Origin of the sequence: Vibrio neptunius, from assembly GCF_000967495.1 — a bacterium.
GTDB classification, from domain to species: domain Bacteria; phylum Pseudomonadota; class Gammaproteobacteria; order Enterobacterales; family Vibrionaceae; genus Vibrio; species Vibrio neptunius.
The window spans coordinates 1-55,242 of sequence record NZ_JXXU01000002.1 but is presented as its reverse complement, the minus strand read 5'-3'; the positions used below and the strand labels follow the sequence as shown (position 1 = coordinate 55,242).

Genomic DNA, 55,242 nt, shown 5'->3' with positions numbered 1-55,242 from the left:
CAGAAACGCGCCGTATGATGCAGGTAACGATTGAAGATGCGGTTGGTGCAGACCAGTTATTCACGACACTAATGGGTGACCAAGTAGAGCCTCGTCGTAACTTTATCGAAGAAAACGCACTTAAGGTTGCCAACTTGGACGTTTAGTATCTTTGATACTTCGCTCTTTCGCTTAATTTCTGTGTCAGAGGTGCTCACATACCTTCGTATGCTCCGCGCCTCTTCCTTGAACTAAAACGAAATAGCTTCGTCTCAAAAAACTAAAATTGTTTTAAAAGACTGTCAGAAATGACGGTCTTTTTTGTTTTCGATATTTTAATTATTTTTCAAATGCTTGGGATGTCATCCTCAAGAAGGAGGAACGACTGAGTTGGGGATCTCTAAAAGCACATTGAAAATTTTTTAATTCGGATCCCTTGAAACTAATTTGCTCTAACCACATATCTATTGTTGAAGAGGGAAGCTGTCTTGCTCAAGAAGAGAAGAAACAGAACCTCTGGATCGCTGATAAGGTATCGCTCAGGAGAGGATGACTTTAGAGGCACACAATTGAATTGATTTGTAGCTACGTCCCAGAGTCAAAAGAACCCGAGGAGTAGTGAACGAATCCCTTAGTCGGCAAGGACCTGTACAAGATAGATCCGCGCAAACTCACGGCTAAGACTATTGCTTACTATGAGGATAGCATTATGAGAACTGTAGATTTCACTCCACTTTACCGCAACGCAATTGGCTTCGATCGTCTATTCAACATGATGGAAGCGAACACTTCGAAGAACACTTCTGGCGGTTACCCTCCATACAATATCGAGCAAAAAGATGAGAACAACTACCGTATTACTATGGCAGTTGCAGGCTTTGCTGAAGAGCAGCTAGACCTTACTCAAAAAGAAAACATGCTGATTGTTAAGGGTGAGCGCAAATCAGAAGAAGAGAAGCAATACGTGTATCAAGGTATCGCAGAGCGTGATTTCGAGCGTAAATTCCAGCTAGCAGACTATGTAAAAGTGGTGGGTGCAAGCATGGAAAATGGTCTGCTGCACATTGACCTAAAGCGCGAAATCCCTGAAGCAATGCAACCTCGTAAGATTGCGATTGGTGGCGAAAACCTAATCGAAGGTTAACTCGTCATATTTGAAGCCACAGCGTTGTTGACTGCATAAATTCCCCTAATCACATAGGTTCCCTATGCTCATAGGGCTGAATTTCTCTGTCGCCTAGCTGTATTTAGAGTTAATGGCTATATATCGGGAATAAGAGTGAAAGAGCACCATCTAGGTGCTCTTTTTTATTGGGCTATTTACGGTGTCATTCCATAGAGGGAGGAACGACCGAGTAGGGAATCTCTACTTACTTTCGTTGTAAGCTTTCTCGACTTCTTCAGCAATAATCTTGATACCTTTCTGCATCATTTCGTCTTCTTGGACATAATTCATGCGCAGACATTGGTGTGCGTGCTCCCAGTCATCTTCCTGACCAATAAAGAAATACTCACCTGGCACGATTAACACGCCGCGTGCTTTCAGTCTTTGATATAACTCCATAGTGGTGATTGGCAGCTCATCAAACCAAAGCCATAGGAACATCGCCCCTTCTGGTTTGTGAATGCGAAAACGTGAGTCAGTGATGGCCGTTTGCAGCAGTTCGACAGCTCGCTGAGACTTTTGCTTGTAAAATGGTTTGATAACATTGGTGCTAAGATTCAGCAGGTCATCATTCTTAATCATATAGTGACCCAAAGCAGGGCCCAGGCTCCCTGGAGCCAAACTGATGATGCCATTCATATTGGTCATGGCCTGAGTCACTTCTTCACTGGCAATCACAATCCCGCAACGTACACCTGGAAGGCCGAGTTTAGACAGGCTCATACATAGGATGGTATTTTCGTTCCAGAATGGCTGAACATCTTCAAAGATGATATTCGGGAATGGCAGGCCATAGGCATTGTCGATGATGAGCGGAATGTTATTTTCGCGCGCCAGTTTATCCAGTTTATGGATTTCTTCATCAGTGAGCACGTTGCCGGTAGGGTTGGTTGGGCGTGATGCACAAATGGCGGCAACTGAGTCATCGACTTTGAGCTGTTCGAAATCAACGTGGTATTTAAACAGGCCATTGTCGAGCATTTCAATTTCTGGATGGTAAGAAACAAAGATATCTTCATCAACGCCTGCATCGCCGTAGCCAATGTATTCAGGCGCTAAAGGCAGCAAGATTTTCTTATGCGAGCCATCTGGCTGCTTACCCGCTAGCAGGTTGAACAGATAAAAGAAGCCGCTCTGACTGCCGTTGGTCAAGCTGATGTTTTTTTCTGATATGTTCCAGCCATAAGTGTCTTTTAATAACTTGGCCAGAGCTTTTACAAACGCGTCTTTGCCTTGCGGGCCATCATAGTTGGCCATGGCGGCCACGAGGTCCCCGTTGGCGAGCATCCCCTCACTGGCTTGGCGAAAGTATTCGAGCATGGCTGGAATAGCGGCTGGGTTACCACCTCCGAGCATGATCGCACCTGGCGTGCGCAGGCCGTCGTTTAAGTCATCCATTAAACGCGTGATACCGGAATACTGATTGAATTTTTCACCAAACTTAGAGAATTGCATTTGTAGTTATACCTAATTCATTGTGATTGCTTTGCATGTCATAGTGACTAGTCGAAGCTAGTCATTCCAAGACTCACCTTGAGCGTAGTAGTCTAAGGATAATCGGATAATCCCTGAACATACCTTAATGTGGTTACGAGGCAAAGCACAAAATTCCGTCACTGATAAAAACAAAGCCCAACTCCGAGGAGTTGGGCTTTGTAGAACCTATATTGTTCGAAATATTACTTCTGTAGAAGTGAAATATCCGCGATCTGTAGGAATAGGTTACGCAGGTTATTCAGTAGCGTTAGACGGTTTTTCTTCAGCGCTTCGTCGTCTGCCATTACCATGACGTTATCGAAGAAAGCATCTACTGGCTCACGCAGGTCTGCAAGCTTGCTTAGCGCTTGTTGGTAGTTACCCGTTGCGAACGCTGGCTCTAGCGCTTCTGTCATTACTTCAACGCTTTCTGCTAGTGCTTTCTCTGCGTCTTCTTGTAGCAGCGATAGATCGATGTCTGCTGCTAGCTCACCATCGAACTTGGCTAGGATGTTGCCTACACGCTTGTTTGCCGCAGCCAGAGCTTCTGCCGCTTCCAGTTCACGGAAGTGAGAAACCGCTTTAACACGTTGGTCAAAGTCAGCTGGCTTAGTTGGACGATTCGCCAGTACCGCTTGGATGATATCCACGCTGAAACCTGCATCTTGATACCATGCGCGGAAACGACCTAGCATAAAGTCGATAACATCAGCTTCTACGCTGTCGTTGGTCAAACGGTCACCAAACAGAGATTTTGCTTTCGCGATTAGGTCTGTGAGGTCTAGGTTGTAGCCGTTTTCAACGATGATACGCAGTACACCTAGAGAGGCGCGGCGAAGTGCGAATGGGTCAGAACCCTTAGGTGCTTGACCAATACCGAAGATACCAACAATCGTATCTAGCTTGTCAGCCATTGCGACAGCAGATGAAATACCAGTGCTTGGCAGTTCGTCACCAGCGAAACGAGGCATGTACTGCTCGTAAAGTGCCAGTGCAACTTGCTCGTCTTCACCATCGTGAGTCGCATAGTGCATACCCATTACACCTTGAGTATCGGTAAATTCGAATACCATAGATGTCATTAGGTCACACTTAGCCAGTAGGCCTGCGCGCTTAGATTTCTCAACGTCAGCGTCGATTTGCTCAGCGATGTAGCCAGCAAGCTCTGTGATGCGGTCTGTCTTGTCTTTGATAGTACCAAGCTGCTTCTGGAAGATCGCTTGCTCTAGTTCTGGCAGGCGGTCGATAAGAGGACGCTTACGGTCAGTGTTAAAGAAGAACTCAGCATCCGCTAGACGTGGACGTACTACCTTCTCGTTACCTTCGATAACATATCGAGGCTCTTTCGATTCGATGTTAGAAACAAAGATGAAGTTTGGTAGTAGCTTCTTGTTTTCGTCATACACTGGGAAGTACTTCTGGTCACCTTTCATGGTGTAAACCAGCGCTTCAGAAGGCACCTTTAGGAACTCTTCTTCGAACTTCGCCGTCAGTACCACTGGCCATTCAACCAAAGAAGTCACTTCTTCAACTAGGTCATCTTCGAGATCAGCAACACCGCCAACGGCAGCTGCTGCTTTTTGCGAGTCAGCAAGGATGATAGCTTTACGTGCTTCGTAATCTGCCATCACTTTACCGCGCTCTTCTAGGATCGAAGGGTATTGCTCTGCAGATTCGATAGTGAACTCTTGCTCACCCATGAAGCGGTGACCACGGATAGTGCGATCTGATGCTACGCCAAGGATTTCACCTTCGATAAGATCTGAGCCCATAAGCATGGTTAGCGTTTTAACTGGGCGGATAAACTGAGTTGTTTTGTTACCCCAACGCATTGGCTTAGCGATAGGCAGGTTACCCAGCGCTTTAGCTGCTAGGTCGACAACGATTTCAGACGTCGCTTGGCCTTTTACTTCTTGTTTGAAAAGAAGCCATTCGCCTTTGTCTGTCACTAGGCGGTCAGCTTGCTCTACCGTGATGCCGTTACCACGCGCCCAACCTTGAGCGGCTTTAGTCGCGTTACCATCAGCATCGAATGCTACTGAAACTGCAGGGCCACGCTTTTCAACCACTTTGTCAGCTTGGCCATCAGCAAGACCTGCAACCTTAAGTGCTAGACGACGAGGAGCGGCGTACCACTTCACGCCTTCATGTGCTAAGTCTGCACTTTTTAACTCAGCTTCGAAGTTTGCTGCGAATGCTTCCGCTAGAGTACGAAGCTGCGTTGGTGGTAGCTCTTCAGTACCCAGTTCAATTAGAAATTCTTTTGCCATGATTACTTCTCCTCTTCCTTACGGCACATTGGGAAGCCAAGCGCTTCACGTGATGCGTAGTACGCTTCAGCAACAGACTTAGTCAGGTTGCGGATACGAAGGATGTAACGTTGGCGCTCTGTTACAGAGATAGCTTTGCGCGCATCAAGGATGTTAAATGCGTGGCCCGCTTTTAGAATGCGCTCGTAAGCTGGAAGCGGCAGTGGCTTCTCAAGCTCAAGTAGCTCTTTGGTTTCTTTTTCACATTGGTCGAAGAAAGTGAATAGGAAATCGACGTCTGCGTGCTCGAAGTTGTACGTAGACTGTTCCACTTCGTTCTGGTGGAAAATGTCACCGTAAGTCACTTTGCTACCGTCTGGTGCGATGTTCCATACGAGATCGTAAACCGAGTCTACTTCTTGGATGTACATAGCAAGACGTTCGATACCGTAAGTGATCTCACCGGTTACTGGTTTACACTCAAGGCCACCAACCTGCTGGAAGTAAGTAAACTGAGTCACTTCCATGCCGTTTAGCCACACTTCCCAGCCTAGGCCCCATGCGCCTAATGTTGGGTTCTCCCAGTTATCTTCGACGAAACGAATGTCGTGAACCAGAGGATCGACACCAAGTACTTCTAGAGAACCTAGGTACAGCTCCTGAATATTGTCTGGCGATGGTTTTAGCGCTACTTGGAATTGGTAGTAGTGCTGAAGACGGTTAGGGTTTTCACCGTAACGGCCATCGGTCGGACGACGTGAAGGTTGTACGTAAGCTGTAGACATTGGCTCTGGGCCAAGCGCTCGTAGACAAGTCATTGGGTGAGAGGTACCCGCACCCACTTCCATATCTAGCGGTTGAACAATGGTACAACCATTTTGAGCCCAATAATCCTGCAGCGCGAGGATCATTCCCTGGAAGGTTTTGATATCGTATTTTTGCATAAGTCAGGTTCGCGCGATTCTTCTGTTGCTGTTATTGATCAAATGTTCGCCGTAGTCATGGCGATTTCTATCACTTTCAGCACATTAATATAATGAAAATAACAATCAATTATACCCAGATATTGCGTAGGGGAGTAGGGCTAATCTTGATTAATTCCTAGTCAGAATTCTCCTTTAATGGATTTTTAATGGCTTATTCGTCCAAATTTTCCTAAAAGGAAGTTTTTGACCACTTTGTTACTTGAGAAATGACATAGAGCTGGATAGAATTGCGTCCATCTTTGGGGAGTAGCTTACCAACACAATCAGCCTGATTGTTTGGTTCGTTCGTCAACATAATTGGTGCACAATCACCATGGCGCTCGAGACTCATCGCCTGATGGGTTTAGCAAGACCTTAGATAAACATCGTGAACCGGGGTGGGGCACGAGGTTTGTCTTAGGTTTAAAATAATTATCCCTGCCTCAATGAGCATGTCGTGAGCGTTTTAGCTATTTCAATTACCACTGTCGCTTTAGCCGAAATTGGTGACAAAACCCAGCTATTGTCTTTACTGTTGGCCAGTCGTTATCGAAAACCGATACCGATTATCGCCGCCATTTTCTTCGCTACTATTGCCAATCACGCCCTTGCGGCTTGGTTAGGCGTGGTTGTGGCCGACTATTTATCACCTGAGGTGCTTAAGTGGGTCGTGGTGGCAAGTTTTCTCGCTATGGCGGGTTGGGTGCTAATCCCAGATAAGTTGGATGATGACGATGAAATTTCTAACCGAGGACCGTTTGTTGCCAGCTTCATTGCGTTCTTTATCGCTGAAATTGGTGACAAAACTCAGATTGCTACCTCTATCTTAGGGGCTCAGTTTGCCGACGCGCTGACGTTGGTGATTATAGGTACTACGTTGGGTATGCTGGCAGCCAATGTTCCCGTGGTTTTGATTGGTAAATTGTCGGCTGATAAAATGCCGCTCAACCTGATTCGTAAGCTGACCGCTCTGCTATTTATCGCTCTAGCGGTAGGTGCAGCATTCTTGTAGAAATGTCGCTAAAGTGTGGTAAAAATCGGATATCTGGTGGAGAAATGCGATAGATCAAACTCTGTGCTAAATTCGTGTAAGGGCGTGATCGTTGACATATTAGTGTCATACTTGTCATGCTAACTTAACGGTGTGAATGATGTTACTCAAGGTCAGAAGAATTCTGTTTTTTCTTCAAACACCTAGAGTATAGCGAGAGGGCAACATTATGCTTACACGTTATATGGGGATGACCCCAAAAAGTCAGAGTTATCTATTCACTTTCGGCTTGGTACTGTGTTTACTGGCAATGGTACTGACCGACATGTGGCTACCGATTGTTGCAGGTTCATTTGTGTTGACCGCATTGACGGTTGAGGCCTGGATTCGAGTCGCGCACATTATCCCAATGCATGAAGAAATGCGGGCAATGCGAAAACAGCTGAGAAAATTACAATCTGAAGTCCACACCATTGAATATGACGAATAAACAAACGGCTGCTCCAGGCAGCCGTTTTTCATTTCAATGAGTTTAGCGTTAACGCTAATCCATTCCTTTCTTGATCAGATACTGATAAGGCAGTTCTTCAGTTTGAGCCGCAATTAGCTGGTGATCCATAAAGCGGCAGAAGCTCGGAATGTCACGTGTGGTGGATGGGTCATCGGCTTTTACCAGCAGAATCTCACCCTCTTGCATGTTACGGATTGTCTTCCTGACCATCATCACGGGCTCTGGGCAGCGCAGTCCTTCTGCCTCTAAAGTTTGGGTCGCCTGTTCTGAATTGATTGTCATGGTCATATCTTTATTACCTCAATAGGAGGTAGATAATACTGGTGAAGAAAAAATATTCAATAACCCCTTGGCAAAGCGATCAAATTGTTTTAACTTACTTAACAAGTTGGTAACATTTAAAACAAGGAGCGCTTATGTTGACAGCTTTAGATCGTCTAACCATCTATTCCGTGCTGTGCTTTATTTCTTTTTGCGCACTTGTTTTACGTACACCAGCAGAATCGTCGTTTATGCCTTTGCTCGGCATGGTTGCGACGGTTGTAGGGATTTGGCTCGAGATGCATCGCTGGCCGAGCGCATCTGAAGAGCAAGAAAATTGATGGTTGAACTTCCAACAACCATTCTCAATTGTAACTACGCTCAATTACATTCCGACACTATCCCCATTTTTCTTGGGCTTCCCCGCTGAAAGGCGGGATTTTTTTTATCTAAAGAGTACAATTCAATAAATATACCCTTCATTTTAAGTGGCTATTTGTGGAATTAGAAGACATCTATCGCCGTGATCTGAATTTGCTGGTGGCGTTGCGGGTTTTAATCGAAGAATGCAGCGTGAGTAAAGCAGCACATCGGCTTAATCTTAGCCAGTCTGCGATGAGCCGAGTGTTAGGTCGGCTGCGTGATATGCTGGGTGACCCCTTGTTTACACGTCAGGGGCAGCATCTGATTCCAACCGAAAAAGCGCTCGAGGTCGACAAAGCACTGGGAGAGCCGTTGGAGTCGCTGCGTCAGGTGTTGTCTCCGATTCAAACTGAACCGCAAAGCTTTGAGAACACCTTCAATATCGCCACCACTGACTATGCGATGCAGACTATTCTGCCCTTTGCTTTGCCGCGTATTTATCAGGAAGCGCCTAATGTGTCGATTAACTTTCTGCCTCTGCAACATGACCGATTAGCTGATCAGTTGACGTATGAGGGAGCGGATTTAGCCATATGCCGACCTATTGGTCCAGTGGAGCCACTGCAAAGTGAAATTCTCGGTCGTGTAGGGGTTTTATGCCTTTTATCTAAACAGCACCCGTTGGCCAACATATCACTCAGTTTAAAGGATTACCTTACCTATCCACATGCGATGATCGCCATCAGTGATGGCGTCAAAACGTTAATTGAGCAGGCTCTGGTCGATCAGCCAAAACGAAAAATGGTGCTGCGGGCTTATCATCTGGAAGCGGCATTGGCCATTGTGGATACCATGCCGCTGATTATTACGGTGCCAGCGGATTTAGCTTATCTGGTTGCAGAGCGTTACGACTTGGCGGTTAAACCTTTGCCGTTCCAGTTCACGCCGTTTGATTATTCGATGATCTGGCATGCACGTTGCGAGCACTCACCGGCACAGGAATGGCTGCGATCTGTGGTGAGAGAAGAGTGTAGTCGCTTGATTGCCAAACGTATCGCAGACATGGGATTGGATTAACACGATTTCTATCGATACAAAAAGAGCCAGCAATGCTGGCTCTTTTATTTTGAATCTTAGAATTACAGCTTAATCACAACGCGACCTGTTACTTGACCGTTAGTGATGTCTTCTGCGTACTTTGGTGCATCGGCAAGAGCTACTTCAGTACAGGCTTGCTCAAAGTAGCTTTCAGGCAGTAGTTCAACCAGTTTTTCCCAAGCGGCGATACGCTTCTCTGTTGGGCACATCACTGAGTCTATGCCTTGCAGGCGAACATTACGCAGAATAAAAGGCATCACGGTTGTTGGTAGGTCAAAGCCACCAGCCAAACCACAAGCAGCTACTGCGCTGTTGTAATCCATTTGCGCCAGTACTTTAGCCAGTACTTTGCTGCCCACGGTATCAACGGCGCCAGCCCAAACTTGTTTTTCCAGCGGACGTGCGGGTTCTTCAAACTCGACGCGATCAATAATGCGGCTTGCGCCCAGTTTTTCTAAGAGAGGACCATTTTGTTCAATGCGGCCAGTCACCGCTGCTACTTTGTAGCCGAGCTTAGCCAGTAGCGTTACCGCTACTGAACCCACACCACCACTGGCACCTGTGACCAGAATTTCACCTGACTCAGGTTTGACACCAGCGTCGATCAGCGCTTGAACACACAGCATGGCAGTAAAGCCAGCGGTGCCGACCATCATGGCCTTTTTGCTGTCGATTCCTTTTGGCAGTGGTACCAACCAGTCAGCTTTTAGGCGCGCACGTTGAGCCATACCCCCCCAGTGATTCTCACCGACACCCCAGCCAGTTAACACGACTTTATCGCCGACTTGGTAGCGAGCATCATCTGAGTGGGCAACGGTGCCTGCCATATCGATGCCCGGTACCATTGGGAAGTTGCGGATGATCTTACCTTTGCCTGTGATCGCCAGACCATCTTTGTAGTTGAGTGATGAGTAATCGACATCGATCAGTACGTCGCCTTGTGGCAATTGTGCTTCGTCGATTTGTTCTACAGAGGCGATGGTGCGTTTTTCTTCTTGGTTTAGAATCAGTGCGTTAAACATAGATGGTCTCCACTACGCGGTAGCAAACATTTAAAAACTGATATTGAGTGTAGACTGAAAGTTACTATGACTAAAATGAAACTTTAGCATTATATACATGCATACAGTGCATTGTGGGAAGTCGCATTGGGCAGAAAAGAAAAAGCCAGTCATGTGACTGGCCTTTTGATGATTAAGAAAGGAAAAACTGATATGACGGATTGTTGGTTTCGTCTTTGCATTGATAGCCCAGCTCTCGCAAATGGGCGGAAAAGCGCGATAAGTCGGCTTCATCCAGTTCAAAACCACACAGTACTCGACCATAGTCGGCACCATGGTTGCGATAATTGAACAGACTAATGTTCCAATGTGTACCTAATGTGCTGAGGAATTTCAGCAATGCACCTGGGTACTCTGGGAATTCAAAGCTGTATAGGCGTTCTTTAAGCTGCTTCGATGGCTTACCACCTATCATGTAACGAATGTGCAGTTTTGCCATTTCGTCGTCTGACAAGTCGACCACAGGGTAACCACCTTCACGCAGATCGTGAATGATGTGTTCCAGCTCTTCCTGCCCACCTTGTAGACGGACACCAACAAAAATGTTGGCCAGATCGTCATCGTTGTAGCGGTAGTTGAACTCAGTGACCGCTCGGCCGCCAATCAGGTTACAGAACTCAAAGAAAGCGCCTTGGCGTTCTGGAATCGTGACTGCCAGCAGGCCTTCACGTTTTTCACCCAGTTCACAACGCTCAGAGACGTAGCGCAGACCGTGGAAGTTCGTGTTTGCACCCGATAGAACAGTACCTAGGTTGCTGTTCTTAAGCTCGTTTTGCTCAGCGTACTTCTTCAAACCAGCTAATGCTAGCGCGCCAGAAGGCTCTGCGATAGCACGCGTATCTTCAAAGATGTCTTTGACTGCGGCGCAAATCTCATCGCTGGAAACGGTAATGTGCCCATCAAGGTATTTTTGACACAGGCGGAAGGTTTCTTCACCGATGCGTTTTACCGCGACGCCATCAGCAAACATGCTGACCTGATCGAGAACGACGGGCTCACCAGCATCTAAAGCGGCTTTAAGACACGCTGAATCTTCAGGCTCAACTGCAATGACTTTGATTTCTGGCATCAGCTGTTTGACCAGCACTGCCACACCTGCCGCTAAACCTCCGCCACCAACTGGGACGAAGATATGATCGAGATGACCATTCTGTTGCAGCATCTCCATACCAATGGTGCCTTGGCCCGCGATCACTAATGGGTGATCAAAAGGAGGCACAAACGTATAGCCATGCTGTTCAGATAAACGCTCTGCTTCGGCTTTGGCTTCATCAAAGTTATTGCCGTGCAGTACCACGTGACCGCCAAAACCACGAACCGCTTCGACTTTAATGTCAGGTGTGGTTTTTGGCATCACAATTGTGGTTTTGATACCAAGCTTAGTACCAGAAAGCGCCATGCCTTGGGCATGATTACCCGCTGAGGCTGCAATCACGCCAGCTGCTTTTTGCGCTTCAGACAAACTGGCAACCATATTGTAGGCACCACGTAGTTTGAATGAATGAACAGGTTGGCGATCTTCGCGCTTGATTTGCACTTTGTTGCCAATTCGTTCACTCAGGCGTGGCATCTCCTGCAGAGGCGTCACCGTTGCGGCTTCATAAACCGGGGCTCTTAAGATATGGCGCAGATAGTCTGCGCCAGTCTGTTGAGCTTTCCCTGAAAAGAGAGAATCAGACATAAGCTAGTCCTCTAGCTTAGATTTGTCTCGTACCGCCCCTTTGTCAGCACTGGTTGCCATACTTGCATACGCTTTGAGTGCAAAAGAAACTTCGCGTTGACGATCGACCGGTTTCCAGCCTAGTTCGTCTTGTTTTGCACGGCGCTCAGCAAGTTCCTGCTCTGAGACTTCTAGAGAAATAGAACGGTTTGGAATATCAATCGCGATCATATCGCCCTGTTTCACCAGACCAATTGCGCCACCATTCGCCGCTTCAGGTGAAGCGTGACCAATGGAAAGACCAGAGGTACCGCCAGAGAAGCGGCCATCTGTCAGCAATGCACACTCTTTACCAAGCCCCATTGATTTCAGGTAAGTGGTTGGGTAAAGCATTTCCTGCATGCCTGGGCCCCCTTTCGGGCCTTCATAGCGGATTACAACCACATCGCCTGCTTTTACTTTGCCGCCTAAGATGCCTTCAACGGCATCTTCCTGGCTTTCAAACACTACAGCAGGACCAGTGAATTTATGAATGCTTTCATCAACGCCAGCTGTTTTCACAATACAACCATCAAGAGCGATGTTGCCTGACAGAACAGCTAGGCCACCTTCTTGAGAGAACGCGTGATCGATTGAACGGATACAACCATCAGAGCGGTCATCATCAAGGCGATCCCAACGACAATCTTGTGAGAAAGCTTTGGTAGTACGAATGCCTGCAGGGCCTGCGCGGAAGAACTTCAATACATCGGCATCTTCCGTTTGGATGATGTCGTATTGTGCTAGCTGCTCTTTCATTGAAAGGCCGAGTACGGTGCACGCATCATTGTGAAGCAAACCTGCGCGGTCTAGCTCACCGAGTATAGCCATAACACCACCCGCGCGGTGTACGTCTTCCATGTGATATTTCTGAGTAGATGGCGCCACTTTACATAGGTGAGGCACTTTGCGAGATAAGCGGTCGATATCTTCCATATCGAAGTCAATCTCACCTTCTTGCGCAGCAGCGAGCAGGTGAAGAATGGTATTGGTTGAGCCGCCCATCGCGATATCCAGCGCCATTGCGTTTTCGAATGCATCAAAAGTAGCGATATTGCGTGGCAGCGCCGATTCGTCATCTTGCTCGTAGTAACGACGTGTCAGTTCAACAATACGTTTACCTGCATTGATAAATAGCTCTTCGCGGTCTGCGTGTGTCGCTAGCATTGAACCGTTACCTGGCTGAGAAAGACCAAGCGCTTCAGTCAGGCAGTTCATAGAGTTGGCTGTGAACATACCTGAACATGAACCACATGTCGGACACGCGCTGCGTTCGATCTGTTCACTTTGCTCGTCTGAGACTTTCGGGTCTGCACCTTGGATCATTGCATCAACAAGGTCAAGCTTGATGATTTGGTCAGAAAGCTTGGTTTTACCTGCTTCCATTGGGCCGCCAGACACGAAGATCACAGGAATGTTAAGGCGCATTGACGCCATTAGCATTCCCGGAGTGATTTTGTCACAGTTGGAGATACATACCATGGCATCGGCACAGTGAGCATTCACCATGTACTCTACCGAGTCAGCGATAAGCTCACGTGATGGCAGTGAGTAAAGCATGCCGCCGTGGCCCATTGCGATACCGTCGTCAACCGCGATAGTGTTGAATTCTTTGGCGATACCGCCAGCTTTTTCTATTTCACCGGCGACCAGTTGGCCCATATCTTTGAGGTGAACGTGGCCTGGTACAAACTGAGTGAATGAGTTCACGACTGCGATGATTGGCTTACCAAAATCTTCGTCTTTTACGCCAGTTGCACGCCACAGTGCACGAGCACCCGCCATGTTACGACCGTGAGTGGTGGTTGCTGATCTGTATTTAGGCATCTTACTACTTCCTTTATTTTGCCGCGTCTGCTGGGTAAACGTAATCTAACCAGCCCCACTTATCTTTAGTGGTGCCGTTGAATAGTCCAAAGTAAGCTTCTTGCAGCTCTTTGGTAATAGGGCCGCGTTTACCGCTGCCTACGTCAATTTTATCTATGGTTGCAACAGGAACGACCTCTGCTGCAGTACCTGTCATAAACACTTCATCTGCGAGATAGAGTGCTTCACGAGCAATATTTGCTTCGCGTACTTCGTAACCTTTGTCACGAGCAATAGTCATGATCGAATCACGAGTGATGCCCGGAAGGATGGCGCTGGTTGCTGGTGGCGTGGTGATCAATCCATCTTTAATCACAAAGATGTTCTCACCTGCGCCTTCAGACAAATAACCATCAACACTTAATGCAATACCTTCATCGTAGCCATGGCGACGTGCTTCACCACCAACCAGCAATGAAGAAAGGTAGTTACCGCCCGCTTTGGCTGCGGTTGGAATGGTGTTTGGCGCCGCGCGGTTCCAGCTGGAAATCATCGCATCGACCCCTTTTTCTAAGGCTTCTTCACCTAGGTAAGATCCCCATGGGAAAGCAGCGATGATAAGGTCCATTTCGGTGCCCTGCGGGGGACACACCCCGAGGCCAACATTGCCGACAAAACCTAGTGGGCGGATATAAGCACTATCGAGTTTGTTCTCGCGTAGTGTTTCGCGCGTCGCTTCCATGATTTCATCCACGGAGTAAGGGATAGGGAAACGGTAGATTTTGGCTGAATCTTTCAGTCGCTTCGCATGCTCACGATGGCGGAAGATAATTGGCCCTTTAGGAGTGTTGTAGCAGCGCACACCTTCAAATACTGACGTACCGTAGTGCATAGCATGAGTCAGTACGTGAACATTTGCCTCTTTCCACGGTACCAGCTTGCCATTAAACCAAATGTAATCCGCTGTTGTAGTAGCCATTATTGCCTTCCTTTATGCACAAATTTGTTGTTGTAGGTTGTTATTTGGTAGCTCGTCACTAGCGATTTGTGTTACCTCAACTGTGCGCACATCCCAGAGCTTTTCAATCTGATTGGTCAGAAAGGAGATCGGACGATCGCTGTCGACGATGATCTCCACACTGGCAATCTTGCTCTCATGATTCTGTGTACCTGCAACTTGTCTAACAATGAAACCACGATGGCGAACAACACGAAGAACACGCTCCAGCAGTACAGGTTTATCGTCTGCTTTTATGTCGATTAGATATCTTTCCATCTTAAGTGTTCTCCAGCATGTCATTGTTAGAAGCACCTGGCGGTACCAGTGGCCACACGTTTTCTTCTTCGTCGATCAAAACGTGCAGCAAGTACGAGGTTTCACTCTCCAGCATTTCCTGAATCGCTGGCTCAACTTCTTCTTTTGTTGTGATCGTTTTACCAGGAATATCAAACGCTCTTGCTAAAGTGATGAAGTCCGGATTGTCATCCAGAATCGTTTCACTGTGGCGACCATCAAAAAACAGCGATTGCCATTGACGTACCATGCCTAAACGTTGGTTGTTCAATAAAACGATTTTGACCGGAATCTGGCGACGTTTTAGCGTGCCCAGTTCCTGAATGTTCATCATGAAAGAGCCGTCACCTGTAATAAGGATAGACTGATCATCCGGACGTGCGACCGCGGCACCCATAGCGGCAGGAAGGCCAAAGCCCATGGTGCCTAAGCCTGCAGATGTGATGAAGTTCTGTGGGTCTCGGGGCTGAATATGTTGCGCTGCCCACATCTGATGCTGTCCCACATCGGTTGAGACCATCGAACTATCAGGCATCATGTCGGACAACTGCTTGAGCAAGCCCGGAGCAAAAATGAGATCGCCCGGATGGTCGTAACGCCACTTAAAGCCACTACGCAGGCTTTCACTGTGCTTGACCCATGGCGTGATGTCTTGAGTCAGTTCGAGTTGAGGAAGAAGGGAATTGATATCACCACGCAGTGGCGCATGGGCGTGACGCAGCTTGTTGATCTCAGCAGCATCAATGTCGATATGGATAACGCGAGCGTGAGGGGCGAACGTTTCTAGCTTACCTGTCACTCGGTCATCGAATCGCGCACCAACAGCAATGAGCAGATCACATTCTTGCACGACTAAGTTAGCGGCTTTAGTACCATGCATACCTAGCATGCCAAGGTAATGTGGATCGTGACGTTCGATAGTACCTAAACCTTTTAGGGTGCTGACCGAAGGCATTGGGTTTAAACGTAAGAATTCGCGAACGGAGTCTGTGGCTTTACCCAGTTGAACACCACCACCAACATAAAAGACAGGACGGGTACTTTGTGAAAGAAGCGCCTGAGCGGCAGAAACGGCTGCTGCTTCAGGGACGGGATTCGTTGGTGGAGTGAATGGAGGTAAAATGTTAACTGGAGCTTGAGCCAACTGAACATCTTTAGCGATATCAACAATCACTGGCCCTGGTCGGCCTGTTTTGGCCACTTCAAACGCTTCGGCTAAAGTGGGTGCCAGATCTTCAATCTCAGTCACTAGGTAGCTGTGCTTGGTGCAGGATAGCGACATTCCTATCACATCCATTTCCTGGAAAGCGTCTGTTCCGATGTGAGAACTGGCTACCTGACCTGTTATCGCCACCATTGGGATCGAGTCCATAAACGCATCGGCCAAACCGGTTACAAGGTTGGTTGCGCCGGGGCCGGATGTTGCCATACAGACTGCAACGTCCTGAGTTGCACGCGCCATACCGATAGCGGCCATGGCTGCACCTTGTTCGTGACGGCAAAGGATGTGCTCGACGCCACCATCATACAGTGCATCATAAATTGGCATGATAGCACCGCCTGGGTAGCCAAATACGGTTTTTATGCCCTGTTGTTTTAGTGCGGCTACGACTAATTCAGCTCCTGTCATCGTAAGCCCCCTTGGCTACCTAAGTAGCAATGTTGTGTTGTTGTGCACGTCATGTGCGCTCCCATTCTTCCTGCCAGCTCGCGGCTGAGCTCTTTATTTTTCTGTCTATCTGACTGAGTCAGTGTTTATTTTGTCGCTGATTTTCAGCGCTAAAGTTGAAAAAAACCCCCGGACTTTTCAGTGCGGGGGTTTTTTTGAATTTGGTGTTTTATTTTTCGCCCACCAGCCCCCGCGCGGAATCAATAATGACCACGATAATCAGGACAATCAGTGCGTTAATGCGGGCGTTGAAATTCATATTCTTTTCTAATGTTGTGCTTACGTAATAAGGTAAGAATTTGTCTACGTCATTAGTGGTAACATAGAATTCCGTTACATGACAAGCAAAAAGTCATTCTTTTTTCACATTCTCTCATCATCTCATCACGCTATATAACAAGATTGTTAGAAAAGTGTGCAAATTATCAAACAGATAAATGAATAGCAGAGAGTGTAGGGAAAGTTATGGGTCTAGCCATTATTTACAGTCGCGCATCTGTGGGGGTCGAAGCTCCACCTGTGACGGTAGAAGTGCATATCAGCAATGGAATGCCTGGGTTTACTCTGGTGGGGTTACCAGAAACTACTGTCAAAGAATCACGCGATAGAGTACGCAGTGCAATCATCAATTCTCGCTTTGAGTTTCCAGCTAAGCGAATCACGGTCAATCTTGCGCCTGCAGACTTGCCCAAGGAAGGAGGACGTTTTGACCTACCCATTGCACTTGGTATTCTCGCCGCTTCAGAGCAAATTCCAGTCAACGGCTTGGCGGCAAAAGAATTTGTTGGTGAACTGGCTTTGTCGGGTGAGCTGCGAGGAGTGAAAGGGGTATTGCCTGCAGCGCTTGCAGCCAATAAAGCACAGCGAAGCTTGATCGTGCCGAATAGCAACGGGGATCAAGCCGCCTTAGTTGGTGAAGAACAGCATAAATCTGCTCAAAGCTTACTGGAAGTGTGTGCCGATCTTTACGGTCAAAAAAAACTGAGCCTACATCAAACGCCAATGGTAAATCTAACGATGAATAATGGACGTGATTTACAAGATATCATTGGCCAGCAGCAAGGCAAGCGAGCTTTGGAGATTGCTGCAGCAGGAAACCACAATTTGCTATTTTTAGGTCCACCCGGAACAGGGAAAACTATGCTTGCCTCGCGCTTGTGCGATTTGTTGCCGGAAATGAGTGACGAGGAAGCTATGGAAACCGCGTCTGTTGCGTCACTGACTCAGCAGGAAATCAATGCTCTGAATTGGAAACAACGCCCTTTTCGTGCGCCACACCATTCGAGCTCGATGGCCGCTTTAGTGGGTGGCGGTACGATTCCAAGGCCAGGAGAAATTTCGTTGGCGCACAATGGATTGTTGTTTCTTGATGAAATGCCAGAGTTTGAACGTAAGGTGCTTGACTCGCTGCGCGAACCACTGGAGTCTGGCGAAATCATTATCTCTCGGGCTCAGGGTAAAACTCGTTTTCCAGCACGTTTTCAACTGGTGGGCGCTCTTAACCCTAGTCCTACGGGTTACTACGAAGGCAATCAATCGAGAGTAAATCCGCAAACGATTTTACGTTATTTGGGTCGATTATCTGGCCCTTTGCTCGATCGTTTTGATATGTCGCTAGAGATCCCAGCATTGCCCAAAGGTACCCTAGCGGAAGGTGGTGATCGTGGTGAGCCCACAGAGGTCGTTAAGCAAAGGGTTGTTAGTGCTAGAGTGTGTATGTTGGCGCGTTCCAATAAGGTCAATGCGCTGTTGGGTAGTCGAGAAATCGAGGAGTACTGCCCACTGAAAAAAGAAGATGCGCAGTTTTTGGAAAGTGCTTTGCACCAGCTCGGGTTATCCATTCGAGCTTACCACCGAATTATTAAGGTTGCGCGCACCATTGCGGATTTAGACGGTAAGCCACAAATAGATCGTCATCATCTTGCTGAAGCTTTGGGGTATCGAGCAATGGATCGTTTACTCAAGCAATTGACGGCTCAGTCAGTGTAAAGAAAGCCCGCGTAATGAGGCGGGCTCAGTCTTTACCTAGAATTGGTAGTTCATACCAACAGAGAACAAGTATTGGTCTTCATCGTAGAAGTCGATGTTGGCATCTGTTTTTGAGTAACCAGCAAACGAAACCAATGACCAGTCTTGCCAGCCCATGAACTCTTGGTATTCGTATGCAGCGAACAAGCTCAGTTCATCTTCGTCACGTGTTTTGCCGTAAATCGGGTTAGACGCATCGTAAGAGCGGTTGGTGTACCCAGCAGTCAGTGCGAACTGGTGACGGTTCACGATCTTAAAGTAACTTAGCTCACCACCAACTGAATCGAGTGAGTTGGCATCACCATCGGCATCGGTTTTGATGTAGGTTAGTGAGGGTTGTAGGAACGACGTGCGAGTCAGCGGCAGGCGATAATCCCCTTTTAAGTAGATCGATGAAGCGTCACGTTGTAAGGTTCTCCTCTCTGCGGTTGTTAGAGAACTGTCACTGGCTCCAGACTTCTCATTGTCTATGTCACTGGTAGCGTACGCAGTATCCAAGCTGAAGTTGGTCCCCATAATATTGCTGAACTTAAGACGGAATGCGTTGCCTGTTTCGTCTGTGGTTTGGCGCTCTTGACCCGTCAAAAATGGATCAGACCACGTTTCGCCTGACATAATGGTTGGAAGGAACGAGGCATCAATCACCATGCCCGATGAAAGCTGCTGCTTGTAGCCCAGCTCTAAAGCTAGAGTACCTACAGCAATGTCTTCACGAGCCATACCTACGTAAAACTGTTTATCTAGGTTTGCACCAAAGGTATAGGCTAGGCTACCAAGGGGCAGAACTAGAGAACCACTATCTGAAGATGCGGTTTGATTGACATTACTAATGGTTTTATCGCCATCGGTATTAAAGTTGGAAGTGCTAGAGGCAAATCCAGCACTGAGTGACACTTCACCACTAAATCCTGCTTGTTCTGATAGCTGTGCCATGGTTGGAAGAGCAACCAGCGACAGGACAGCTAGAGAGAATTTGGCTTTCATTGAGGGTTCTCCTTGTTATGAACCGTTGCACTTTGTAAGTGGCAGTGGTCGTCGAACTAATCTGACCATCGTCAGAGTGATTCCAATGTGGTTAAGGAATTGTATAATTACACGCTGTTTTATTATTCATAAATGAAACGTTGTAAATTCTATCTTGGATCTCATTAATAAGCGTTATGTTTGCATACCTACTCCTTGTACTGAATGTGACTCTAGTCATCCTTAACTCAGCTTTTTGCTCGGTCGCCATTTGTATCATTGCTTTGATTAAAGTCGTGTTACCAACAAGTAAATTGCAGGCAAAATGTACAGCAATGGCCAACTGGATGATGTGGCTGTGGGCAACCATTAATTCAGCTATTCTTTCTTTGTTTAATCGTGTCGAGTGGGACATTGAAGGTGGTGAAAGTCTGACAAAGGATGGTTGGTATCTGCTGATCAGCAATCACCTCAGTTGGACGGATATCGTGGTGTTATGCTGTGTATTCAAAGACCGCATTCCAATGCCAAAGTTCTTTCTAAAGCAACAACTATTCTACGTTCCATTTATAGGTATGGCTTGTTGGGCGCTCGATATGCCGTTTATGCGCCGTTATTCGCGAGAGTATTTGCTTCGCCACCCAGAAAAGCGTGGTCAAGACTTGGAAACTACCCGTCGATCTTGCGCTAAGTTCAGGCACACCCCGACGACTGTGGTGAATTATGTGGAAGGCACACGTTTTACCCAGCAGAAGCAGAAAAAGAGCAAAGCGGGCTATCAGCATTTGTTACAGCCTAAAACAGGGGGGATGGCTTATACTTTGGCGGCAATGGGCGATCAGTTCGAAAACATCATTGATGTCACTTTAGCCTACCCGGAAAACACCGATAAGCCGTTTCGCGATATTTTGATGGGGCGCATGACTAAGATTGTTGTGCGCACCAAGGTGATGCCTGTGGACGAAAGCGTACGTGGAGATTACTTCAATGACAAGCCGTTTAAACGCCAGTTTCAGCAATGGTTGGGCGGCGTATGGAAGGACAAAGATGAACTGCTAAAAGAGATTCATCAAGATAACAAGTAAACCCATCAAATAACAAAAAGGGAGCTAATGCTCCCTTTTTTGCGTAATCAACTTCATTACTTTTGAGTTAGTAGGAAGTTAACCAGATCGAAATATTCGTCAATGGTTTTGATACTTTGTGCCTGAACAAGGTACTTATTGTTTACGACAACTGCTGGTACGCCAGATAGGCCGCTGTCTTTAAACTGCTTGTCGAAGCGGCGCACCATAGAGTCAACGGCAAACCCTTTGAATGCCGAGTCAAATTTTTTCGCATCAATGCCTTCGTCTAGGAAGATTTGACGTAATTCTTCATCATTTTTTGGTGGCTTACGCATGTTATGAATACGGTTAAACATGACTGGCACCATTTTGTCTTCCACTTTTAGCGCTACCATGGTCGCGTAAGCTTTGCTCATCGACTCACCCATGCTACCACCCATGAAGGAAACGTGATTTTTCTGGAATTTAGCCCCTTCTGGAAGTTGAGCTTTTAGCTGTTCGATGATGGGCTCAAACGTATTACAGTGTGGGCAGTAGAAAGAGAAAAACTCGGTTACCGTTGGCTTTTGTGAAGCCTTGCTGAGAGAAGCTGAAGGAATATCAAGAACTTGATAATGTTCACCTTCTTTGAATTGAGCGGCGTGAGCAGAAAGGCTCAACATAACAGTTGCGACAAGTGCAAACAGCTTTTTCATTATTGACTCCATGTTTGTCATTTTGGCTTCTTACCACTGAGGCATCAGTGAGAGTGGTGGCTCACTCAATGCCGAAATTTGTTCTTTGAAAGCTAATACCTGGCTTTCCCAGTATTTAGGATCGTCAAACCATGGGAAGGCGATAGGAAAAGCAGGATCCTGCCATCTTTTTGCCAACCATGCCATATAGTGCACCATACGTAGACCGCGTAAAGGTTCAATTAGTTTCAATTCGTTAGTATTAAAGTCGTTAAATTCCTGATACGCCTCAAGCAGGATATCCAACTGCATCAATTTATCAGCTCGCTCGCCATTGAGCATCATCCACAGGTCTTGTACCGCGGGCCCATTGCGAGAGTCATCAAGATCGACAAACATAGGGCCATCACGCCAGAGAATGTTGCCTGGGTGGCAATCACCGTGAAGACGAATGATGTTGGCTGAGTCATCCCATTGTTGTTGCAGCGATTGAATCAACAAGTCTAAGTCATTGAAGAAGGCATTCTCTAGATGAAATGGAATAAACTGTGATTGTTCCAGAATCTTACGCGGTTGATGCAGGTATTCTTCGAGGCTGATGGTAGGTCTGTGCTTAAAGGCCATTCGAGCACCGACTTTATGGATTCGACCAAGGAAACGACCTACGCCTTCCAATTGTTCGAGGTTATCCACTTCAAACTGGCGTCCGCCAACACTGGCAAACAGTGCAAACAGATAGCCCTGATATTGATGCAGAGTTTGCCCTTGGATTTTTATCGGAGGGGCAACCGGGATGTCAGACTCAATCAGCTCCAGAGTAAAGTCGTGCTCTTCTTGTATCTGTTCTGAACTCCAGCGCTCGGGGCGATAGAACTTCACCACATAACGTTGACGCTCTTCATCGGTAAACTGATAAACACGGTTTTCATAGCTGTTGAGTGGTAGAAAGCCGGATTCGGCGCGAACGCCAATGCTTTCCAAGGCGTACCACATAAAGTCGGGTGTCAGAGCATCAAAGTTAAAGGCTTGTTGTATCATAAATAAAAAGGGCTCATTGCTGAGCTTTCCTTAGGTTGTTTAGTGTGGGTGATTGTAGTTCATTGCTTTTAAATACAATCACTTAGCATCTGGTATTATATGGCTATTGGTCGCTCAGGGTCATAAGTGTGGTCATTTTGTGGATCTCTCAACTTGTTTAATGGGTTGAGTTTAACCGCATCAATTAAGTGGTCAGGAGCCAAATGCGCGTATGTCATCGTTTGATTAATACTAGCATGTCCGAGTATTTCCTTAAGCGTTAAAATATCTCCGCCATTCATTACAAAGTGACTTGCAAATGTGTGACGCAGTACATGCACCTTTTGCCCTTTAGGTAAATCAAAACCTAGCTTGGTAAATATCTTACCTAATCTTACCTGAGGGTCTTCACTAAACAGATTACCGCCGCTCTCAGGATAAATATCATCATATAGCTGCTTGCTAATTGGGACGGTTCTTGGTTTACCTGTTTTGGTGTTAGTAAATCGGATGCGATAAGGGCTAAGGTTACTTGATTTTAGTGTGATCGTTTCTCTCCATCGCGAACCAGTAGCTAAGCTAATTTCTACGATTTTTAACAGTTCCCAATCATTTTTAAGGTAGTCCAAAAGATCTTGTGTTTGCTTGAGGGTTAAGTAAGTCATTTCTGACTTTTCGGGCGCAGGTTGCTTCAGGTCTTTGAGTGGATGTGCACCAGTAAAGTCACCAGTCTCAATCAGTACTGAAAAGACATTGCTTAAGCAAGAGGTTAGGCGTCTAACGGTGTTTGCCTTATGCCCTCTGGTCATGCGCTCCAATTGCCAGTTACTAATTAAAGCAGCATCAATATTGTTTACAGTGGGATCGCCTAACTCACGGCAGATTAGCTCTACCTTTTTGCGGTAGTTGGTAGCGGTTCGTTTAAGTTGACCTGACTTAATCCACCAAATATCTATAAGTTCAGAAAGGCGGCGTTTGTCTACAGGTAGCCCTAACCACTCTTTATTGTGGTGCGTCGAAAGTATGTGCTTTTCATAGGCCAAAGCCTCTGCTTTTTTATCAAACTTACGCCTGAAGCGCTTGCCGTTTCTTCCTGATGGTCTTAAATCAACAAGCCACTTTTCGCCGTCTTTCTTGATGCTCATATGATTTTCTTCATAACAGGAGCTACAGCTTTACCAATGATTTTGAAGTTGCGCCCGTTCTTGTGGTTAATGTTGAAAGCTGGGTATTTGAGGTTGTCAGAAATGACCTTATAAACGCCGTTTTCGATGTCCCAATGTAAGCGCTTAACGTATACCGCGTCGTCAATTCGAATTACATACACTCCATTTACAACAGGGTGCTGCTGCTCTCTTATGTCTACAAGTAGTCTGTCCCTGTGGCTCAGCGTTGGCTCCATCGAATCCCCATCAACAAAGATTACAGAGCTATAATCTGGCTTGAGACCATATTCATGTAATAACTCTATCGGTAGGCTAAAGATGCCGATTTGAAATTCTGATTGAACCAAAGTTCCCGCTCCTGCGGCTGCATGTACATCGTAAACTGGTAGCTTTGCCCACTCTTCGAATTCATTTAGAGGTTTTAAGCCGTGTGCATTGCTGGGTGGAAGAGACCAATCTTTCTCTAAAAGCTTTTTTTGCTCATTCTTGTCTGTGACGAGCTTCTCAATTATCTGTTTTTGTATGTCTGGGTGAAAGTTGGACATATGGTACTCGACAGCGCGAGCGTGGCCTATGGCTTTCCTTTTTAACCAATTGTTTCTACGTGCTTTTTGTCCTATTCCTGTGATTGTGTTTGGCATGCCATCGAGCTCAATTAGTAAATCGCTCATTACCCACTCTTTCATAAAATTACCCTTAAGAACCTTTGAAAACCATTCGTCTTGTGTTTAAATTGGATAGAACCTTTGGGAACCATTTTATGGTTCTTTAACTGTTTTTTAGGAGTATTTAAGTCATGTTAGGTCATAAACAAACAGAAATGAATAATGTTAACGGTTTTTATGGGTCTTTTGTCACAGTTGAGAAGTACGCAGAGCTAACAGGCTTTTCCATTGCGGCTGTGCGAATGCAAGTTAAACGCGGTCAATTACCCCTTTTGAAGCGTGAAACCTCAAGTGATGCGCGCCGAGTACTCATCAATATGCGAGCCATTGATCAGTTGGCGGAAGAGCAAGCCGCTAAGTACCAAGACTGGAAAGCGGCGATGTAGGGGGGCGATGATGAAGACATCAGAAGAGTTTCGCAATTTCACTGCGAGCATAAAAAGTGCGATGACAGCATTCTCTATCGTGGGTGTGCAGGTTGACATCTCAATCCTTGAATCAGAGTTAGGTCGTAAACGTGCTGGCGATGTCATTCGGTTGATTGGCAGCAACCTACGGTCAGCAAAGTACGGCGCTCTTGTTAATAACCCAATGGAACTCACATACAAGATGCAGTCAGGAAAACTGAGACTTGCAATACGACAACAGCGTCAACGCAATCTTGATAAAAAGACTGGCGTGGTAAGCATTTATCACCCTGAGTGTGCCTTTGAGTAGGGGGACTTATGCCAACCGAACAAGGACTTAAAACCCTAAATGACATCAAGGCAAAGTGGTTTCCGAACGGATACCGCTCACACTCAAAGGGCGGAAAAGATTACCGCTTTAGCCGCAAAGGTCAGGCTGAGTTTAAGAAAGCCGCACGACTTCAAGCCATTAAACACAAAGAGTTTTTAGCGTGAACCATCTTTACGAACCGCAAGCTGAGCGAGAGATTACTAATATCCTTAGCCCACAAGATGTGGGCTATGTGACCGCTTTAGCGCAAGACGTCACCACAACTGAGAAAAATATAGCCGCTATCGAGAGCGGTTTTTTTAGTACTCAAAAAACGGATTGGTTAGAAAGTGAGTTAAATAAAGTTCGTGCGGCGGAGCAAGTTCACTTTCACAACACCAAAGAATCTGCGGAAATTTGGCAGTTGGTTCAGGATGGGAAGCTGACTTTAATTACTCCTGAATATTTCACCAACCCTAGGCGCGGAGCGCACGGCGGAGCCGTGGAGACACTAGGCTTGTCAAAGGGCGGCAAAGTCCGACATGGAAACCGCAAGCACATAGAGCGCTTTATTACCCGCTCACGCCGCCTCAAACCACGCACCAAGACAAAAAGCTTTTACGTTGATCCGCAAGTCTATGGAGTTGAACAAAGCACCATACCGACCGGATGGGTGCGTGATGCTGAGCGCAAGCGCTTGGATTACCTGCCAAGTAAGGGCATGAGCCGTGCTTACCTGCTCAAACGCGAGTGGTCAAAGCAAGTCAAATTGCAAGTGACTTACCACCCAAGCCCAAGTGATGCGCCCGAGGCTAAAACGGGCGAGCGTTACACTCATCAACTCAATCAGAATGCTGTTAAGAAGATATTTGAATCAGGCGCTTACGTGGCAGCATGTCGAGGTGGTTTCACCACTTTTTTGACCCTCACGTTTGATGACTTTCAGCGCGCTAAGCTGTTTGCTACTGATTCAAATGTCCACTTAACCTCGGAGGGCTGCGAGTTCTCACCACTGTCGGACGATATGGCCGCGTATTCCCCGCTGCAAATCACGATTGGCAACGAGGTGTCGCGTTTTCTGGATGCGGCAAAGCGTATGTATCACCGTGGCTTTAGCTACAAGCAAAGCCTCCTGTCTGGTCAGACAAATCTTGCCTTTGAGGGGGATGAGGTCAAGGTGGCGGGTCACTACAAAGCCGCGCCACTGATGGGGCGAAAAAGCAAGGTAGAGCTAGTGGGTCCCGCTCGTGCTAAAGCGGATTTTCACTATATCTGGGTCGCTGAGTGTCCGACTAATGAGCACGGGCAACCAAACCCTCACGTACACATCCTATTGAACTGGCAAGTGGAGCCTGAACATTTCCAAGCATGGGCGAAACGTATTGAGCGTCTATGGGGTCACGGTTTGGCGCATCTTGAGCGCATCAAATACAAAGAGGCGGCAGCGGGTTATCTGATTAAGGCGGTGGGCTACGCGGCGAAAGGCGGCAACGCTGACCAAGGCATGATTAAAGGCAATCGCTACAACATTGCTCGATGTAGCCGCGCCCCGCAATGGGAAGCGCTCGCCAGTTTCGATGTGCACAACATGACTGGAATCATCAAAGAGTGCGGTTATCGCTTGGAGCAGTGGAAAGCCCCAATCAAGCGCGCTATTGCTCGCAAGCAAGCCAAAAAAGCCGAGGCAAAGAAAGCGGTCGATATCAACAAAAAGACCCGACAAGTCAGCGCGGTGGTCAAGTTAAACAAACTCATTAATCAGCTTGATAGCGAAATCCAAGCGGAAAAAGAGCGATTAAACAGTCGTGGTGTTTTCGCCAGTTCAGATAATCAATTCTCTATCAGTTTTGAGGGTGACGACTTCGAGCAAAAAGCCAATGACTTTTTAGAGTGGGCAGCGGGTGCGCGCGGTTGGAGCATGAATACAGATGATCTATATCTGGATGATATTCGCCTTGAAGCCAAAGAACGCTATCAACGTGCCTTCAATGCTTGGCAACTCAAGCAAGCCAACTGGAAGAGCCAGCTAGAGCAAGAGCTACCCCCTGTGATGCCAGAAGATGTATACCACGAATTACGCAACAAGAGCCTAAGTGACCTAGAGCACTATCAAATTCATTAAAACGAGAAAGAACTATGGAAGAAAAAACACTACAAGCCGAAACCACAAGACTGTTAAACGAAATGGATTCGGAATCGCAAGCCTATAAACCGCCGATGGGGTTTGGCTTTATCAAGCCATGGCTAACCAAAACCATTTGGCTATTTAAAGCCTTTAATACAAGGCTCAGCGCCTTAGAGCAGGAGGGACACTAATGGAAAACGAAATCTTAGGCTATGTGGTTTGCCATACCTGCAAAACACCCAAAGCCATTAAGCAGGGAAAAGGCAAGCGCAAAGCCTTTGTCCATGGCCGCTGTCAATGTGGGCCGGATACCCGAACGGGTGCAGCCATGCAAGCGGAAATGAACGCTTATAAATCACTGGAAGAAGTGGAAGCAGAAATCGAGGCGTTAGCCGCGCCAAAACCGGAGGTGGCTCCGGTAGTGAATCAAAGGGAATCGAATCCCAATCAGGAAAGTCAATCCGAAACCCAATCAAAGCCAATCAGCACTGCTCAATGTGTCGGTACGGGGGCAATGATTGGGCTCGTGTTTGGTGGTGTGTTTAAAGTCTTAAAAGCGGTGGCATAAATGGAAAATCAAATGGAAATCGAACAACTGGAAAGCATCGAAGAGGTGCATAGCGAAGTGGAAGAAAAAGCGTTGTTGGCAGAGCTGGACGGGGAAGATTTTGACCCGAGTACCGTCACGGCCAAAGTGGACGCCGAGGCCGCTAAACTGGCAGCGGGTGAAGCGTCCGCCATGATGGCCCTTGGCGTAACCGAACAGTTATTAAAACAGTTCGCTCACCAAGATTTTGCTTTTGATGAAGAGCAAGCCAAAGGGGTAGCAAGTGCTGCGGCTCCCTTGTTTGTGAAATACGGCGGGGAGCTTCCGCCATGGCTGGCGGCTTACAAGGAAGAGTTTGCTTTTGTGGTCGCGGCGGGTGCATTGGGCTTTACCTCCTTTAGCCAAATCAAAGCCCTTAAAGATTTTGATAGGGCCAAAGAGGTGCAGCAAATAGAAAATGAACCGGAGGCAACGGAGGCACGAAGTGAGGCTCAATAGACCACACCCAATGACAGCATTGTTGCTTAAGTATTGCCGTAAAGAATCTGGCTTAAAACAGGCTGATTTTATTAAGAAGCATAAGATTCCGGTTACTCAGGCTACTTTTTCACGTTGGGAAAAGGGAAAGCAAGCGGTGCCTGTTGAGGTGCTTTTGTCTCTTGGTCTGCTCGCTCCTGCGGTGGAGGTGAATTAAATGCAGCCGATTAATGCCAATAATGCCCTTAAGAACGGGCATGTGTTTGCGGTTGGAATGAGTGGCAGTGGTAAAACCTCTGCCGCCAAAAAGCTCTTTATCAAGGCGACGGACCAAGTCGCCATTTTTGACCCTGTTGGCGATTACACAGGTAAGCTGGCAGGGCGAGTAGTACGAAGCTATTCCAACCTCAAAGAGTTCGCATCGGCCTTGATGGCCGGACGCAAGACCAAGCAGGGTTTTAAGATTGCCTACCAACCGACACATGAAACCACACCCAAAGACTTCGATCTCTTTTGCAAAGTCGTATGGAGTCAGGGCAACGGCAAACACGCTAAGGCTTTGAAAATCATTTGTGAAGAAGTGGCCGAGCACAGCGAGAACGCAGGCAAGGCCACGGGCTATCATGGAAAAATATTGCGTTTAGGGCGTAAGTTTAACTTGCACACTATCAACCTTTTTCAGCGTGGTCAGGAAGTCTCAAAGACGATCATCGATAACTGTCAGCGAGCCTGTGTGATGATGCAAAAGACCAAAGCCAGCGCTACCTATTTGGAAAAAATGACAGGCATTCCCGCCAATGATATTGACCAACTCAACCCGCTTGAGTACCTGCTGCAAGATGGTAAGCAGTTCAAAAAAGGGGCAATACGCTGGTGATTTGTGACCCAAAGCCCATTTATTCCCAATACATTCACAATCGGTATTAGGTATCGATTGGCAATCCAGTGCTTTAGTGAAGACCGCCTAATGTTGGGCGGTTTTTTATTAAAGGTTATACATGGCAGGTTTTACACCAAAGAAACTAATGGTTATTGCTGGCGTTGCGGCTCTGGTTGCAGCGGGTGTGGTTTGGGCATCCAACAACGTTGATGCTGTTGAAGACCAAATCGGTTAAGGGGCAGTGCAATGATTTCTGTAATGAAGCTGAACTCTTTCACTGGTGCAGGCTACGATGAGAAAGCCTCTTTGGTCATTCCAACGGGGCCAACCTACGAAGAGATTTTCCTTGAAACCAATCTGCTGCCTGAGCAAATCACGCGCGTCACCATCACCCTAAACGGTGATGAAATTGTGGTGCTTGATGGCAAGCTGATGAAGATGCTGGAAGCCTACAAAGGCATGCCATCGGCGGACGGTTTCTATCACATCCCACTGGCTGACATCACGGCCAAAACCAAAAACGGCATGCGTTACACCTCTCTGGTGACAGAGAAAGGCGACAACATTCTGCTGGAAGTGGAAATTGCCCCTGCGGCTAATGGTGCTCCCGATGTGCAGCTTAAAGGTCATGCCTCCGTATCGCCCGCGCAGCCAGCGCGTGTGGTGGTGCCGCAAATCAAAAAGCAAACCATGCAAGCTACGGCCACGGAAAACGAATTCTTGGATTTGAATTCTGGCCCGCTGTTGCACGTTCGCCGCATGCACTTTGTCAGCGACAAAATCCACACCTTGGAAGTCTCACGCGACTACATCCGTGAGTACGAATCGACCAAGGCCGTCGATACGATGCGCGCCAAGCGAAACCGCCGTTTTTGGCAGTCGGGCTATTTCCATTTTGACCCGATTGTACGCGGCTACTACCTCGATGAGCTTATGCCAACCGTGCATCAGCATGAGCTCAAATTCACGGTCAAGACTTCGGAGCCCTGCGGCTCAATTCCAATCATTGTCGAATCAGTGAAAGTGGTGCGTCCGGACCTTGTTGGCCAAGAGTAAACAGGGGGTGATATGTCATTTTTCGATGACCTGAGCAACTTTGGCAGCGGCATGCTGGATTCGGTGGGAGAAGGGTTCGGCAACCTCGTGACTCACGCGACGACACCCACGCAGACCGTGAACCCAAATACGCAAAAGCAGGTGTCACAGGAAGCGGATAACTATGGCAATACCAAGACCACACCACAGCAAGAGACAAGGCCGGATAAAACCCTGCTCTATGTGGGTGGCGGTCTTCTTGGCCTCACGGTGGTGGGTGGCCTGTTGATATTGGCTAAGAGCCGTTAAGGGGGAGTAATGCCATTAGCTGTACTTATTCCTTTGGCTGCGGGTGGCGTTGGGTTTGGTGCGGGTTTTTGGTCGGGCTCTGGCGCGACCAAACTCCTCAAACTGGGCGCGCTAGCGGGCGGTGGTTATCTGGCTTATCAAGCGTTACAGGGGGCTAAATGATCCCAACTTTTGGTGGTGGTCTGACAAACAGCGGTCAGATGCCGATTAACGCAAGCGGTGGAATGGCAGGGCCTGCCACCGCTACGGCGCGCACCTCAATAGGTGGCATTCGCAACGGGGCGATTAACTTTGGCGGCGGTCCGTCGTCTTGGTTGCCTTGGTTGGTATTAGGAACGGGGGCGGTGTTATGGCTCATCAAGCGCTAACCATGACGTATCTGGAGGCCAAGCGTAAAGACTTGGCTTACCACCTAAACGCACTGAAACCCGCGTTCAATGGTTCGGGCAGTGCCAAGGCGGAATGGCTCGAAATGGTGGAGCGAGTCAAAAACGGTCAGGCGTCGATGTACCTCATCAAGTCAAAAGGGGTATTACTTCGCTTTGTGGGGCGTGTCACTGGTGACGCTTACCACATCAACGCCATGGCGGGGAAAGGGCTGCATCAGGCCGCGCCGCTCATTATCGAGCGATGCGAAGCGATGGGGTATCAGTCGATTACCTATCACACGTATCGCAAAGGCATGGGGCGCATTTTATCGGGCTTTGGCTTTGAGCTGGACAAGCAAGTGAGTCAGACCGAGCGCCGTTATCTGTTAGACCTTGGAGGTTCGCATGGGTAAAGGCGGCAGCAGTAGCAGCAGTAATACCACTCAGACCACCAACGTCAGCGGCACGAACGCCGTCAGCGGCGACAACCTTGGGGTGTTACTGAGTGGGGTCAATGGCTCGACGGTCAACGTCACCGCCACTGACCATGGTGCGGTGAAAGCCGCCTCTAACATGGCGGAGTCTTCTTTGGACTTTGGCCGAGACGCGCTCAAGTCCAATGAGAACGCGGTGCACGAAGCGCTCAAAATGGGCGGGGAGTCACTCAGCAAGTCGTTTTCCTTTGGTGAGGAGTCCATGAAAAACGCCATGAGCATAAGCCGAGAATCCCTCGACAAGATGGAAAACACGTCTAAGGGGGCCATTGATGCAGTAAAAAGCATGGCGGCGAAATCGAGTGAAAACGCCCGAACCGCTATCGCGATGGCGGATAAAGCCAAAGCGCATGAGCAGACAGGCAACGCGCCAGAAATGACCAAAATCGTTTATGGCGTCCTGATTGTCATGACCATTGGCGGTATCGCCGTTGCAGTCAGGGGGAGCGCATGATTTTACAGCCAGGCGAAATAAAACGTATCAGCGTGACTCGCTATCGCTGGCTTATCGTTCGTGAAGCGCAAGACCATTTCTATGTGCAGAGCGATAACCGCGAGCGTACCCGTATCGATGCAGGCGACCGACTCAATATTCAAGAGTTTAACGAGCTGGAGCTGAGTAATCCGCGCACGACACCAATCAACGTCGTGTACCAGTTAACTGAGCACGACATTGAAACTACGCCGCCAGTGAACCTCAAAGTGGCAGACGCCATGGCGGTCACTGAGGTGCGTTCGGTGGTCGATACCCGTGAAGTCAGCGCGCAGAGCTTTACCACGCCCGCGCACCTCACCATTGACCAAGGCAAGCGGGTGCGTCTTTGCCAAGCCTCAGCCAGTCGGCGAGAAATCATCATTCAGAACATCAGTGCGAATGAGTGTGAAGCCATGTTGGGCGGTCAGGATGTCTCGTCGGTCAATGGGCTGTCTGTGATGGGTGATAGGCAAAACCCTGCGGGAATGACATTGACAGGGGGCGCTGAACTCTGGGCGTTTAACAATGGAAGCGGCCCTCTCAAGCTGGCCGTGTTGGAGGTGCACAATTAGCAGCTTTATGCCAAGGCGGGTGAAAGCCATTGACCCGCTGACGGAACACCTTAACAACTTGCAACCTGAGCAGGTCGACGCATTGGAAATGATGCGCGGTGTATACAGCAATCAGGTGGCATTGAGTGCCGCGCTGGTGTCGCTTCAGCGCCTCGCACTGGGTTCAAGTACCGATGAACAGAGAGAAAATACTTTATGAGTGACAGCAATTTTGCCGCCATCGGCCAGTTAGTAACAGAAGGGCGAAGCCTACTGGATGCGATAAAAGGCGGTGCAATCAGTGCCATGCAAACGCAGTTCGATCGTCAGTTCGAAGAGCATGAGCGAGGCTTTGCAGAGAAAGTGGCCAGTTATGAAAGCCGAGTGAATCAAGCGACCGCACCATTTATGCAGGTGATTAATGGGCACAATGTGTATCGAGTCGGCGATAAATACGTTTACGACATTCAACACTATGTTGCGGATGGAGGCTACCAAGCAGGCGCCAACAAAGACCCTGCCTATCCCAATGTGAAGGACCCAACGCTTCCGGTCAGTTATTTCAACCTGATTGAGTTTGTCGCCAGTGGTGGTTTTGGGATTCATTCGGACACGTTCAAAGTGGAGTTTTATCAAACTCACCGAGGAATGAACAGCAGCAACTATGTGGACCATTTTGTGTTTACAGGATCAAGCTCTCTGGACTCGGTATCCGGCTTTCTGGAGGTGAAAAAGACCACTGAAGTGGGTGGTCTCTGTCTTTTTATCTCTCAGCCGAGCGGTAACCGAGAAGTGCATATCACTCGGGATATGGAAGGCCATCGCATTCCTATTAGCTTGCGTGACATTGGGCAAGGGTATGACCGAGGCACCGCCCGTTTAACACTGAAAATGGATACCCGCTATTACGCAGGTGCAACCCGTGCCTTTTATCTTCATGGTGAATACGCTTCGAACCGTGGCCGACCACCTGCCAACCTTTACAACAAAAATGCTGTGCATTGGAGTCGATAAGTATGGAAATGATTACTCAAGGCGTTACAGAAAACCAACTGGTGATCGAAACTCGCTGGACGGAAGTTCGAGCGATTCGTGACGCCAAACTGAAAGGGGCCGATACGCTCATCAATACCGTGACCGACATGGGGGCGGATGATGTGGTGTATCGCCAATACCGTCAAGCACTGCGGGATATCCCGCAAACTTTTAGCAATCCGGATGAAGTGATATGGCCTCAAAAACCGTCATTGCCTCAATCATCGTTATAGGAGGATTGGTCTATATGGCTTACCGATCATCACTGCCGCGCGGCGTTCGCAATAATAACCCGCTCAATATCCGCGAATCTGAGGGTGACCGCACCGAATGGAAGGGGGAAAGCGCCCTTGATATCGACAAGTCATTTGAAGAGTTCACACACCCTGTTTATGGCTTCCGCGCTGCGGCGCGCATCCTTCGAAGTTATGAGCGCCAAGGGTACAAGACACTCACCCAAATGATTCACCGCTTTGCACCGCCAAGCGAAAACGATACGGACCTTTACGTCAAACATGTCAGTCAGTGGTCAGGCATTGGGGCCAACCAGCATGTTGATGTGACCAACCAAGAGCAGATGGCGAAGCTACTGCATGCGATGAGTCGTAAGGAAGTCGGCAACTATTACGGCATCAACATGGCGCGGGAAGGGGTTGCCATGGCATGAGCAAAGCAGACGTCAAGAAAATTACCATCACGGTCATAGGCGGCGTACTGGCCGCCTATGCCATTCGAACTTTGAAAAGGAATAACTTGTTATGAAAGCACTACTGAAAAACACATTGAATATCGACTTAGACCAGCCGTCCACGAAAAAGGGTATCGCCTTGCTGGGTGCAGGTGTCGCTCTGGCTACTGGTCACCCTGAACTGATCACCGCGAGTATCACGGCGGAAGGAATGCAATACGGCGGTATCATCGGCACGGCCATACCTGTGGCGATGGGGTTATGGGAAACCTTCCGCAATGAGTTCTGCTAATGCAGGAGTATCAAACGTTAATAGTGGCTGTTGTCAGCGCCCTATCCAGCGGAGTTGGGGTTGGCGTTACCCTGAAAACGGATGTGAAGTGGTTGCGTCTTATGATGGAAAAGATGGATGAGAGGTTAACTAGGCTAGAGGGCGTATACATTAAGTATGAGTTTAATGATCGAGTGATACGCTCAGATCAGTAGCTAAACTTTGTATTATTTTTCTATCAAGGGGCCAGCCAGTGCTTAATCTACTGGTCTTTTTTACAACTAACCAGCTTACAAAAATAGCTATGCTTTGCTGGAAAAAAGGATCAGTATCTTTTGCTTGAATAGCGTCAATAATGAATGGTTTTTGTATTAATAGGCGTTCGACTTTTGAGGCAAACTCTTCATCAACTAAATCTTCAAACTCGTCTAGTACAACTAACGCAGACTTTTGCATTGGCATTGCTTCTCTTCCAACGAATTGAGTGTAAAGTTTGTCTAAAGAGTCTTTCACGCAAAACTCTTCAATTGCACCATTATTCAAGCTGTTATTTACGTTAGCGAAGAAATCGTCAGTCGTTTCTATAAGGGCCATACTTTTAGCAACTGTACGGTGAACTTTGGGTTCAACTACTCTTTTGGCTTTATATATAGCATCGTGGGTTAATTCTGCGTATGCATGCTGCAGCAATGTTCTAACTTGAATCTCACAAGGTGTATCTTTAGAAATGGTTATACCTTTATATTCAAAGGTTTGAGATGCTCTGACAACATAGTGAACAGATTGATATGTAAATAAAAGTGGATCTCTATTTCTCTCATTTTCAAAGTGACGGCATTCTTTGAACATCCAATCTTGAGAGCTTTTAATTATTCGGGAAATTTCCTCAATTTGATCTAAGAGAAGAACAACAAAACGAGCGCCCACTTTATCTTCGATATCATTGTAAGGGTCATCATAGCTTTTTTCAGGGCGATAAAATGCTTTGTCTATAAGTGATTCATCGCTCTTTACCCTTGGATAAACTGGCTGTTTCAGATAAGAGGACAGGTCATGACCTTCTGACTCAAGTTGTGAACGGATTTCGGACGTTACGAATTCCCCCCATGCACTATACATAGGCTTTTCTTCGTGCCATTGAGTCAGGAAGTCTGTTTGATTCATTCTTGAGTGATTATGCGATCTTTAACTAGAATCTTAGTCCAGTTTACAGTGTTGCCTTGGCCGTCGTCGTCGACCGTTTCAAATTTAACGAGTTCTTTAAAAGATTCTGAAGGAGCTGTTAGCTTAATATTCTTGCTGAATGATAGCTTTCGCATCTTAAGTTTACTAGCAATATGCTGTGTATCTTTAGTAAATGCTGAGTCAGGTAGACCTTTCGATTCTAGGAAATCGCTAAAGTTATCTCGTGTATCTGCATCGAAGTAACGTTCTCCAAACTCAGTGCAACTGACCGTCTCATTGTTCTCTAACTTAAGGTATGACACTAGAGCGTTTCTGAGGTCATTCTTTTTTTCTGCACTTACTTCTAATTTATCTATAAAAAGACAAGTTGAGTCATAGAAATTTTTAGTAATTCGAGCACTAGACTCTGGATACCCGCAACCAAGGAAGTCAGCGTAAAAATACTGCGCTGCTGCTTTTCCATCTGTTTGGGATATTTGAGAGTCTGAGATATGAACTTCCCAAGAGCGATTTAGATCGCTTGTGCTTGCATTATCGTTATCATCGTTATCATCGTTATCATCGTTATCATCATTATTTGTGAGTATTTCAACGAAACCAGCGGTCTTAAAGAGTTTAGTGGATGGCGTAAGAAGCGCTTCCTCTACATATTTTAAAGATATCTCTCTGGTCAATTCATCTTCAGTCTTCTCGTACGCACTGTGAATTTCCGCTTTCATTATGCCTATGATTTGTTTTGCGTTGGCCGATGAGCCGAAAACTCCTTGAAATACAACGACGATTCCTCCGGGTAATTGTCGCTTAGTTTGTGCATCAGCTAATTTGTCAGCAATTTCGTACGATATATCTAAAAATTGATGTTCATCTGCGTCTTTGAGTTTTTCTACAAGAGAAGCCACATCTCTTGCACCTTGATTTACAATTACCATATTTACAGCTTTAGATTTGCTGCCAAGTGCACCAATAACCCTTTGTCTAAAAGTTTCTTTTGCATTAGCGTCAAACCGGATCAGGTCTGTACTTTTTCTTGGGGAAATTTTATTGCCATCAACATCACGTTGAAAAATTTGGTGAATTGCTAGCTTACTAATCTTTAAATTTGGTAAATGCATTTACATATCCCTATTGTTGATCCTTTACATTTGGCATTTCTGGTTGTTTTTTTGAGGCTGTTTTATAGATGATGCTTCTCCACTCATTACCATCTCGCTCCCAGATGTCCTGATATTGCTCGAATATTTCGTCAACTGCTTCACTTTCCGCTTGTCCGCTTGTCGCTACAATATAGTTAACTTGATTTTTGAGGTGATAAAGGTCGAGTAGAGTAGATTTTTGTCTTATCCATAGCTTTTTGTGATCAAAAACAGCTGTCCATCCATTTACGATTGTTAATAGTGCTCCAAGTATCAACGCGCTGTTTTTTTGGGTCGCTTCCCAGCCAGTGGCATCAATGCCTAGGGTCAGGGTTACGAGTGCCCCCAAAGCGACTGAAAGGCCTGTAAATAAGCTGGCACGATTTTTTTGTTTTTTCACTTTGGGTTTGAGAACTTTAATACTTTTGTCAATTTCTTGTATTAAGAAAGATACTGTAGGTGTTTGATTACTTTGGTTCATATTTTGTGGTCAATATGTGGGAAGCTGTTTTTTAAGTTATTGAATTTTAAATGTTTATATTTTTCAGAAAGGCTCATTGCTGAGCCCTTTTCCATATTTTAGGTAGAGGTAGCCGCTAAAGCTTTTTAATAAAGCGGCTTTCTACTTCAATCGTAAAGTCTTCGCTATCGGACAGTATAAACTGAATTGTCGCAACAGGAGAGCGGAGATTATCTGGATTGACACCTAAGCTCATTGGCAGATTGTACACTTCGCCCGGTGCAACGTTGACGGTTTGTTTGCCGTACCAAGAAACATCAGTGAGCCCTAACACATCCAATTTATATTCTTGGTTTTGTTGAGTTTTGTTGATGATTTTCAAAGTGTAAGTATTTTCCACTTCGCCGGAGCTGTTCATGCGGAATAACTGATTACGATCACGCAGTACGCTAAGGCCGGCTGGATCAACGGCCGCGACTTGAGCGAAGAACAGGCCTATCATGATTAGCAATACTGCGCCATAGCCAAGTAGTTTAGGGCGCATGACTTTAGTATTTTTGCCTGATAAACGATGCTCTGTAGTATAGCTGATCAGGCCTTTTTCATAGCCCATCCTATCCATAGTATTGTCACAGGCATCAATACAGGCGCCACAGTTAATACACTCATATTGCAGACCATCGCGAATATCGATGCCAGTTGGGCATACCTGCACACATAGGTTACAGTCGATACAGTCACCTAACCCCAGCGCCTTTGGATCTGCTTTACGTGAGCGAGCACCACGAGATTCGCCCCGTTTTGTATCGTAGCCAACGATGAAGGTATCTTTATCAAACATGGCTGACTGGAAGCGTGCATACGGACACATGTGGACACACATAATCGAGCGCATCCAGCCTGCATTCGCGTAGGTACAGCCTGCAAAGAATAGCACCCAGAACACAGGCCAGAAATCCGCGTTGAGGGTGAAGAAACCAAGTACAAGATCTTTCACTGGGACAAAGTACCCAGTAAAGGTGAAACCTGTTGCGAGTGCAATGACCCACCACGCAAGGTGCTTTAGCCCTTTACGCATTGCAAGGTTAGCGGTCAGCTTGCCTGAGTCTTGTTTGCGGCGTTTGTTGGCGCTGCCTTCCAGTTTCTCTTCAAACCAGATGTACATGAAGGTCCAGACGGTTTGTGGACACAAATAGCCACACCACACGCGACCTAAGAAGGTGGTGAGAAAGAACAGACCGAAAGCAGAAATCATGAACAGCAATGCCAGCAAGGTCAGATCTTGTGGGTAAAGTGTGGTACCAAAGAAGTTAAACTGCTGATGACCAAGGTCCAATAGCACCGCTTGACGTTCCCCGTAAGGAATCCAAGGCACCATAGCGAAGAGAACCAGTAGCAACCAGCCTCCATATCGACGTAACTGCTGAAATGTGCCCTTACTTTCACGCACGTAGATGCGGTTGCTCGGGTTAAACCTGTCCCCAGTGTTTTTGTGCGTCTTGGGATTAAAGGTTTTTGGAGTCACGTCTTTGATCTCAATTTTGTCCTGACTCATTACGCTTCCTTCTTGGGCTAAAGGCGAGATTTCTTAGCGATCCCGCTCTATCGACTGTGCTCTTTAATATTTTAGTATTTTCTTATGGACAGCGATTATATACGCAATCATTTTTTTATTTCTTTAAGACTATCAACCTTTAACAACAAAGATCAGTACAGTTTTATAAAAAAAATGCCTAACAGTTTTACTCACTTAAATGATTTGGATATAAAAAAAGCGACCTTGTGGTCGCTCTGGCTTCAGCCTGATCACTCGATGATGCCTCGAGCCCGAAGGATCGCGGTTTTAAAATCGTCTTCCTGATCTTTTTTCAACCCCGGAATCATTTCATCTTTATTGCTATTGCGCATTTTGAGATGGTAGATAAGCACATCGTCGGTGAGATCTTCAAGTTGACCTTGGTAACCAGCCTCTTGTGTTAGCTTGACAATAAACTGTAGCAGGTTCATGTGCTGGTCTTTTTGCCATTCAGGCTCGAGTAGTTCGATTAGCTCTTCAATACGATGGCACTTCATCGGCTTTCTCCACACTTTCTATGTTGGTATGTGGCTAAGGTATCAAATCAGGCAGGCCAATACTATGGGCTCAGAGGTGAGGAGAGTGAGAAAAGAAAAAGCGCAGTGGAGACTGCGCTTTTTGCCTATGCCGCCTTAGTGACTTTGGCTGAAGCTGACGCTATTAAAGCCGTCTTTTCCACTAAAGTCATTCCGGGCGCGAGTTTTGTTGCCGCTGGAGTAGTGACAAAGCCACCACGACGACGCATCGCACGGTTTGTGTGCGACGTACACCTGACTGCTGTTGGGCGCATTGATTAACCTAACTGTCAGGCACATCCATTGCCGAACTTCTGGCCTGATTAGCCATGAGTTGCGCCTCATTACTGAAGCATGGCTCTTCTGGCTCACGCCAATCCAAATAGCTAATCAGGAATAATGATATGAAATATGCATATCAGAGATCAGATTAGCATCATCCGATCAATTGATCGATATCTAATCGATCGTATTTGTTCCCTCTCACTACAATTATGTGAGAGGCGTAGTAGCAGTGAGACAAGTGTGCGGATTAGTATGATACTGTGTGATTATATTGATGGCTGCGCTTTACCAAGGAGGTGTGTATGTCGTTTTTTAAAAAAACCCTCGCGAGTTTTGGTATCGGTTCTGCAAAAGTCGATTCCGTTCTGCAGCAGGAAGTGCTGTACCCAGGTGAAAAGGTCAATGTGACGATTCATGTCTATGGCGGTTCGACGGCTCAGGAAATTGATAATATTGAGATGAAGCTTTATTGCCGCTACATCAAAGAAGTACCAGCCAATCAAGATAGAGATAGGCATAACAGCGGTCATATGCGCCGGATGCCGACCAGTTATACCTTAGCTCATTGGACCTTGCCGTATGCATTTACCATTGAGCCTGGTGAAACGCGTGATTTTGAAGTGGAGTTGGATGTGCCATGGAATACCCCAGTCACCATTGGCGAATCTAAAGTGTGGTTGGAAACAGGGCTGAATATCGCTTTGGCTAAGGATCCTAGTGACACTGATATTCTTACGGTACGCCCAGATCCTTTGTTAGATGGTATTTTTACTGCTTTGGAAGAGCAGGGTTTGCGTATCCGCCAAGTTGAGTGTGAAGCTGTCGAAGGGTTTGAATTGCCGTTTGTTCAGGAGTTTGAATTTGTACCGACCACAGGGCCTTTTCATGGTCGCTGGCGTGAACTGGAAATTGTGGCGTACCGCAGCGATGATCAATTACAGATGTGGTTTGAAATTGATCGTCATCGTGAAGGTGCAAGAGGAATGCTGGCGAGCTTGCTAGGAAGCGGGCAGTTAAAACGCCAGATGACCATCTCTGTTGAGACCCCGGCAGATCAAGCTGGTCAGCAAGTTTTGGAGTATCTCGACAGTCACTCTTAACGTAAAGTTAACTTTTTGGGCTTACAAGTGTAAGCTGAGTATGCCATACTTTGGAGTAAATATTCCACCAGAGTATGGCTTGTTATGTCGACCAATCACACTGCGCCTTACAGCGTCAAAGAAGAAATCGCCAATACACTGACCCACGGTATCGGTATGGTACTTGGTATTGTGGGCTTGGTGTTGCTGCTGATCAAAGCTGTTGATCACAATGCAGATGCTCTGACTATTACCAGTATGAGCATCTACGGTGGCAGCATGATCGTGCTGTTTCTTGCTTCCACTTTGTATCACGCGATTCCTTACCAGAAAGCCAAGCGGGCGCTTAAAACGTTTGATCATTGTGCGATTTATTTGCTGATTGCTGGCAGCTATACACCATTTTTGCTCGTTAGCCTCAGAACGCCTTTGGCGATTGGTTTGATGATCGTCATCTGGAGCATCGCTCTGGTCGGCATCATCATGAAATTGGCATTTGTCTATCGCTTTAAAAAGCTTTCGCTTGTGACCTACTTATTGATGGGTTGGCTATCGCTGGTGGTCATTTACCAACTGGCGTTGAATCTGGATGTTGGAGGGTTAACTTTGCTGGCTGCGGGAGGAGTGATCTATTCACTGGGCGTGATTTTCTATGTCGCTAAGCGCATCCCATTTAACCACGCCATTTGGCATGGCTTTGTTTTAGCAGGATGCGCCTGTCATTTTCTAGCGATTTATCTCTATGTCGAGCCGATCTAACGTGTTGCGAGATTAACGACTTTGGCGGTTACTAAATACTGCTCAGCTTTATCAATCGCCAGTTCAATCGTTTTACCCTGTTCTACTTGTTGAGGGCGTAGATACGTGTCGGCCATGCGCTTGATGGATTGCCACACTTTGACTGACTTTTTGCTCAGCACGTCTCCAGAGGTCGTCGAGACCTGAATTTCGATTTCCACTAAAATCACTGATTGGCTGCTTTGGTTCGTGACTGAAGTTGGAATTATCAGCTGACCATTTTCATAGCTTACTGCGCCTAATAACACTTCCACACCTGAGTCAGACAGTTGCATGGTTGCGCGATCGCTGCCGACAGTAGCTATGGTTCCTACGGCTTTCTCGATCAGCGGAATGGTCGCCACTTTAGGCTTCTTAATTGGAATGGTGGCGGCTGGCTGAACGGTATCTTTAACTGCTGCTATTTCATTGGTCTTGGTTGTTTCCACTGGCACTACATATTGCCAAGTGAAGTCGTCATTAAGCTGAACTTGGCGACCATCTTCGAGAGTGACAGTTTGGCTGGCAAACACCAATGAACTGGTTAGCAAGGTAAAAAGTCCGATAAGTTTGTTCATTGTTATATCCTTAACGTTTCCAGAAAGCCGGGAAAAATAGCACCAATAAGGTGAGGATTTCGAGTCGCCCCATCAGCATGCCGAAGCTGAGAAGCCACTTAGCGGTATCTGGTAATGGGGCAAAGTTACCCGTCGGCCCAATCACTGCACCCATGCCAGGACCAACGTTGGCCACGGCGGTGATAGACCCGGAAATGCTGGTAATAGGATCTAGTCCCAATGCGCTTAAGCATCCAGCAATAAAAATAATCGTGATAAAGAACATTAATGCGAACGCAACCACAGAGCGTACGATGTCATCGTTTACCGGTCTATGATTGTAACGCTGAACAAATACCCCAGAAGGGTGAATAAGCTTCATCATTTGTTTGTTGAGTAGCGTCATCGCAATCTGAAAGCGGAAGACTTTGATTCCGCCGGAGGTTGATCCTGAACAGGCTCCCGCCATCATTAAGAAGGCAAACAAGGTGGTTGGCAGTGCACCCCATGCGGTGAAGTCTTCTAGACCAAACCCTGTGGTTGTGACGACAGAGACGATGTTGAACATCGACACCCGTAGCGCGTCCATGACGCTGTAGCCATCTCGTATCACTAACCAAGCTGAAATGATCAGGCTGGTGATAAGAAACAGGTAGGTGAAACCGCGTACCTGCGCGTCACTGATTAACTCATCTACCCGTCGCTTGCGTATTGCTGCTACAAACAGTAAGAAGGGTAGGCCACCGAGGAACATAAACAGGGTCGCTACCCAATGAGAGCCGTTAGAAAAGTGGTTCATTGAGCCATCTGAAGTGGAATAGCCGCCTGTCGAGAGAGTGGTGAACGAGTGGTTAATGGCTTCGAATAAATTCATGCCCGTCAGAAGGTAGCCGATCATGCACAATCCAGTGAGGATCAGGTAGACCAACATGATATTTTTTGCCACGGTCTTGGCGCGTGGGCTGCTTTTATCTGACCAGTCAGAAGATTCTGTATGGAATAGCTTCATACCACCGACGTTGAGCATTGGGAGCACTGCGACCGCCATGACAATGAAGCCTATTCCACCAAGCCACTGCAAGATGGAACGCCACAGCAAGATGCTCGGGGCCATGTCATCAAGTCCGCTGAGTACGGTTGAGCCTGTTGTGGTAATGCCAGACATGGTTTCAAAGTATGCATCGGTAAAACTGATGTGGTTAATGAAAACAAACGGCAGAGCTGCAAAGGCACTGGCAACCATCCAAACGAGGCTGGTAATAAGGAACATATCCCTCGCACTGAGCTTAAAACGCTTAGTGCGGCCGATAGTCAGACAGACGAAGGCGGCAAGATGGGTGATAACCACTGACTGACCAAATTCAAGAAAGCCAGAGGTGCCTGTAAAGAAAGCCACCAGAGTGGGCACGTACATGAATAGGGCCAGTTTCGATAGAACCAGCCCGATGACAAACAGTACAGGACGTAAGTTGACCATAGTGTCGATCCTAAAGGAAGAAAGGACTCGGCTGGAATAGCGCTTCGACGTCTGGAACGTACTTCTTATCCACTAGGAACATGACCACATGGTCGTCTTGCTCAATCACGGTTCTGTCATGAGCGATCAATACTTCTTCACCACGCACAATCGCACCGATAGTTGTGCCCGGTGGTAACTTGATGTCGCCAATCGCACGACCAACGACTTTAGAAGTGGTTTCATCACCGTGGGCGATGGCTTCGATGGCTTCTGCTGCGCCGCGACGTAGTGAAGAGACGTTAACAATATCAGCCCGACGGACGTGCGTTAGCAGGGCGGAAATCGTTGCTTGCTGAGGTGAGATAGCGACGTCAATCACCCCACCCTGAACCAGATCCACATAGGCACCGCGCTGGATAAGCACCATCACTTTCTTGGCTCCCATGCGTTTCGCCAGCATGGCGGACATGATATTCGTTTCGTCTTCATTGGTCAGGGCGATGAACACGTCGACCTGATCGATATTTTCTTCGGTAAGCAGTTCCTGATCCGCAGCATCACCACAGAAAACAATGGTGTTTTCCAGCTCTTCAGACAGCTTTTCAGCGCGCTGGTAACTGCGTTCAATCAACTTGACGCTGTAGGACTGCTCAAGGCGCTTAGCTAAGCTGGCGCCGATGTTACCACCTCCGACAATCATGATGCGGCGATACGGCTTTTCCAGTCGCTGCAGTTCACTCATGACCGAACGGATGTGGTTACTGGCGGCGACGAAGAACACTTCATCGTCGGCTTCGATAATGGTGGTGCCCTGAGGGCGGATGGGGCGCCCCTGACGGAAAATAGCGGCAACGCGAGTATCGATGTGTGGCATGTGCTCACGCAAGGCAGATAGGGCATTACCAACCAGCGGGCCACCGTAATATGCTTTCACCGCCACTAAGCTGACTTTCTGTTCGGCGAAGCTCACCACTTGCAGTGCCCCCGGATATTGGATCAGGCGCTCGATGTAGCTGGTCACCAGTTCTTCAGGTGCGATCAGGTGGTCAACCGGAACGGCACCGGATTGGAATAGCGCTTCTTTCTCGGCCAAGTATTGTGGCGAGCGGATACGAGCGATTCGGTTGGGAGTATTAAACAGAGAAAAGGCAACCTGACAGGCCGCCATATTGGTTTCATCCATATTGGTCACGGCGACCAACATGTCGGCATCTTGTGCGCCGGCTTCACGCAGCACATCTGGGTGACTGGCGTAGCCGTTCACTACCCGTAAATCATATTTATCTTGCAGCTCACGCAGTCGATCACTATTTCTGTCGACTATGGTGATGTCATTGTTTTCACCGACCAGATTCTCTGCCAGTGTACCGCCTACCTGACCAGCGCCAAGAATGATGATTTTCATACCGTTTCTCGTCTAACCAAAATTTAAGGGATCGATGATCCCCGAATCACTACGCGATTTTTGTCAGGATGGCGTAATAAAAGCCATCCATATCCTCTTCACCAGGAAGCACTTGGCGCCCTGGGTTGTCTACCGGCGAACCTTCTAACTGAGCATTCGCGGTGCGTGCCAGAAACGCTTTCACCTGTTCGCTGTTTTCCTGTGGTGTGATAGAGCAGGTCGCATAAACCAGCGTACCGCCCGGCTTCAGCTGTTGCCACATCGCATCCAGAATCTCGCTTTGTAATTCTGCCAATGCTGCTATGTCATCACCACGACGCAGCCATTTGATGTCTGGGTGACGGCGAATAACACCCGTGGCCGAACAAGGTGCATCGAGCAGGATGCGATCAAATTGCTCGCCTTGCCACCAATCTTTTGGCTTACGTGCGTCACCGCAAAGAACTTGCGCTTTCAGTTGAAGGCGTTGCAGGTTGTCGTGTACGCGTTTGAGGCGGCTGTCATCACAGTCAATGGCCACAACCTGTGCATCTTGAGTACGCTCAAGAATATGGGCAGTTTTGCCTCCCGGTGCAGCACAGCAATCTAGAATTAACTCGCCATCTTTTGGCGTTAGGTAGTTAATCGACAGCTGAGCTGCTGCGTCCTGAACGGAAACCCAACCTTTCTCAAAGCCTGGCAATTTTGTCACGTCGCACGGGGCGGCTAATTTTAGGGCGTCGCTCGCTTCACTGTGAATACTGCTATCTATGTTTTCATTTTTGAGCAGTTGCTGGTATTCGTCACGGCTGTGATGTTGGTGATTCACACGCAACCACATTGGTGCTTTGCTGTTGTTGGCTTCAATAATGTCTTGCCATTGCTGTGGGTAGGCGTCCTGAAGCAGTTTGAGCAACCAACTCGGGTGACCATATTTACCGGCATTGTGGCTCATGGCATGAGCGTCTAGCTCTTCTTGGTTACGTTGATAGTTACGCAACACTGCATTGATTAAACCGCGTAGGCGTGGGCCTTTGAGCGTTTTGGTGCCTTCGACGGTTTCACCGACGGCTGCGTGCGCTGGAATACGCATAAAGCTCAGTTGGTAAATACCGACCAGAATCAAGTGGTGGAAAACGCGTTGTTTGCCTTTAAGTGGCTTATCCATCAGCTCATTCGCGATCGATTCAAGGCGAGGTAAATAACGCAATGATCCATAACAGATTTCCTGTAACAACGCTTGATCGCGAGGTTTGACTTGTTGTTGAGCCGCAGGAAGTGCGTTAGACAGAGACTGGCCTTTATCGACCACTTGGAAAAGGACATTAGCCGCAGCAGCGCGAACATTCATGTTGAATACCTTAACAGTAAGGGAGGGTGTCTCCACCCTCAAAAAGTACGTATAAATTAGGTCAGCTGAGTGCCGACTTCAAACCAGCTGGCACGCGAGTTGAGGATATCCTGAACCGGCATGGCTTTTTTACCGGGCACCTGAAGTTGTTCAAGAACCAGAACATGCTTGCCTGTGGCAACGTAGATCCCGGTTTTATCTGCTTGCAGTATGGTACCAGGTGCCTCAGTTGTCGCTTGAACGTCAACGCGGCTTTGCCAGACTTTGATGCTGTTGTTGGCGGCTTCAAAATAGCTCATCGGCCAAGGGTTGAAGGCACGTACACAACGTTCGATATGCGCAGCCTCATCACTCCAGTTAATTCGTGCCTCTTCTTTACTGAGCTTTTTGGCGTAATTCGCCAGCTCGTCATCTTGCTTTTCAGGTGACGCTTTGCCGTCAGCAATGTCAGCCAAGCATTCAACTAAAGCTTGCGGGCCAAGCTCAGCTAGCTTTTCATACATAGAAGCGCTGGTATCTGTCGCTTTGATTGGCAAAGTAGCAATTTTCAGCATATCGCCAGTATCTAAGCCGATATCCATCTGCATAATAGTGACGCCCGTCTCCTGATCGCCAGCCCAAATCGAGCGCTGGATAGGAGCGGCACCGCGCCAACGTGGCAGAATCGAACCATGGACGTTGATACAGCCTAGCTTTGGTGTATCGAGTACTGCTTGTGGCAGCAATAAACCATAAGCGACCACGACCATCAGATCCGCATTCAAATCAGCCAGTTCTTGCTTTGCTTCATCTGACTTAAAGTTTTCTGGTTGGTAAACCGGGATATCATGCTCAAGTGCGATGTGCTTGACTGGGCTGGCAGTCAGCTTTTTGCCTCGCCCCGCTGGACGGTCTGGCTGGGTGTAGACCGCAATAACCTCGTGCTCCGAAGACAACAACGCCGCCAAGTGACGGGCGGCGAAGTCCGGAGTACCGGCAAATACAATTTTCAAAGGTTTGCTCAAAGTACGTTCCTTTAATTTAGCCGCTAGGCTTAGCTGGCGTGCTTTTCGTTAAAGCGTTTGATTTTCGCCAGTTTTTCCTGAATGCGCTTGCGTTTCAGGGGCGACAAATAATCGACAAAAAGTTTGCCTTCTAGATGGTCAAGCTCGTGTTGCACACAAATTGCCAGCAGATCATCTGCTTCAAACGTGTATTCTGTGCCATCACGATCTAAGGCTTTGACGCTGACTTCCGCAGCGCGGGGTACTAGTGCTCGCGCGCCCGGAACAGACAGACAGCCCTCTTCAATGCCATCTTCGCCGCGTTTTTCTAATATTTCAGGATTGATGAGAACCATTGGCTGATCGCGTGTTTCTGAAACATCGATAACAACGATACGTTGGTGGAAATCGACCTGGGTTGCTGCCAGACCAATACCTTCTTCGTCATACATGGTTTCAATCATGTCGTCGACGAACTTTTGAATCTCAGGGGTCACCTTTTCCACTGGTTTTGCAACAGTGCGAAGGCGCTCATCTGGGAATGTTAATACTTGTAATACAGACATATACACTCGAAATGTTGAACTGAGCCGAATCAGGATAAACCTTGTTGGCTCAATTCTAGACATTTTGCCACCTAAATGACAGCCTCATTGTGTTTTTGCGTATTTTCCCGAGTTAATCACAACGTTAAATTTGGCGAACGATGAGCGGCCAAAAGTGGCTTAAAATGCGAAGTCTAGGTTGGCTCGTTATGGCCAGTTGGTGTCGTGTAATAAGTTGTTAGGCCTGACGAAATTTTCCTATGACAGAAGAAGAACTAACGGCTTGGCTGAGCTTATACTTTACGCCTCAGATCGGGCCAAAAGCGTTTCAGCGCTTGGTAGAGGTGGATTCTCCAATCAACATCATTGAGTCTTCATCTGAGACATTGCGCCGTTTAGGCTTCTCTGACTCCCAACTGACATATCTCCAGCACCGGGCTGCGGGGGATGTTGAGGTGTGCTTCGAGTGGCAAGAAGCCTCAAATGTCAGAACCATTCTACCTTCAAGTGACCATCGGTATCCGGCACTGTTGAAACAAGCTGATGCTGCGCCAGCAACGTTGTTTGTGGAAGGTCAGCTTGAAAGCCTGTGTCTGCCACAAATAGCTATCGTGGGCAGTCGCAATGCTAGTATTGATGGGCTTAACACCGCTCGCAGCTTTGCAACACAGCTGGTGAATCAAGACATGGTTGTCACCAGCGGTTTAGCGTTGGGTATTGATGGTTATGCCCATGATGGGGCTCTAAATGGTAATGGGCAAACTGTCGCTGTGCTCGGTTGTGGCTTAAATTCTGTGTATCCGGCACGTCATCAGGCGTTAGCTCAACGAATCATTCAGCAAGGGGCACTAGTGTCGGAGCTCCATCCTAATATGAAGCCCAAAGCCGATAACTTCCCACGCCGAAATCGAATCATTAGCGGTTTGTCAGTGGGTGTTTTAGTCATAGAGGCAGCAAAGAAAAGTGGCTCTTTAATTACCGCTCGTTATGCGATAGAACAAGGCCGTGAAGTGTTTGCCGTTCCGGGGTCGATTCACCATCCTCATGCCAGAGGCTGTAACCTATTGATAAAACAAGGAGCATGCTTGGTTCAACAGGTTTCTGATATTGTCGATGAAATAGAGAGCCTTATTCGCTGGTCTGATTTAAATAAGCCTTCTGTTCAAAATGAACTATTTGAACAAATTGATTGCAAAGAAGAATTGCCATTTCCTCAGCTGTTAGCTAACGTAGGAAGTAAGGCTACACCAGTTGATATTCTTGCAAGCAGGACCAATATACCTGTTCATGAAGTCATGATGCAGATCTTGGAGCTTGAGCTCTTGGGGCATGTTGTTGCGGTTTCCGGTGGCTATATTCGAAAGGGGAGGGGCTAGCTATGATGATGGATATCCTAATGTATCTGTTTGAAACTTACATCCATAGCGATGCAGAGTTACAGGTCAATCAAGATGAGTTAGAGGAAGAATTACTTCGTGCTGGCTTTCATCAAAAAGACATTTATAAAGCCCTTGTCTGGCTAGAAGAGTTGGCTGCATTGCAGCAAAGCGAAACGCACTCCGCGATTTCTATTTGTAGCACGTCCACCTCAACGCGTATCTATACTGCGAAAGAGTGTGAGCGTCTAAACCTTGAATCGCGAGGTTTTCTGACTTTCCTTGAACAGGTCAATGTGCTGACGACTGAGACTCGTGAAATGGTTATTGACCGTATTATGGGGCTTGAGACAGACGAATTTGAACTGGATGATCTGAAATGGATTGTGCTGATGGTGCTGTTTAATGTGCCAGGTAATGAAAACGCCTACACGCTTATGGAAGAGCTGTTGTATACCAAAGAGCAAGGTATTCTTCATTAAACTCCAAACTCCATGAGTGGCTATGAGCGGTAAAATAGATCATCAGTTGTTTTCGGCCCATGAGCACGCTTTAGAACACAAAGCGTGCCCAAAATGCCAGTCAGAGAAGCGAGAAGGCGAACTACAACTTCGTCACGGCAAGCACGGCCCGTTTTTGGGCTGTAATCAATATCCTACTTGCGACTTTATCCAACCTTTGCATCAGAATGACGGCCATATTATTAAAGAGCTGGGCGTACCCTGTCCGGAGTGCTCTAATGAATTGGTGTTGCGCCAAGGGCGTTACGGAATGTTTATTGGTTGTAGTCATTATCCGCAGTGTGATCATATTGAGTCACTTGAGTCACCGACTGAACAAGAGGCTCAAGTGGAGCATGCGTGTCCGGAGTGTGGCAAAGGTCATTTGGTCGAGAGAAAGAACCGTTTTGGCAAAGCTTTTTTTGCTTGTGATAATTACCCTAAATGTAAGTTTGCGGTTAATCAGCCGCCAGTTAAGGGTAAGTGCGAACAATGTGGCTTTCCTTTATTGATCGAGAAGAAGCTCGCTAGTGGGGGTAAACATCAGTGTGCTGATCGAAAATGCCATCACACCCAGAGGCAACAATAAAAACGGCGCTGAAACAGCACCGTTTTTTATCAAGATTGCGATGATTAGTGCTTACCTCGACGCGCTATATCGTGAACCGCCGCGAAAGCATCCGCGTCTAAGACTTCCGCTAGAGCCGATAATTGACGTTGCAGTTCACCACTGTAATCACCACACACGTTAATGTGGCCCATCTTGCGTCCTGCGCGCTTTTCTTTCCCATACCAGTGAACGTGACATCCAGGCATAGCGAGCACGCTTTCTGGCAGGGTATCTTCACCGAGGATATTGATCATCGACGTTTCGCGGATCAGCTTGGTGTTACCCAGCGGCATGCGACACACTGCTCGTAAGTGATTCTCAAACTGGCAGGTTTCTGCACCTTGTTGTGTCCAGTGGCCAGAGTTGTGGACACGAGGTGCAATTTCGTTGACCAACAAGGTGCCATTCAAATCAAAGAACTCGAGTGTCAGAACGCCTATATAGTTGAGCTCGTTAGCTACCGCAGTGAACATTTCTTGTGCTTGTTGTTGCAACTCAGTATCGGCAATGGCGGTCGAGACGCTCAGTACGCCATTGGTGTGGACGTTTTCTGCAAGTGGATATACTGTAACTTCGCCATTTTTACCGCGTGCACCGACAAGTGACACTTCACGTTGAAAAGGAACGAACTCCTCCGCAACAATGGCTTGTGTTTCTGTGGCGTTAATACACGCTTCCATCTCAGCCCATAGTGCGTCTATCTGAGCTGGGTCTTTGAGTCGCCACTGACCTTTGCCATCATAACCACCCAAGGCACTCTTTAACACCATTGGAATACCGACATACTCTATAGCATGAGCAAAGTCTTCGCGTGTCTGGATCACATGGTATTTGGCATTGTGGACCTTCGCACTGTCTAGCAATGCTTTTTCGATTCGTCGGTCACCGCCAGCTTTGATGGCGTCGGCAGAGGGGAAGAGCTTTCCGCTTGCTTGGCAAACATCAAGAATATCATTTGGGATATGCTCGAACTCGGCGGTAATGACATCTGCTTGCTCAATGGCATTGTCCAACCCTTTGCCCAGCAGCGACTGAGTTAGCGGATGGACGATATTTTCGCTCGCCACATCATACGCAATAATATCGATGTTCAGAGGAGCGCCAGCCAGTGACATCATGCGTGCCAGCTGTCCCGCTCCAAGCACTAACACATGCATGGGATTAGTCCTCTGCTGGGTTTGGGTTAGCTAACACGGTTTCAGTTTGTTGGTTGCGAAATGCTTCGATTTTCTCCATCACAGTGTCATCGTGCGTGCCAATGATTTGAGCTGCGAGAATGCCCGCATTCGCCGCGCCTGCTTCACCAATAGCCAATGTTCCTACCGCGATACCTTTTGGCATTTGAACAATCGATAGTAGCGAGTCCATACCTTTTAATGCACGCGATTGAACAGGGACACCGAGAACAGGCAAGCTAGTGAAAGCGGCTGCCATACCTGGTAAATGAGCGGCACCGCCGGCACCGGCAATGATGACTTTGAGGCCACGCGCTTTGGCGCTATTGGCATAATCAGCAAGAAGCTGCGGAGTACGGTGAGCTGACACCACTTTTGTTTCATATTCGACGCCAAACTGATCCAGCATTTCAGCTGCTAGTTTCATGGTTGGCCAGTCAGATTTAGAACCCATGATGATACCGACTTTCATCTTAAACTCCCTTAATGCAACTCTATTGATGAGCAGATAAATTTGAGCGCATTATACGGGGATTTTAATCTCAAGCAAACGTTTGCGTAAAGTTTCAATTCAGATTGACACAATTTATAAATAAATAGCTTTAGTCACTATCAATGATTGTTTGTAAACTTAGTGGTTAGACAGTACATCAGACAGGAAAGAATCAGTGGATAATTTTGAGCAGGCTCTATTAGCTCTGAAAAACGGTGAAGTGATTGCGTACCCGACGGAGGGCGTATTCGGTGTTGGTTGTGATCCTGATAACCCTGAAGCGATTCAGAAACTATTAGAGCTGAAACAAAGGCCAGTAGAGAAAGGTTTGATTCTGATTGCCGCCAGTTATGAACAATTACTGCCATATATTGACGAGTCTCAGCTGACGGATGAGCAGTTACAGAAAGTGCATCAAACTTGGCCTGGCCCAGTTACTTGGATCATGCCGTGTAGCGATAAAGTGTCGGATTGGGTTTCAGGCCAGTTTGACTCGATTGCGGTGCGTGTGACGGATCATCCTTTGGTACAAAAGATGTGTAATGCGTTTGGAAAGCCGTTAACCTCTACCAGCGCAAATTTGACCGGTGAACCCCCTTGTATGACGACCGCAGAAGTTGAACAGCAACTCGGTGATCGCTTAGTTGCAATTCTGGCGGGAAAAACGGGTGGGCGAGACAAGCCAAGTGAAATTCGCGACGCAAAAACATCCAAGGTATTAAGACAGGGTTAGCCCTGTAAAGGAAGTAGAAACATGTCAGCCATCGACAAGCAAGCAGTTAAACAGTTCCTGATGGAGCTACAGGATTCCATTTGTCAACAACTCGAACAGGCCGACGGCCAAGCTGAGTTTGTAGAAGATGCCTGGAGTCGTGAACCTGGTGAGCGTTTAGGTGGTGGTGGTCGCACTCGAGTGATGACTGAGGGTGCTGTGTTTGAGCAAGGTGGTGTGAATTTTTCGCACGTACAGGGAAAAGAAATGCCAGCGTCTGCTACGGCACATCGCCCTGAGCTTGCAGGTCGTAGATTTGAGGCGATGGGTGTCTCTTTGGTTATGCATCCGAAAAACCCTTATATCCCCACATCACACGCCAATGTGCGCTTTTTTATTGCCGAGAAAGACGGTGAAGCGCCTATCTGGTGGTTTGGCGGTGGTTTTGACCTGACACCTTTCTATCCTTTTGAAGAAGACGCCCAATATTGGCATAACACTGCCAAAGAGTTGTGTGCCCCGTTCGGCAGTGAAGTGTATCCAGAGCATAAAGCTTGGTGTGACAAGTATTTCTACCTGCCTCATCGTGATGAAACACGTGGTGTTGGTGGTTTGTTCTTTGACGACTTGAATCATTGGGAGTTCGATAAGTGTTTTGATTACATCAAAGCCGTTGGTGAAGGGTATTGCCAAGCGTACTTACCAATTGTCGAGCGCCGCAAAGCAACCGAATACGGTGAGCGAGAGCGTCAGTTCCAGCTCTATCGTCGTGGTCGCTATGTTGAGTTTAACTTGGTCTATGACCGCGGAACGCTCTTTGGTCTGCAAAGTGGTGGCCGTACTGAGTCTATCCTGATGTCTATGCCACCATTGGCAAGATGGGAATACAGTTACCAAGTGGAGCCGGGAACCCATGAATCAGAGTTGTATCAGGACTACTTGAAGCCTCGCGATTGGTAACACTTTCTTCCTTAAAAGGTTAATGATAGGGTCATTGGTTTGCAATGGCCCTTTTTGTTTTGAGTAGGTAAAGATATGACCCAGCAGATAGATCGTTATGCCGTTTTCGGAAACCCGATAAGCCAAAGTAAGTCACCGTTCATTCATACACTGTTTGCTCGTCAAACCAATCAGTCATTGACGTATTCTGCTGAGTTGGCTCCAGTGGATGGATTTATTGCGGCGGCTGAAGTTTTTTTTGCTCAAAACGGAAAAGGGTGCAATGTCACTGTGCCATTTAAGGAAGATGCTTGCCGACTGGCTACACGCTTAACAGAGCGGGCTCAGTTGGCAGGTGCCGTCAATACGCTGAAAAAGCTCGATGATGGTGAGATCTTGGGCGATAACACCGATGGTGAAGGGTTGGTACAGGACCTACTGCAGAATCAGGTCGTTATTGAAGGTGCAAGAATTCTCTTGATCGGTGCAGGAGGGGCGGCTCGTGGTGTAATCAAGCCTCTGCTTGACCAAAGCCCTGCTGAGATTGTGATTACCAACCGGACCTTATCTAAAGCGCAGACGTTACAAGAGATGTTTGCAAGTTTTGGTTCGATCAAAGCGGTTGAGATGGCACACATCGAACAGAGCTACGACATTATCATCAACTCGACGTCCTCCAGTCTCAGTGGCGAGCTGCCCGCGATTTCATCGGCAATCTTCTCATCGAGAACGACGGTTTATGACATGATGTATGGCTCTGGTCACACGACATTCAATCAGTGGGCAATTGAGCATAACGCGGCGATGGTATACGACGGCTTGGGCATGTTGGTGGGGCAGGCTGCGGAAAGCTTTATGTTATGGCGTGGTATCCGACCTGGAACAAAACAAATTCAACGTGAATTAAGAAAGAATTTAGAGGGTATGTAATGAATCAGTCGATTCTGTTTCCCGATATGCAGCATTGGGATGACCACCTACAAGCAATCGTGTTTCCTGCGCAGCAGTCAGGTGCATTGATAGAGTGCGTGGTTACCTTGAATCAGCTGGAAGTATTGGCTGGGCAAAAGCTTCAAGGTGCTGAGCAAGCTCTCGTTTGCTTTAATCAGCACCGATTTGATCTGGAGGAGTTAGCTGAAGAACTGATTGAAGACGAAACCTTCAATCAGTCAGGGCAGGTCGAAGTTATTTGCTAATCACATCGACATGATGCAGGTAATCTTCTTTGTTCTGCACATAATTGTCTGCTGACTTTTGTAGGAAGGCGCGTTCTTTATCGTTAAGAGGACGTGCCTGTTTGACTGGGCTGCCTACATATAAGTAGCCGCTTTCGAGAGTCTTCCCTGGTGGGACCAAACTGCCTGCACCAATCATTACGTCTTCTTCTATTACTGCCCCATCCAATACAATCGCGCCCATACCTACTAGAACCCTGTCTTTGATAATGCATCCATGTAGCATCACTTTATGGCCGACAGTGACATCGTCGCCAATGATAAGCGGGTAACCATTAGGGTTTTGCTGATTTTTGTGCGTAACATGTAATACGCTGCCATCTTGGACATTGGTTCTCTTGCCAATGTGAATATGGTTGACATCACCGCGAGCTGCAACGAGAGGCCAGATGCTCGAATCATCGCCAATTCTAATATCGCCCACCAACACTGAGCTTTGATCAATATAGACACGTTCACCAATGACGGGACGTGTATCTTTATAACTACGCAAGGCGCTCATTTTTTCTCCTTATAATAGAGGAATTCTGGATAAACAGAGGTAGAAGAGTAAGGAAAATAGCTATCTTTGAATAGAAAATACTCAAACGGCAAAAAAATCAAAAAAAACTGCAAAAAGGGGTTGCCAACGTGACGCTGATCTCTATAATGCCCCCTCGCTGACACGGGAACGCTTCGAAGCCTATGTTTCGAAACCATAAAGCTCAGTTAGCAAGGTCGATTAGCCAAGTGGAAACACTTGAAAATAAGTTTGAAAAAAGTGGTTGACACTAA

General features: G+C 47.3%; 69 protein-coding genes (1 of these 69 only partly in view). 40 read left to right on the top strand and 29 right to left on the bottom strand.

Features of this window, described 5'->3' with window-relative positions; all coding sequences use genetic code 11:
- Together gyrB and TW84_RS01760 are read left to right on the top strand one after the other, a co-directional pair.
- Positions 1-146: the 3' portion of a DNA topoisomerase (ATP-hydrolyzing) subunit B gene (gyrB, locus tag TW84_RS01765; protein WP_045973968.1), read on the top strand. The gene continues 2,272 nt to the left of window position 1, outside the view; the window shows 146 of its 2,418 coding nt (coding positions 2,273-2,418); its start codon lies off the left edge, out of view; its stop codon occupies positions 144-146.
- Between the two features lie 542 nt (positions 147-688).
- Positions 689-1,123: an Hsp20 family protein gene (locus TW84_RS01760; RefSeq protein ID WP_045973967.1), complete on the top strand. Its 435-nt coding sequence runs from the start codon at positions 689-691 to the stop codon at positions 1,121-1,123.
- A gap of 222 nt (positions 1,124-1,345) precedes the next feature.
- On the opposite strand, the gene TW84_RS01755 is transcribed toward TW84_RS01760, so the two are convergent.
- The 3 genes from TW84_RS01755 to glyQ form a co-directional block, all read right to left on the bottom strand.
- Positions 1,346-2,599 carry a valine--pyruvate transaminase gene (locus tag TW84_RS01755; RefSeq protein WP_045973966.1) on the bottom strand — a complete coding sequence of 418 codons (1,254 nt, stop codon included), beginning with the start codon at positions 2,597-2,599 and terminating at the stop codon, positions 1,346-1,348.
- Positions 2,600-2,823: 224 nt separating this feature from the next.
- Positions 2,824-4,890 carry a glycine--tRNA ligase subunit beta gene (gene glyS / locus TW84_RS01750; protein WP_045973965.1) on the bottom strand — a complete coding sequence of 689 codons (2,067 nt, stop codon included), beginning with the start codon at positions 4,888-4,890 and terminating at the stop codon, positions 2,824-2,826.
- Positions 4,891-4,892: 2 nt separating this feature from the next.
- Positions 4,893-5,813 carry a glycine--tRNA ligase subunit alpha gene (gene glyQ, locus TW84_RS01745; protein WP_045973964.1) on the bottom strand — a complete coding sequence of 307 codons (921 nt, stop codon included), beginning with the start codon at positions 5,811-5,813 and terminating at the stop codon, positions 4,893-4,895.
- A gap of 478 nt (positions 5,814-6,291) precedes the next feature.
- Here glyQ and TW84_RS01740 point away from each other — a divergent pair, with 478 nt between their 5' ends.
- Entirely contained in the window at positions 6,292-6,846 is a 555-nt protein-coding gene (locus TW84_RS01740) for a TMEM165/GDT1 family protein (protein WP_045973963.1), read from the top strand.
- A 208-nt stretch (positions 6,847-7,054) separates the two neighbouring features.
- Positions 7,055-7,315, top strand: coding sequence for a hypothetical protein (locus TW84_RS01735; RefSeq protein WP_045973962.1), 261 nt, complete (start codon positions 7,055-7,057; stop codon positions 7,313-7,315).
- Between the two features lie 54 nt (positions 7,316-7,369).
- On the opposite strand, the gene tusA is transcribed toward TW84_RS01735, so the two are convergent.
- Entirely contained in the window at positions 7,370-7,618 is a 249-nt protein-coding gene (gene tusA, locus TW84_RS01730; protein ID WP_038514221.1) for a sulfurtransferase TusA, read from the bottom strand.
- A gap of 134 nt (positions 7,619-7,752) precedes the next feature.
- Between tusA and TW84_RS01725 the strand changes: the two genes are divergently transcribed.
- Together TW84_RS01725 and TW84_RS01720 are read left to right on the top strand one after the other, a co-directional pair.
- Positions 7,753-7,938, top strand: coding sequence for a hypothetical protein (locus TW84_RS01725; protein ID WP_006957487.1), 186 nt, complete (start codon positions 7,753-7,755; stop codon positions 7,936-7,938).
- Positions 7,939-8,095: 157 nt separating this feature from the next.
- Positions 8,096-9,037, top strand: a complete 942-nt coding sequence (locus TW84_RS01720) for a LysR family transcriptional regulator (protein WP_045973961.1) — start codon at positions 8,096-8,098, stop codon at positions 9,035-9,037.
- A gap of 62 nt (positions 9,038-9,099) precedes the next feature.
- Here the strand turns inward: TW84_RS01720 and acuI are convergent, their stop codons facing one another.
- The 6 genes from acuI to ilvG all read right to left on the bottom strand — a co-directional run bounded on the left by acuI (position 9,100) and on the right by ilvG (position 16,548).
- Positions 9,100-10,080 (bottom strand): acrylyl-CoA reductase (NADPH), encoded by a 981-nt coding sequence (gene acuI, locus TW84_RS01715; protein ID WP_045973960.1) that lies wholly within the window; start codon positions 10,078-10,080, stop codon positions 9,100-9,102.
- 172 nt (positions 10,081-10,252) lie between these two features.
- The gene (gene ilvA, locus TW84_RS01710; RefSeq protein WP_045973959.1) at positions 10,253-11,800 is read right to left on the bottom strand and encodes a threonine ammonia-lyase, biosynthetic; all 1,548 of its coding nucleotides are present in this window, start codon (positions 11,798-11,800) and stop codon (positions 10,253-10,255) included.
- 3 nt (positions 11,801-11,803) lie between these two features.
- Positions 11,804-13,645 carry a dihydroxy-acid dehydratase gene (ilvD, locus tag TW84_RS01705; RefSeq protein ID WP_045973958.1) on the bottom strand — a complete coding sequence of 614 codons (1,842 nt, stop codon included), beginning with the start codon at positions 13,643-13,645 and terminating at the stop codon, positions 11,804-11,806.
- Between the two features lie 13 nt (positions 13,646-13,658).
- Entirely contained in the window at positions 13,659-14,603 is a 945-nt protein-coding gene (gene ilvE, locus TW84_RS01700; RefSeq protein ID WP_045973957.1) for a branched-chain-amino-acid transaminase, read from the bottom strand.
- A 12-nt stretch (positions 14,604-14,615) separates the two neighbouring features.
- Complete coding sequence (ilvM, locus tag TW84_RS01695; protein ID WP_045973956.1) at positions 14,616-14,900, bottom strand: acetolactate synthase 2 small subunit; 285 nt, start codon at positions 14,898-14,900, stop codon at positions 14,616-14,618.
- A gap of 1 nt (position 14,901) precedes the next feature.
- On the bottom strand, positions 14,902-16,548 hold the full coding sequence (ilvG, locus tag TW84_RS01690; RefSeq protein WP_045973955.1) for an acetolactate synthase 2 catalytic subunit: 1,647 nt from the start codon (positions 16,546-16,548) through the stop codon (positions 14,902-14,904).
- Between the two features lie 480 nt (positions 16,549-17,028).
- Here ilvG and TW84_RS01685 point away from each other — a divergent pair, with 480 nt between their 5' ends.
- Positions 17,029-18,576, top strand: coding sequence for a YifB family Mg chelatase-like AAA ATPase (locus tag TW84_RS01685; protein ID WP_275041653.1), 1,548 nt, complete (start codon positions 17,029-17,031; stop codon positions 18,574-18,576).
- Between the two features lie 36 nt (positions 18,577-18,612).
- Here TW84_RS01685 and TW84_RS01680 read toward each other — a convergent pair whose 3' ends face one another.
- Positions 18,613-19,599: a DUF2860 domain-containing protein gene (locus TW84_RS01680; protein WP_045973953.1), complete on the bottom strand. Its 987-nt coding sequence runs from the start codon at positions 19,597-19,599 to the stop codon at positions 18,613-18,615.
- A gap of 176 nt (positions 19,600-19,775) precedes the next feature.
- Here TW84_RS01680 and TW84_RS01675 point away from each other — a divergent pair, with 176 nt between their 5' ends.
- A complete protein-coding gene (locus TW84_RS01675; protein WP_045973952.1) occupies positions 19,776-20,663 on the top strand; it encodes an acyltransferase in 888 nt (295 codons plus the stop codon).
- Between the two features lie 56 nt (positions 20,664-20,719).
- On the opposite strand, the gene TW84_RS01670 is transcribed toward TW84_RS01675, so the two are convergent.
- The 4 genes from TW84_RS01670 to TW84_RS01655 form a co-directional block, all read right to left on the bottom strand.
- Positions 20,720-21,340, bottom strand: coding sequence for a thiol:disulfide interchange protein DsbA/DsbL (locus TW84_RS01670; protein WP_045973951.1), 621 nt, complete (start codon positions 21,338-21,340; stop codon positions 20,720-20,722).
- Between the two features lie 30 nt (positions 21,341-21,370).
- Positions 21,371-22,357, bottom strand: a complete 987-nt coding sequence (locus TW84_RS01665) for a serine/threonine protein kinase (protein WP_045973950.1) — start codon at positions 22,355-22,357, stop codon at positions 21,371-21,373.
- Positions 22,358-22,452: 95 nt separating this feature from the next.
- Complete coding sequence (locus TW84_RS01660) at positions 22,453-23,481, bottom strand: phage integrase (protein WP_045973949.1); 1,029 nt, start codon at positions 23,479-23,481, stop codon at positions 22,453-22,455.
- On the bottom strand, positions 23,478-24,188 hold the full coding sequence (locus TW84_RS01655; RefSeq protein ID WP_205622454.1) for a helix-turn-helix domain-containing protein: 711 nt from the start codon (positions 24,186-24,188) through the stop codon (positions 23,478-23,480). The genes TW84_RS01660 and TW84_RS01655 overlap by 4 nt, the downstream gene beginning before the upstream one ends.
- Before the next feature lie 110 nt (positions 24,189-24,298).
- Between TW84_RS01655 and TW84_RS01650 the strand changes: the two genes are divergently transcribed.
- The 22 genes from TW84_RS01650 (at position 24,299) to TW84_RS25005 (ending at position 34,354) form a co-directional block, all read left to right on the top strand.
- Entirely contained in the window at positions 24,299-24,553 is a 255-nt protein-coding gene (locus TW84_RS01650) for a hypothetical protein (RefSeq protein WP_045973947.1), read from the top strand.
- Between the two features lie 7 nt (positions 24,554-24,560).
- Entirely contained in the window at positions 24,561-24,884 is a 324-nt protein-coding gene (locus TW84_RS01645; RefSeq protein WP_157633990.1) for a hypothetical protein, read from the top strand.
- 8 nt (positions 24,885-24,892) lie between these two features.
- A complete protein-coding gene (locus tag TW84_RS24810) occupies positions 24,893-25,069 on the top strand; it encodes a hypothetical protein (protein WP_167336323.1) in 177 nt (58 codons plus the stop codon).
- Entirely contained in the window at positions 25,066-27,006 is a 1,941-nt protein-coding gene (locus TW84_RS01640; protein ID WP_045973945.1) for a rolling circle replication-associated protein, read from the top strand. The genes TW84_RS24810 and TW84_RS01640 overlap by 4 nt, the downstream gene beginning before the upstream one ends.
- Before the next feature lie 14 nt (positions 27,007-27,020).
- A complete protein-coding gene (locus TW84_RS01635; protein WP_045973944.1) occupies positions 27,021-27,200 on the top strand; it encodes a hypothetical protein in 180 nt (59 codons plus the stop codon).
- Positions 27,200-27,577: a hypothetical protein gene (locus TW84_RS01630; RefSeq protein ID WP_045973943.1), complete on the top strand. Its 378-nt coding sequence runs from the start codon at positions 27,200-27,202 to the stop codon at positions 27,575-27,577. Before TW84_RS01635 ends, TW84_RS01630 begins: the two co-directional genes overlap by 1 nt.
- Positions 27,578-28,054 (top strand): hypothetical protein, encoded by a 477-nt coding sequence (locus TW84_RS01625; RefSeq protein ID WP_045973942.1) that lies wholly within the window; start codon positions 27,578-27,580, stop codon positions 28,052-28,054.
- Between the two features lie 10 nt (positions 28,055-28,064).
- Positions 28,065-28,250, top strand: a complete 186-nt coding sequence (locus TW84_RS01620) for a helix-turn-helix domain-containing protein (protein ID WP_240478128.1) — start codon at positions 28,065-28,067, stop codon at positions 28,248-28,250.
- Positions 28,251-28,910, top strand: a complete 660-nt coding sequence (locus TW84_RS01615; RefSeq protein WP_045973940.1) for an ATPase — start codon at positions 28,251-28,253, stop codon at positions 28,908-28,910.
- Between the two features lie 249 nt (positions 28,911-29,159).
- Positions 29,160-29,969: a major capsid protein P2 gene (locus tag TW84_RS01610; RefSeq protein WP_045973939.1), complete on the top strand. Its 810-nt coding sequence runs from the start codon at positions 29,160-29,162 to the stop codon at positions 29,967-29,969.
- Between the two features lie 12 nt (positions 29,970-29,981).
- The gene (locus TW84_RS01605) at positions 29,982-30,257 is read left to right on the top strand and encodes a hypothetical protein (protein ID WP_045973938.1); all 276 of its coding nucleotides are present in this window, start codon (positions 29,982-29,984) and stop codon (positions 30,255-30,257) included.
- Positions 30,258-30,266: 9 nt separating this feature from the next.
- The gene (locus tag TW84_RS24805) at positions 30,267-30,419 is read left to right on the top strand and encodes a hypothetical protein (protein WP_167336322.1); all 153 of its coding nucleotides are present in this window, start codon (positions 30,267-30,269) and stop codon (positions 30,417-30,419) included.
- A complete protein-coding gene (locus TW84_RS01600) occupies positions 30,416-30,625 on the top strand; it encodes a hypothetical protein (protein ID WP_045973937.1) in 210 nt (69 codons plus the stop codon). Before TW84_RS24805 ends, TW84_RS01600 begins: the two co-directional genes overlap by 4 nt.
- On the top strand, positions 30,607-31,038 hold the full coding sequence (locus tag TW84_RS01595; protein ID WP_045973936.1) for a hypothetical protein: 432 nt from the start codon (positions 30,607-30,609) through the stop codon (positions 31,036-31,038). Before TW84_RS01600 ends, TW84_RS01595 begins: the two co-directional genes overlap by 19 nt.
- An 82-nt stretch (positions 31,039-31,120) precedes the next feature.
- Positions 31,121-31,573: a hypothetical protein gene (locus TW84_RS01590; protein ID WP_338061748.1), complete on the top strand. Its 453-nt coding sequence runs from the start codon at positions 31,121-31,123 to the stop codon at positions 31,571-31,573.
- Positions 31,570-32,166 carry a hypothetical protein gene (locus TW84_RS01585; protein ID WP_045973934.1) on the top strand — a complete coding sequence of 199 codons (597 nt, stop codon included), beginning with the start codon at positions 31,570-31,572 and terminating at the stop codon, positions 32,164-32,166. The genes TW84_RS01590 and TW84_RS01585 overlap by 4 nt, the downstream gene beginning before the upstream one ends.
- Before the next feature lie 7 nt (positions 32,167-32,173).
- Positions 32,174-32,365, top strand: coding sequence for a hypothetical protein (locus TW84_RS01580; RefSeq protein WP_240478127.1), 192 nt, complete (start codon positions 32,174-32,176; stop codon positions 32,363-32,365).
- Positions 32,362-33,159 carry a hypothetical protein gene (locus TW84_RS01575; protein ID WP_052707872.1) on the top strand — a complete coding sequence of 266 codons (798 nt, stop codon included), beginning with the start codon at positions 32,362-32,364 and terminating at the stop codon, positions 33,157-33,159. The genes TW84_RS01580 and TW84_RS01575 overlap by 4 nt, the downstream gene beginning before the upstream one ends.
- 2 nt (positions 33,160-33,161) lie before the next feature.
- Positions 33,162-33,413: a phage tail assembly chaperone gene (locus TW84_RS01570; RefSeq protein WP_084720171.1), complete on the top strand. Its 252-nt coding sequence runs from the start codon at positions 33,162-33,164 to the stop codon at positions 33,411-33,413.
- Between the two features lie 14 nt (positions 33,414-33,427).
- The gene (locus TW84_RS01565; protein WP_045973933.1) at positions 33,428-33,847 is read left to right on the top strand and encodes a virion protein; all 420 of its coding nucleotides are present in this window, start codon (positions 33,428-33,430) and stop codon (positions 33,845-33,847) included.
- A 91-nt stretch (positions 33,848-33,938) separates the two neighbouring features.
- Positions 33,939-34,160, top strand: a complete 222-nt coding sequence (locus TW84_RS01560) for a hypothetical protein (RefSeq protein WP_045973932.1) — start codon at positions 33,939-33,941, stop codon at positions 34,158-34,160.
- Positions 34,160-34,354, top strand: coding sequence for a hypothetical protein (locus TW84_RS25005; protein ID WP_045973931.1), 195 nt, complete (start codon positions 34,160-34,162; stop codon positions 34,352-34,354). The genes TW84_RS01560 and TW84_RS25005 overlap by 1 nt, the downstream gene beginning before the upstream one ends.
- On the opposite strand, the gene TW84_RS01550 is transcribed toward TW84_RS25005, so the two are convergent.
- The 5 genes from TW84_RS01550 to TW84_RS01530 form a co-directional block, all read right to left on the bottom strand.
- The gene (locus tag TW84_RS01550) at positions 34,323-35,303 is read right to left on the bottom strand and encodes a GTP pyrophosphokinase (RefSeq protein ID WP_045973930.1); all 981 of its coding nucleotides are present in this window, start codon (positions 35,301-35,303) and stop codon (positions 34,323-34,325) included. The genes TW84_RS25005 and TW84_RS01550 overlap by 32 nt on opposite strands.
- Positions 35,300-36,436: a nucleoid-associated protein gene (locus TW84_RS01545; protein ID WP_045973929.1), complete on the bottom strand. Its 1,137-nt coding sequence runs from the start codon at positions 36,434-36,436 to the stop codon at positions 35,300-35,302. The genes TW84_RS01550 and TW84_RS01545 overlap by 4 nt, the downstream gene beginning before the upstream one ends.
- A 10-nt stretch (positions 36,437-36,446) precedes the next feature.
- Positions 36,447-36,938 carry an SLATT domain-containing protein gene (locus TW84_RS01540; RefSeq protein WP_052707871.1) on the bottom strand — a complete coding sequence of 164 codons (492 nt, stop codon included), beginning with the start codon at positions 36,936-36,938 and terminating at the stop codon, positions 36,447-36,449.
- Positions 36,939-37,053: 115 nt separating this feature from the next.
- On the bottom strand, positions 37,054-38,472 hold the full coding sequence (gene ccoG, locus TW84_RS01535) for a cytochrome c oxidase accessory protein CcoG (RefSeq protein ID WP_045973928.1): 1,419 nt from the start codon (positions 38,470-38,472) through the stop codon (positions 37,054-37,056).
- Positions 38,473-38,723: 251 nt separating this feature from the next.
- Positions 38,724-38,990: a YihD family protein gene (locus TW84_RS01530; protein WP_045973927.1), complete on the bottom strand. Its 267-nt coding sequence runs from the start codon at positions 38,988-38,990 to the stop codon at positions 38,724-38,726.
- A gap of 105 nt (positions 38,991-39,095) precedes the next feature.
- Here TW84_RS01530 and TW84_RS24290 point away from each other — a divergent pair, with 105 nt between their 5' ends.
- The 3 genes from TW84_RS24290 (at position 39,096) to trhA (ending at position 41,131) form a co-directional block, all read left to right on the top strand.
- A complete protein-coding gene (locus TW84_RS24290) occupies positions 39,096-39,290 on the top strand; it encodes a hypothetical protein (protein WP_157633989.1) in 195 nt (64 codons plus the stop codon).
- 305 nt (positions 39,291-39,595) lie between these two features.
- Positions 39,596-40,393, top strand: a complete 798-nt coding sequence (locus tag TW84_RS01520) for a sporulation protein (RefSeq protein ID WP_045973925.1) — start codon at positions 39,596-39,598, stop codon at positions 40,391-40,393.
- Positions 40,394-40,477: 84 nt separating this feature from the next.
- Positions 40,478-41,131: a PAQR family membrane homeostasis protein TrhA gene (gene trhA / locus TW84_RS01515; protein WP_045973924.1), complete on the top strand. Its 654-nt coding sequence runs from the start codon at positions 40,478-40,480 to the stop codon at positions 41,129-41,131.
- Here trhA and TW84_RS01510 read toward each other — a convergent pair.
- Genes TW84_RS01510 through def form a run of 6 tightly spaced genes read right to left on the bottom strand, consistent with a single transcriptional unit; the run spans position 41,128 to position 47,449 of the window.
- Positions 41,128-41,727, bottom strand: a complete 600-nt coding sequence (locus TW84_RS01510) for a DUF3157 family protein (protein WP_045973923.1) — start codon at positions 41,725-41,727, stop codon at positions 41,128-41,130. The genes trhA and TW84_RS01510 overlap by 4 nt on opposite strands.
- A 10-nt stretch (positions 41,728-41,737) precedes the next feature.
- Positions 41,738-43,183, bottom strand: coding sequence for a TrkH family potassium uptake protein (locus tag TW84_RS01505; RefSeq protein WP_045973922.1), 1,446 nt, complete (start codon positions 43,181-43,183; stop codon positions 41,738-41,740).
- A gap of 10 nt (positions 43,184-43,193) precedes the next feature.
- Entirely contained in the window at positions 43,194-44,570 is a 1,377-nt protein-coding gene (gene trkA / locus TW84_RS01500) for a Trk system potassium transporter TrkA (protein ID WP_006957511.1), read from the bottom strand.
- 49 nt (positions 44,571-44,619) lie between these two features.
- Positions 44,620-45,900 (bottom strand): 16S rRNA (cytosine(967)-C(5))-methyltransferase RsmB, encoded by a 1,281-nt coding sequence (gene rsmB / locus TW84_RS01495; protein ID WP_045973921.1) that lies wholly within the window; start codon positions 45,898-45,900, stop codon positions 44,620-44,622.
- 56 nt (positions 45,901-45,956) lie between these two features.
- Entirely contained in the window at positions 45,957-46,904 is a 948-nt protein-coding gene (gene fmt / locus TW84_RS01490) for a methionyl-tRNA formyltransferase (protein WP_045973920.1), read from the bottom strand.
- Positions 46,905-46,933: 29 nt separating this feature from the next.
- Positions 46,934-47,449, bottom strand: coding sequence for a peptide deformylase (gene def, locus TW84_RS01485; protein WP_045973919.1), 516 nt, complete (start codon positions 47,447-47,449; stop codon positions 46,934-46,936).
- A 239-nt stretch (positions 47,450-47,688) separates the two neighbouring features.
- On the opposite strand from def, the gene dprA reads away from it, so the two are divergent.
- The 3 genes from dprA to TW84_RS01470 are packed head-to-tail and all read left to right on the top strand — an operon-like array spanning position 47,689 to position 49,893.
- Entirely contained in the window at positions 47,689-48,804 is a 1,116-nt protein-coding gene (dprA, locus tag TW84_RS01480; protein WP_045973918.1) for a DNA-processing protein DprA, read from the top strand.
- Positions 48,805-48,806: 2 nt separating this feature from the next.
- Positions 48,807-49,286: a DUF494 family protein gene (locus tag TW84_RS01475; protein ID WP_006957516.1), complete on the top strand. Its 480-nt coding sequence runs from the start codon at positions 48,807-48,809 to the stop codon at positions 49,284-49,286.
- 22 nt (positions 49,287-49,308) lie between these two features.
- On the top strand, positions 49,309-49,893 hold the full coding sequence (locus TW84_RS01470) for a DNA topoisomerase family protein (RefSeq protein ID WP_045973917.1): 585 nt from the start codon (positions 49,309-49,311) through the stop codon (positions 49,891-49,893).
- 44 nt (positions 49,894-49,937) lie between these two features.
- On the opposite strand, the gene TW84_RS01465 is transcribed toward TW84_RS01470, so the two are convergent.
- On the bottom strand, positions 49,938-51,071 hold the full coding sequence (locus TW84_RS01465) for a 5-(carboxyamino)imidazole ribonucleotide synthase (RefSeq protein WP_045973916.1): 1,134 nt from the start codon (positions 51,069-51,071) through the stop codon (positions 49,938-49,940).
- A 4-nt stretch (positions 51,072-51,075) separates the two neighbouring features.
- Positions 51,076-51,561 (bottom strand): 5-(carboxyamino)imidazole ribonucleotide mutase, encoded by a 486-nt coding sequence (purE, locus tag TW84_RS01460; RefSeq protein WP_045973915.1) that lies wholly within the window; start codon positions 51,559-51,561, stop codon positions 51,076-51,078.
- A gap of 196 nt (positions 51,562-51,757) precedes the next feature.
- Here purE and tsaC point away from each other — a divergent pair, with 196 nt between their 5' ends.
- From tsaC to TW84_RS01440, 4 genes are all read left to right on the top strand, one after another.
- Positions 51,758-52,315 carry an L-threonylcarbamoyladenylate synthase type 1 TsaC gene (gene tsaC, locus TW84_RS01455; protein WP_045973914.1) on the top strand — a complete coding sequence of 186 codons (558 nt, stop codon included), beginning with the start codon at positions 51,758-51,760 and terminating at the stop codon, positions 52,313-52,315.
- 21 nt (positions 52,316-52,336) lie between these two features.
- Positions 52,337-53,254 carry an oxygen-dependent coproporphyrinogen oxidase gene (gene hemF / locus TW84_RS01450; RefSeq protein ID WP_045973913.1) on the top strand — a complete coding sequence of 306 codons (918 nt, stop codon included), beginning with the start codon at positions 52,337-52,339 and terminating at the stop codon, positions 53,252-53,254.
- 75 nt (positions 53,255-53,329) lie between these two features.
- A complete protein-coding gene (gene aroE / locus TW84_RS01445; RefSeq protein ID WP_045973912.1) occupies positions 53,330-54,163 on the top strand; it encodes a shikimate dehydrogenase in 834 nt (277 codons plus the stop codon).
- Complete coding sequence (locus TW84_RS01440; RefSeq protein ID WP_045973911.1) at positions 54,163-54,429, top strand: DUF1488 family protein; 267 nt, start codon at positions 54,163-54,165, stop codon at positions 54,427-54,429. The genes aroE and TW84_RS01440 overlap by 1 nt, the downstream gene beginning before the upstream one ends.
- Here the strand turns inward: TW84_RS01440 and TW84_RS01435 are convergent.
- Complete coding sequence (locus TW84_RS01435; protein WP_045973910.1) at positions 54,419-54,970, bottom strand: gamma carbonic anhydrase family protein; 552 nt, start codon at positions 54,968-54,970, stop codon at positions 54,419-54,421. The two genes, TW84_RS01440 and TW84_RS01435, sit on opposite strands and share 11 nt — an antisense overlap.
- Positions 54,971-55,242: the final 272 nt, after the last annotated feature.

Coding starts and splice junctions, on each gene's coding strand:
- TW84_RS01760 (WP_045973967.1), top strand. CDS start 689: ATGAGAACTGTAGATTTCACTCCACTTTACCGCAACGCAATTGGCTTC.
- TW84_RS01755 (WP_045973966.1), bottom strand. CDS start 2,599: ATGCAATTCTCTAAGTTTGGTGAAAAATTCAATCAGTATTCCGGTATC.
- glyS (WP_045973965.1), bottom strand. CDS start 4,890: ATGGCAAAAGAATTTCTAATTGAACTGGGTACTGAAGAGCTACCACCA.
- glyQ (WP_045973964.1), bottom strand. CDS start 5,813: ATGCAAAAATACGATATCAAAACCTTCCAGGGAATGATCCTCGCGCTG.
- TW84_RS01735 (WP_045973962.1), top strand. CDS start 7,055: ATGCTTACACGTTATATGGGGATGACCCCAAAAAGTCAGAGTTATCTA.
- tusA (WP_038514221.1), bottom strand. CDS start 7,618: ATGACAATCAATTCAGAACAGGCGACCCAAACTTTAGAGGCAGAAGGA.
- TW84_RS01725 (WP_006957487.1), top strand. CDS start 7,753: ATGTTGACAGCTTTAGATCGTCTAACCATCTATTCCGTGCTGTGCTTT.
- acuI (WP_045973960.1), bottom strand. CDS start 10,080: ATGTTTAACGCACTGATTCTAAACCAAGAAGAAAAACGCACCATCGCC.
- ilvA (WP_045973959.1), bottom strand. CDS start 11,800: ATGTCTGATTCTCTCTTTTCAGGGAAAGCTCAACAGACTGGCGCAGAC.
- ilvD (WP_045973958.1), bottom strand. CDS start 13,645: ATGCCTAAATACAGATCAGCAACCACCACTCACGGTCGTAACATGGCG.
- ilvE (WP_045973957.1), bottom strand. CDS start 14,603: ATGGCTACTACAACAGCGGATTACATTTGGTTTAATGGCAAGCTGGTA.
- ilvM (WP_045973956.1), bottom strand. CDS start 14,900: ATGGAAAGATATCTAATCGACATAAAAGCAGACGATAAACCTGTACTG.
- ilvG (WP_045973955.1), bottom strand. CDS start 16,548: ATGACAGGAGCTGAATTAGTCGTAGCCGCACTAAAACAACAGGGCATA.
- TW84_RS01680 (WP_045973953.1), bottom strand. CDS start 19,599: ATGAAAGCCAAATTCTCTCTAGCTGTCCTGTCGCTGGTTGCTCTTCCA.
- TW84_RS01675 (WP_045973952.1), top strand. CDS start 19,776: ATGTTTGCATACCTACTCCTTGTACTGAATGTGACTCTAGTCATCCTT.
- TW84_RS01670 (WP_045973951.1), bottom strand. CDS start 21,340: ATGAAAAAGCTGTTTGCACTTGTCGCAACTGTTATGTTGAGCCTTTCT.
- TW84_RS01665 (WP_045973950.1), bottom strand. CDS start 22,357: ATGATACAACAAGCCTTTAACTTTGATGCTCTGACACCCGACTTTATG.
- TW84_RS01660 (WP_045973949.1), bottom strand. CDS start 23,481: ATGAGCATCAAGAAAGACGGCGAAAAGTGGCTTGTTGATTTAAGACCA.
- TW84_RS01655 (WP_205622454.1), bottom strand. CDS start 24,188: ATGAAAGAGTGGGTAATGAGCGATTTACTAATTGAGCTCGATGGCATG.
- TW84_RS01650 (WP_045973947.1), top strand. CDS start 24,299: ATGTTAGGTCATAAACAAACAGAAATGAATAATGTTAACGGTTTTTAT.
- TW84_RS01645 (WP_157633990.1), top strand. CDS start 24,561: ATGATGAAGACATCAGAAGAGTTTCGCAATTTCACTGCGAGCATAAAA.
- TW84_RS24810 (WP_167336323.1), top strand. CDS start 24,893: ATGCCAACCGAACAAGGACTTAAAACCCTAAATGACATCAAGGCAAAG.
- TW84_RS01635 (WP_045973944.1), top strand. CDS start 27,021: ATGGAAGAAAAAACACTACAAGCCGAAACCACAAGACTGTTAAACGAA.
- TW84_RS01630 (WP_045973943.1), top strand. CDS start 27,200: ATGGAAAACGAAATCTTAGGCTATGTGGTTTGCCATACCTGCAAAACA.
- TW84_RS01625 (WP_045973942.1), top strand. CDS start 27,578: ATGGAAAATCAAATGGAAATCGAACAACTGGAAAGCATCGAAGAGGTG.
- TW84_RS01620 (WP_240478128.1), top strand. CDS start 28,065: ATGACAGCATTGTTGCTTAAGTATTGCCGTAAAGAATCTGGCTTAAAA.
- TW84_RS01615 (WP_045973940.1), top strand. CDS start 28,251: ATGCAGCCGATTAATGCCAATAATGCCCTTAAGAACGGGCATGTGTTT.
- TW84_RS01610 (WP_045973939.1), top strand. CDS start 29,160: ATGATTTCTGTAATGAAGCTGAACTCTTTCACTGGTGCAGGCTACGAT.
- TW84_RS01605 (WP_045973938.1), top strand. CDS start 29,982: ATGTCATTTTTCGATGACCTGAGCAACTTTGGCAGCGGCATGCTGGAT.
- TW84_RS24805 (WP_167336322.1), top strand. CDS start 30,267: ATGCCATTAGCTGTACTTATTCCTTTGGCTGCGGGTGGCGTTGGGTTT.
- TW84_RS01600 (WP_045973937.1), top strand. CDS start 30,416: ATGATCCCAACTTTTGGTGGTGGTCTGACAAACAGCGGTCAGATGCCG.
- TW84_RS01595 (WP_045973936.1), top strand. CDS start 30,607: ATGGCTCATCAAGCGCTAACCATGACGTATCTGGAGGCCAAGCGTAAA.
- TW84_RS01585 (WP_045973934.1), top strand. CDS start 31,570: ATGATTTTACAGCCAGGCGAAATAAAACGTATCAGCGTGACTCGCTAT.
- TW84_RS01580 (WP_240478127.1), top strand. CDS start 32,174: ATGCCAAGGCGGGTGAAAGCCATTGACCCGCTGACGGAACACCTTAAC.
- TW84_RS01575 (WP_052707872.1), top strand. CDS start 32,362: ATGAGTGACAGCAATTTTGCCGCCATCGGCCAGTTAGTAACAGAAGGG.
- TW84_RS01570 (WP_084720171.1), top strand. CDS start 33,162: ATGGAAATGATTACTCAAGGCGTTACAGAAAACCAACTGGTGATCGAA.
- TW84_RS01565 (WP_045973933.1), top strand. CDS start 33,428: ATGGCTTACCGATCATCACTGCCGCGCGGCGTTCGCAATAATAACCCG.
- TW84_RS01560 (WP_045973932.1), top strand. CDS start 33,939: ATGAAAGCACTACTGAAAAACACATTGAATATCGACTTAGACCAGCCG.
- TW84_RS25005 (WP_045973931.1), top strand. CDS start 34,160: ATGCAGGAGTATCAAACGTTAATAGTGGCTGTTGTCAGCGCCCTATCC.
- TW84_RS01550 (WP_045973930.1), bottom strand. CDS start 35,303: ATGAATCAAACAGACTTCCTGACTCAATGGCACGAAGAAAAGCCTATG.
- TW84_RS01545 (WP_045973929.1), bottom strand. CDS start 36,436: ATGCATTTACCAAATTTAAAGATTAGTAAGCTAGCAATTCACCAAATT.
- TW84_RS01540 (WP_052707871.1), bottom strand. CDS start 36,938: ATGAACCAAAGTAATCAAACACCTACAGTATCTTTCTTAATACAAGAA.
- ccoG (WP_045973928.1), bottom strand. CDS start 38,472: ATGAGTCAGGACAAAATTGAGATCAAAGACGTGACTCCAAAAACCTTT.
- TW84_RS01530 (WP_045973927.1), bottom strand. CDS start 38,990: ATGAAGTGCCATCGTATTGAAGAGCTAATCGAACTACTCGAGCCTGAA.
- TW84_RS01520 (WP_045973925.1), top strand. CDS start 39,596: ATGTCGTTTTTTAAAAAAACCCTCGCGAGTTTTGGTATCGGTTCTGCA.
- trhA (WP_045973924.1), top strand. CDS start 40,478: ATGTCGACCAATCACACTGCGCCTTACAGCGTCAAAGAAGAAATCGCC.
- TW84_RS01510 (WP_045973923.1), bottom strand. CDS start 41,727: ATGAACAAACTTATCGGACTTTTTACCTTGCTAACCAGTTCATTGGTG.
- TW84_RS01505 (WP_045973922.1), bottom strand. CDS start 43,183: ATGGTCAACTTACGTCCTGTACTGTTTGTCATCGGGCTGGTTCTATCG.
- trkA (WP_006957511.1), bottom strand. CDS start 44,570: ATGAAAATCATCATTCTTGGCGCTGGTCAGGTAGGCGGTACACTGGCA.
- rsmB (WP_045973921.1), bottom strand. CDS start 45,900: ATGAATGTTCGCGCTGCTGCGGCTAATGTCCTTTTCCAAGTGGTCGAT.
- def (WP_045973919.1), bottom strand. CDS start 47,449: ATGTCTGTATTACAAGTATTAACATTCCCAGATGAGCGCCTTCGCACT.
- dprA (WP_045973918.1), top strand. CDS start 47,689: ATGACAGAAGAAGAACTAACGGCTTGGCTGAGCTTATACTTTACGCCT.
- TW84_RS01475 (WP_006957516.1), top strand. CDS start 48,807: ATGATGATGGATATCCTAATGTATCTGTTTGAAACTTACATCCATAGC.
- TW84_RS01470 (WP_045973917.1), top strand. CDS start 49,309: ATGAGCGGTAAAATAGATCATCAGTTGTTTTCGGCCCATGAGCACGCT.
- TW84_RS01465 (WP_045973916.1), bottom strand. CDS start 51,071: ATGCATGTGTTAGTGCTTGGAGCGGGACAGCTGGCACGCATGATGTCA.
- purE (WP_045973915.1), bottom strand. CDS start 51,561: ATGAAAGTCGGTATCATCATGGGTTCTAAATCTGACTGGCCAACCATG.
- hemF (WP_045973913.1), top strand. CDS start 52,337: ATGTCAGCCATCGACAAGCAAGCAGTTAAACAGTTCCTGATGGAGCTA.
- aroE (WP_045973912.1), top strand. CDS start 53,330: ATGACCCAGCAGATAGATCGTTATGCCGTTTTCGGAAACCCGATAAGC.
- TW84_RS01440 (WP_045973911.1), top strand. CDS start 54,163: ATGAATCAGTCGATTCTGTTTCCCGATATGCAGCATTGGGATGACCAC.
- TW84_RS01435 (WP_045973910.1), bottom strand. CDS start 54,970: ATGAGCGCCTTGCGTAGTTATAAAGATACACGTCCCGTCATTGGTGAA.